Source organism: Leptolyngbya sp. FACHB-541 (assembly GCF_014695875.1).
Classification (GTDB): domain Bacteria; phylum Cyanobacteriota; class Cyanobacteriia; order Elainellales; family Elainellaceae; genus JAAUTN01.
Map to the genome: position 1 here is coordinate 1 of NZ_JACJPC010000143.1, position 57,671 is coordinate 57,671.

Sequence of the window (57,671 nt, forward strand, 5' to 3'; positions counted from 1 at the left end):
TTGCTCGGATTGTGTCTTGGCTTAAGGGAGAACCATTACCTAAACTTCGGGTGTCACGTTTTGCAGCACTGGCACCGCCATGAGACACCTGTAGTACGTTCGCCAACAGCAACAGTAAATACTCAATTACTTCACTAAACACGCGCTTGCGAGTACTTTCAAATACAGCCTTTTGAAGCCATATCACACTTTGATGAATGATTTTCGTAGGGGCACGGCATTGCCGTGCCCCTACAGGAGTCCATTCGCACATTAAAAGTTCCACAACGTTCTAACTCCCAACGCCGTAAGAATTGGGGGCTAAATGATGTTGCTACGGCTTCTTTGATTCAACTGAAATGCCGCGATTTTTATTCAGCCCAAACACTCTGACTACTAGTCCAACACTAATGATGGTACAAAAAGCTATTCCAACACAGTAGAGAGGGTTAGACAGAAAATGACTGAGCTGTAACAACACTTCATCAATAATGGTAGATTTCAGACCTATCTGTGCTAAAAGCTGAGGAACTTGAGTGAGGAGCGAGGGGATAAACCAGCTTAAAGCGAACGAAATAATGACTCCCAACAGGAACCAGACAAAAATACCTAATCCAAAATAAAAAGAAACAATAGGGGAGTCTTTATCACTATGAGCGCTTTTTGGATTAGGCCAGCCCAAATGGAAAGAAAAGCCATCTTTTTCAATTTGTGGTTTTTTAAACTTTTCGCCGCTCAATAACCATTCAGAAACTTGACAAACTAACGGGTTCTTTCGTTTCGGATTGTAAGTCAAATACTGCCCGTGGCTTAGGAGATGAATTTGCTCTGCCTTGTATGGGACTTCTTTGGGAGTTAAGGGCGACTCTTTACCTTGTTGGCTATCAAAGAAACGAGTGAAATCTGAAACGGGATCAGTGGGATCAAACACATTAATCCATTCAAAATCTTCTTTAAATACTGATTCATCTTTGTTGAGAGGAACAACTAATGGCCAGAGCACAGCAAATTTGCTGAGAGGGGAGCCATACGTCATGAATCCTTTCAAGTTGCGGAATAGTTCTTTCCGACTAATTACATCATCATTATCACGAGAAAGCCAGCTTGGGCGTTGAGGAAGCACATATTTCTGAACTTTCTTTTCATCCTCTGTGAGTTGCCTTTTTACCCGACCCTGATGCTTGCGGCACCATCTTTTCCACAACTTTTGGTCTAAGTATCTAGGCAATGCTGTTTCGATCTCCATCACTCCATTGAAAGCAACCACAGTACCTAAGCTATGAGACAAAATGTACCAACGCTCGTATTTCTCCAAACTCATTTCGACCAAAGCTTTGATAAAGCGCCGACGTATGGAAAAACGAGGAGGGGCTTTCCCCAAATCGACCAATGGTCCTTTCCCTTCCCTTGCATCCTGTTGGTATAACTTGACGTCACCTAGGTACTCAACTAGGAGATCAGGTCTGATTTCCAGTCCTAAAATACTCCGTGAAACTCTTCCTAAAACCCAAAGGAACGGTAGAAGTAAGAACACCACAAAGGACACAAGGAGCAAATAGACACGATGGACGAGTTGAATCGGTTCACCTTCTCCAGGTAAAAGATCCTTTGCTTGATTAAAGCTGCGCCCAGGCAATCGCCTATCAGGATGCAGAGGTACCTCCTTGTCCGGGAACTCAGTATCAGTTCTTTGGTCATATCTAGGTTTTGTCCATAGAGAGAGACCCCAAGCCCAAAAACTCCTGAATGTTTTGAAACTGTTTGGCTCATCTAAGTCAGACCACCAAACTTCCCTGAATTCTAGATTTGTTTGCTGGTCATTTTTGTCTACAACTTCAATAATTGCCGTCGCAGCTCCCTCACCCCGCCAGGTCTGTTGATTGGCTCGGTAAGGTGCATCTTTGCTAATGTTAATGTTAACTTGAACACTGTCTATGTTGGAATCTGCCTGTTTGCTATCTGCTTGCAAAGCAGAGGCAATATTTCTGACTACTTCCTCAAGATGCTCAAACTGACACTGTTCACCAATACCATGAACTACTAAGATACCAACACGCTGCGGCTTATCTTCGCGGGACATAAAATGGGTCAAATGAAGGGTTAGGCAAAACTTGTTTAATCGTAAGCGACATAACTGCACCCCGACAGTACCCTTACAGGTGATTTTTATGCGCAAGAATATTTACCAATCAAAATAATCTAAGTTCTGTGGCAAGAATTTTTGCTGTGTTGCAAGACCTATACGAAGTTTGAAAGCAGTTGAATGACAACATCATTCAACTTTTTTTGTAACACAACACCCAAAAGTACCCCCAGGGGTACTGCGATCGCCTGCTTAACTCACGAGAATGGGATAAGACAGAACAAACGCCACATGTTCAACTCACATCGCTGCCCTGAAAGTGCTCTACCTTACTGCCAAGAAAACTCACTGCTGTCCCCAGATTGAGAATCTTAGATGGTGACTCAATTCATCCTAAAAGTCTAACTTAATTTGTAGTATTAGCGGAATTAAATTTTATCTTTTGTATCTGTTAGACGGATTTACATTCGCATGATCTCAAACGCCTCGCTAGTGCGCGGAGTGAGGAGAGATTGTCGATTTAGATTTTGCCCGATATGGAGAACTCATGGTCAACAATGCGTTTAGAAGAATGCCAGTTTCTAATGTGTCTATCCAAAACACAGTCGCCTCAGATGTTGCTTCAAATACTGTAGTCCTCAGTCAAATTGCAGCGGTTCAACTGGCACAACCTGCCCCTGCCTCCGTGGTGTCTGAGACTCAAGTTGCCCAAATTGACCGCTCAATCCTGGCAGATGCAGTGGTTGCGAGACAACCCGAAGCGATCGCCAGCATTGGCTCTTCTCTGTACATGCGTCCCGAACAGATTCGGTGGATTAATCCAGATTTAGGGAGGGCGATCGCTGACATTCGCACCCCGACCGAGGGTACTCCCCGCAACCAAATCACTGTTCCCCTCAGTCTCACCGCAGACGTGAGTGACGAAACGGTGTTTGAGTCTCCGACAAATTCGGCACAGAAATATTATCTGCCTCGCTACCGGATCGCAGAGCGTAACCGCCAGGTACAGATGGTGCTGACGCAAACTCAAACAGGCTGGAATCTAGCAGTCTACCTGGAAAAATTTCCTGCTCCTTCACTGCAAATTGCAGCGCGAGATTATCAAGAACTCGCCCATGAATTGAGTGTGGTCTTGCAACATCGCTTAACTCCGGGAGATGCTAACGGAGGTCAAAAAGAACTCGCTTTTTCTGCCCCTGTACTGGATTCAGGAATGGTGCGGGTAGATTTGCCAATTACCACGTCAACGGAACTCGGTCTATTATTTCAGGTTCTAACTTTACCCGAATATGGTGCAGTGTTGACGGTGCGGCGGGCTGTCAAAGTTGGGATTCCGGTATATGTCAACAACTCAACAGGTACAGTCCCAAACAGCAGTGCTGCGAACACGGGTGCCAGTTTTACGATCCCAATGCCTCAGTTGCGCGTGGTAAGGATTGAGAACTATGAAGCCGGTGGACAACCGTGGACGCGCTATTGCCTGAGTGTAGACAACTACGCCGCTTTCCCCGCTGACCTATTTGCAGCATCTCCCGATCTGCCGCCCTGTGGGCTCAACCGCAATGCTTCGCGCACCTGGGTCAACATTCATGCTGAGGGAGGTGCAACCTTGTATGGCTTCTGTGCCCTTGGAAGCCCCAGCAATTTGAAGGATCTGTGGTTTGCCAGACCGCGTGGGCAACAGCCTCCTGCTTCGGTTTACATCACACTGGTTGACCGACGCAACAATATCACTTACGCATCAAATTCTGTTAATCCTGCGGCGATCGCCCCCGCACCTCCTGACACCCCTCCTGCTGGAGAAGCCCTGTTTCGAGAAGTTACTCGTGTGTTGGAGAGTGGAGTAGAACCGCGTCCTTTCGTCTTTCCCCAAGCGATTTATCCCTACATTTACCAAGGCATCACCGGAAGTCCTAATCAAACGTTTACCCTGCAACGGTGGACAGTTCCCTGGGATGGGACACCTCAAAGCTACTATCAAGACCCAGTACGCCGCGAAATTGTTTACTTTTTGCCTGATTGCTTCAAGTTAATGCGGCAGCCAAAATCACCTTACCATCCAATGATGTCGATGCGGTTTGCGGCTGTGAATGATGACCCTGCCACATTGAGAGCAACCTTTGATTACTGGGCATTCCCTCATGTAGAACGAGCGCGACTGCTTGCAGCAGCTCCCATTCTAAGGGAAAAGTTTAGAATCTCAGGACAGCTAGAATTTCAACCTTTGCTAGTAGAAAAGCCGCGTTTGTTTCTGAAACTTCCTAAAGCAAATGCAACCCCCCAGCTTCAGGAATTTACTCACGTTTCTGTTGAATTGCGATCGGGCTTTAGCGATTCGCTCAGCCTTTCCTTTGAGGAGGCGCAGGCTCTCTATGAGGCGATGTTTAGCCACACAACACAAATTTTTGAGGGCTTTGTGCAGGTCGATATTCAGGGGCACGCGCCCGAACGGATTAACTTCATTCCTAAAGTTGATGATCTGGTCGGCGAGGTTTTTGATTACACAAAAATCGTAGATTCAGCCAATAAAACGGTAGCCTTTACCCTTAGAAACTCAATTGAAAGCCCACTACGAATTGAATCTTTGTCCTGTGTTTTTCAGGAGGGTTATTCCCAGGTTGAAGGAGTGATGAGTGGCTTTAGCCGAGCATTGCCAGCGGAGTTAAAACCGGGAGAAACTATCTCATTCACCGTAACTCCTCAAAACCCTGGTGCAGATATCAATCTTAGTAATGTTTTATTCAACTTGAATGGTGTAAAAGTGATTCCCGATCGCGATGCACTCTTCAACGTGATTCTACGTCCTGATTGTCCGTCTACTTTCAAGAAAAAGCTGACGGTAGATGTGCGGCGAGTTGTGTTTGGCGATCGCATCACTGATATTAGCCTCGTCTTCAAGCGCGGAAGTACTCTGAAGCTGAGTTATGACGACTTTGCTCCCGGTGTTGACAAACTCACCGCAACCACAACATTACTCTCCCCGATCAAGAGCCTTTTCCTGAAAGAGGAGGACTTAGGAACTTACGAGTTTCAACGCATTGTGCTGTTAAAAGATGGTCGTAAAATTCAAGACCCACCAGATTATTGGCAAACGGAGAATGAAAACCCCTTCTCCCTAACCAATTCTGATCTGCCTACCCTGCCTGCTGAGGTTCGTTGAGATGTCACTGCAAGGACTTCCAGACTTTTTCCAACCTCTCACCACAAGTGACAACTGCATCTATTACCCCTATGAAAATGCAGGCAGCTTTGCGGTGTTGCCCAGAAGTCTGGAAGTGGCTTTGCGGACTGATGGATATGCTGACTTTCTGCTGGAACTGGTGCGCGGTGAGACTCCTGCTCTCACTCCTTACGCATTGCTGAACCTCCGACTGCAACCTCAGTATGAGATGGAGGCTGCATTGACAACGTTGCGCGATCGCTACCCAGAAAGCAGGGTAGAACCTGCCGTCTTTTCAACGGGCTATCTGCGGCTGTTACCGATTGGAGACGGCGTTGATTTTCCTGCCGATATCCAATCTCCTATGCCACTGGTCTGGAATGGATTAGGAAATGTACGCTTTAGTCTGCGGTTGTCTTCTGACAGTGCAATGCTATTGAAGAATGCGTTGCAGCAGGAAACATTTCTGTGGACGGCCTGGGCAGAGATGGAAATGGTGGGAGTTGCACCCCGGTTGCCATTACGGGTACGGTTTAACCCAGCGCGGTTGCTCCGGGTACTCAACTCACTAGGGGATAGTGAGCGGCGAATTGCAAGAGTGGATCTGGAGAATTTTTTTCGTCAGGAAGTGCATCTGTTACCTCTAGAGATAGTTGAGGAGGTGCAGGATAAAGTCACCTTTGCAGAAACCATGACGGACTGGATAAGAACTCATTTTGGTGAGTTTGTCCCCGCTCCAGAGCAGCTTGGAAATGCTTATTTGCAACTCCCAAAACCGGAGCAAGTAGGAGACGGCATCAGTGAGTGGAATCTGGCTCAACCTTTGCAGACAGCGCGTCCAGTCGTACTCCAACTAAATCCGTTAGAAGCAGCCAGAGCAGCAGTTCAGCAGTTTGGTTTGGATGCGCTGGTGCGAAGTACTGTTGTGCCTGCATTGTCGAGTGGCATGTTGCCTATCTCATTGCTGGCAAACCTGCCCAGCAATCGTCCGGGGGTGGAAGCCGTTGGGGTGACGTTACGAGCGGCTCCCTTTCGCCCCTTCCGTCCACAGGCGATCTTGCAAACGATTGAGTTCAAACCACCAGAGGATACTGCATCTGCCCTCTTCCGGCTTTCTCCTATTGAACCTCCAAAATATACGGCAACACCCTATGCATTGCTGAGTGACTCACAGGGTATCCGTAAACTGGAGGGTACAGAAAAATCCTGTCAGGGAAATTTACTTTACCTCAATCCGAGTGATTTTCCGCTGGCATTCTTTACTTTTGAAGTGGATACACCGCTGCTAAAATTGGCGACTCTGAAGGGTATTTGTCACTGGCAGGAGGCAGATATCCCGTTGCAACGAACCTTTGAGTTAAGTCAGCAACAACCTTCTGTTGCACTGGCTTTTTCCAAGGGAACTCAGGATGCCACGATTGACATCTCGGCTCACTCATTACAAACGAATCAAATCATTAATTTCGGAACTTTTCCTGCAAAAAACTTGAAGTTAGGGCTATATTCTTTTCGGGAATATGGTCCTCACCAGGTGAAGATTAACTGTATCTTCAATGACAGTTTGCCGCTATTTGCGATCGCTCTCCTGCCTGAAGACCGCCCCGAAACATCCGAAGAAATAAGTGTTCTTTCCTTTACTCCTCAGCAGCCTAGCAAGACCTGGAACTATCTAGCGCGATCGCCCTTTCAATCGGGTTATCGCTACCGCATCTACTCACCGCTTTCTCAAACTGTCTCAGAATGGTCAACGATCCAGTCTCCTTTTGAGCCACTTGTGATTCAGGCGATCGCCTCATCAGCCGTCGAAACAAGTTAAATGCCCCCCACATTCACTCGCAAGTCTACGGTTATGAACATTGAAATTCCCAATGGTTTTGAATTCCAACGGGTATATTGTTATCCAAATCCTGACCAACCCCTGTCCTACTATTACTTACCGCTTCAGCCCCAGCCCCAACGCAGTACCGATGGCACACCCATGATCAATTTGATCAGCATGGGCACCAGTGGTTATCTCCAGTTGAGTATGAGTTGGGAAGCCCCTTCTGAGACATTAGATGCCCTGCGCCAAGAAATTGCACAACGTGAGAACTTAGATAACCCTGCAGTGTTACGGTTTGCCTTTGCTCCAGTGACAGTTCAGCAAGTTTCGTTGCTGAGCAATAAAGGAGAGAGATGGGAGGCGATCGCCACCAGCAGATCCTCTGGATTCCCCCCCTACACCGCTTTGTTTAATGCACACCTCAATGCAGAACAACAGACTCAGGCGGCAGCAGCTTTAAATGGACGGAAGAACTGCTTACAGGTTGAATATCTTGCTTCTCTCAATGGAGTAACAGAAGCCTCAGCCAATATAACAGGTAACGCTGCTAACGTTATTGCTCAGCTTAAAGATAGGCGTGAAACTCTCAATCAAAATGAAGTTCAAGAAGTTCTGAAACGGAGTATTGATGAAGGCGAGTTACAGCTTACAGTAATCGCCTCTGAGGATGCTTCACCCCAACTGATTGAACAAGTCAGTACTCATGTTTTGACTCAGAGCGCAGATCTCCTTCTACGATTTCTACAAGGTGAGGAACGGATTCCTGATATCACTCACTTCAGGGTAACGGTTTCAAAAACCGAACCTCAACAGATCGACCTTTCTCTAAAAACCGAAGTAGCAAACTGGTTTCCCAACGGCAGCAGCTTCAATCACATTCAACCTGCACCTGGCGGAACCTCCTCCCTTCCTTCTTCCTCCCTCCCTCCCCCGTCTCCCTCTCTTCCCGTCCAACTCAACTTTTTCCCTACTGAGGCACCCCTAGCCCTCATTACGGTACAGCAGGGAACAGCAAAGACAACCCTGATTCCACCCGACTTTTCCACTACCCTGTCTAATCTTCGAGAAGAGCCACTGGAAGTTGAGACAAGCTACACCTTTGGGGGAACATTTTCAAAGAACATATCAATTCCTGCATCTGGGAAATTATCTCTTTCCCCTGCGGATTTGGGTTTAACTCAGGTAACAGTTGATGCCACTGCACTGGAAGCGGCTGGAGCAAAGAAAGCCCGCATCCGACTGCATTATCATCCTGATGGGAATGGAGTGGAAGATGAGACAACAATTTATTTGCGCGATCGCTCCTGGAAGGTGAACTGGTTTGTAATCAGTCGGGGTGATGACTTACAAGGATTTTTGCAATACGAGTGGCAGGTCACGTTAGAAAACGGTGATCTGGTTAAACACGAGATGACAGAGACGACATCTCCACACATTGTTCTCACAGTCGAAGAACAAGCTGAATGATGTAACTGGGTGCGAGCAAAAGTTTCGACGAAGAGCTGTTTTCAGCCTGATATTCCAACAACAACGACAATTTTTACACTTCAGGAGAGAATTCAATGACACTGTTAATTGATAAAGTTCAACAAATTGAAGGCGTAACCGTTTACGGTGATGATAGTGACTTCTCAATCTATTACTTGGTGCCACAGCAGCCTCGCTATCGGTTGAATCCAGATGGAACGCCTGCTTTCCGCTTCCTTAAATATCGTTTTCCAATCGATCGGGCTGATGGTCGTAAGGGCGGTGGTGCAGTCCTGTTTGACGCAGAATTTGTGGTGCCTGAAGATAAGATGCCCAGAATTATGGAGGTGTTGACGGCACAGGTTCAGCAGGAAGCAAACCGTCAGAATGTGCAGGCTCCTCCAGTCAAAATTGGCACAATTACTTACACCAAAGGTGAGGTAAAACTATTTGTCATCGGGGCGGATGGGACCTTTGTGGAGGAGCTTCATAACCCCGGCAAATCATCTCTCTATGGCAACAACATCACCACTTTTATGCTGGAGTTTACGCCGGAGGGGGCAACCTTCTTTGAACAGGCAATGCAGGGACAGGGCGGCGCTGTGTCTGTGGTCTATGACTTGCACTTCTGGGCAAAACTACCTCCCGTAACCATTAATGCCTGGTTTAATGCATCAAAGTTCTATAGCTTCTACCAGACGATTGATGTGGACTGGCACCTGTGGAGCGAAGATGACTACCGCGAAACCGTGCGGGAGACGATGATCTCCTCCGAATCAATGGGAATTGAACCGGACTGGGGTGGACTGACGGATGAGAAGATCAAGACCCAACTGCGCGACTGGGCTTTCCGTTCACTAGAAGATGCAGTGGAACGGAACATGATTCAGGCGATCGCCCCTGTTCCCGAAGACCAGCGCGACATGCCTGAAGGAATTGAAAATGTCACCCGTGATCTCAGCAACTTTCAAATCTCCAGCTTTAATCTGTTTTACAAAGAGCATACAACTGTTGAGTGGAATCTAGCTCCTCAGGGACAATTACAGAACATCACCAACCTGAAAGATAAGGATGGCAATCTTCTTCGGTGGGAGGACTATGCAAAGACCATTAATCTGGATGATCCATTCTTCCGTCAACTGCGGGTGAATACCTACGTCAACGCGGACTTCAACAAGCTACCCATTCACAGCGTTGAGGTAAAGCTGCTCTACGATGGCAGACCCATGCCCAACCTGGCTCCTGATGCTCCAGAGGGTGAGGTTGTGTTGCGCAAACCTGATGAGATTGGGCACTTTGCCACCTATGTTGAGAACGATAACTGGAAGTACAAGTACAGCTACCAGGTCAACTACAAAGGTGAAAGCCGCATTTTTGAGTCAGAAGAAGTTGAAACAAATGAAGGCAACCTGACGATTGGGGTAGATGATATCGGAATTTTGTCTGTCAATGTCTCCGCAGGCGACATTAATTGGAATGATGTGGACTCAGTTCTGGTGACGTTGAAGTATGAAGATCCAGATGAAGGGGTTGAACCCTTTGAAGATCAGTTCACTTTGACGAAAACACTGCCAAACCATCTGGTTCAAGAAGTCATCTTCAAGCCAATGCGGAAGAGCTACAAGTATTTCGTCAAATACTTTATGAAAGATGGTAAGGAGCTGGAGGGAGATGAAAAGCAGGGACGGGCTGAGAACCTATTTATTCAAGATCCCTTTGGTGGACGGAAGACTGTTGGCATCCGGGGTGTGGGCGATTTTGTGAATCGAATCAGCCAGGTCTATCTTGACCTCAAATATGTGGACGAGCAGAACGATAACTACACTCAAGCAAAAGCGATCGTTCTGAGTAAGGATACTCCTTTCGTTGACTGGTCTTTTCCAGTTATCAGTCCTACTTTAGGAAAGGTTGTTTACAGCGGTACAGTCGTTTTCAAGGATGGCACAGTTCAACCCATCGCGGAAACAACCGCAGCGACAGATACCATTTTGGTGCCCAAGGCTCCTCAAGATGTGCTAGAGGTGGCGATCGTTCCTGACTTATTAGATTGGACGAAACTGCGGCTAGTTAAAGTGTCACTTCAATATCAGGATGCTGACAACGAGATCAACGAAACGAAGGACTTCGTTCTGAGTCCTCAGAGAAGGGATATGCAGACCTGGAAGGTGGAGTTGAAGGATAAAACCAAGAACCAATTTACCTACAAGGTTGTGTATTACCTGACTAATGGTACACAAAAGGCAGTGAGTCCGCCTGCAACAACAGACAACACCATTATCCTGGAAATCCCTGAGATGTAGTTGTTTAAGGCACCAAGGAGTGGGAATCAAATAACATCAGATTTTGTAGGATGCGTTAGCCATAACGCATCAACCTTCTTAAGCGATGCATTACGCTACGCTAACGCATCCTACGCAAAAATTGCAGGTTATTCAATCCACAACCCTAAGTGTTTTAGCCGCACCTAGTATCCATTCCTGTAGAGGCACTGCTGAACTCAGATATAACTCTAAAGCGCACAGCCCTCTGGTAGGGGCGTTTCGCGAAACGCCCCTACACGATTCGTCATTCGAGCAGCAATGCCCTCGTAGATTTACTCTGGACACCTGTTGTCCACTCCACACAGACTTATTTGCACAATGAGGCTACGATGCTATATCTCAATCCTCCTTATTACATTATTGAGGGCGTGACGGTTTATCCCGATCATGCAGACCCGACACAATTTCACTATTTGCCTGCTATGCCTCACTTAACGACCGAGTTTGATTCGGTGGTGGGGCAAGAAATTCCTCAACTCTCATTATTCAAATATCGTGGAGAGGCAGGTTCTGGGGCATTCCTTAACTTTGAAGTTAATCTGGGAATTAATCAGGAAAAGTTGGAGGAAGTGCAGCGCAAACTGCAGCAGTTGCATGGGCTGCGGGATACTCCTCGAATGTCCCCTGTGATGGTGGAAGATGGGCAGGTACGGTTGATGATTTTAGGAAAACAGTCTCCTGATTCTACCAATGGACAGCCTGGAACGCCATCAACTGGAAGTAGTGCCCCTCAACCGCTTCCTGGACAACCCCAGTTTGTCCTAAAGCTGGAACATTACAGTAAACCTGCGTTATATAACGACCATCAAGCCATCTTTTCGGTGCAGCTTGACAGTGCAGGGGCAATGATGATTGAAGAGGCGCTGAAAGGAGAAATGATGCCCGTGGGAATTGTTTATTCTCTTGATTTTCTGGCGCTTCGTCCGGCTTACAACGTCAGTATTGTAGCGGACTGGAATCGAGTACAAACACACTTTAAGGAGTCCTTTGGGGCAGAAGTGCTGTTCTCATCGCTGCAAATTGACACGGTGGTTGACAAGTTAATTGAAGACCGAGTGATCGAAATCAATGTTGATACCTTTATTCCTGAAGGTGAGGATTCAGGTGATGTGCTGGGGCGACGGGATGAGGCGATCGCTGATTTCAAAGACATGATTCTAGAAAACTTCTTCGAACCGAGCCTTGACCCAATTAAGGAGAATGACAACGAATTTCTAGACACCATTGAACGTCTTAGCCAGCTTGCTCCAGCAGGAGCGGCGATGTTCCATTACAAGAAGGTAGACATCACTCGGATTGACCAGAAGCGAATGAACCTGGCGATGAGTGAGCGAACTACAGTGCGTCGGAGCATTCATCCTCAGGCACATTTACGGGGAATGTTTCGGTTGCTGCGCGATAGTCAAGGAACAGTGGGTCTGAGCCGTTTTGTGCGAGAAATTACTCTGGATGATCCCTGGTTTAAGCGGCGAGAAGTGTCGGCGCGATCGCTCCTAAACTTCAGCAATGATTCAGTAGACTCGGTGAACCTTACTCTCTGGTATGGTAATGAGCCGAAAACCCTAGTGTTAGATGCCGCAAACTCCACCGCAACCATCCGATGGAACAGCATTTTAGAGAATCGCTTAATGAAGCGAGAGGTGCGCTACAGCTATCGGGTGAATTTCAAAGATGTAGACACTGCTGAGCGACCGGGGGTATTGCAGTCCCCTGAATTAGTCACAACGGGCGATCGGTTTGAGATTAATCCACGAGGTGAAGGGTTATACTTCCTGGATGATATTCAAATTGGGGTGACCGACCGGTTTCCCTGGAACACTTATTCTTCGGTTGAGGTGCTGGTGAAATATGCTGATCCAGACAAACAAATTGACCTAGAAGAGAGTTTTATCCTCAAACCTGACCGACCAGAAGTGACTTGGAAACGGTTTCGCTTAGACCGCAAAAATGATGCGTTTAAGTACAAACTGATCTATCGCTCGGTGAATTCTGGCGATCGCGAGACGGCTTGGGAAACTACCACTCAAGAGCGTTTGACGATTCCCAATCCGACCCCCCGCAGACGAACGGTGACCGTGGTGCCAGCAGTGACCTGGAGCCTGGTTTCAATGATCTTTGTCGATCTTTCCTACCGAGATTTGGATAACGATATTTGGGTTGATGAGTCACTGTTTTTTGACAAAGATGCGAATAAACCAAAACACTTCGTGGTGGATCTGATTAATCCCGAACAGCGACGAGTCAGCTATGTAGTGCGGCTACTGCTAACCGACAATCGCCTGATCGAAGTGCCCCCTTCAGAAACGATGGGCGACAAGATCTTTGTGCGGGCAGATATGATGGGTCATCGAATTGTGACAGTGCAACCCGAACCCGTGGAATTTGGCGATCGCAATATTGCTCGGTTAGAGGTCAAGCTCAGGTACGAAGACCCCGATGCAGACTTACGATTTGCGGACACCTTCATCTTTACCTCGCCGAATGACAGAAACCTGTTTGAGTACGATTACGCTGATGCCCAAAAGCAAGCCTACTCCTGTACTGTCCGAACGATCTACACCAATGGCATGTCCAGGGAAACGGATTTAGGCGAGATCGAACGCGACCAATTGGTTTTGCGGGTGAGCTAACTCATTAATTTATTACCTACTTCAAGGAGGTGCCATGTTACAACTTGGCAGCAAAACAATGACCATTGAGGGAATCACGGTCTTTGCCGACCATGCTGACCCTCAACAATACTGGTTCTTACCTAATCCGGTCGATCTAGCGCGACGAGGAACCGACGAAGAACCCCAATTCACCCTGATTACATATCGACCTGCCGTAGCCAACAGCGGCATCTCCGGGGGTGGCTTCCTGACCCTGGAAGTTGAACTGAAGCTTAAAAAAGAACTGGAACAAAAAATTCTAAGCAAACTGGCTTCTGTCACTCGTGGTCGTCCGCGTCTTGCCGCCGTTCCCTTTGACGAAGGCACCGTGCAGGTGATGGCGCTGGACTTGCAGGGAGGCGGTGGCACTAATGCTGAGCCTGCTCCTCCCGGTGCATTTCGTGCTGTCGAAAAGATCCTCGGTACGACTAAACCAGCCCTTGGTGGCACGAACAATGCTGTCTTTGGACTCACTCTAAGTCAGGAAGGGGCGATCATTCTGCGCCAGGCGTTTCAGGAGGGGGGGAAGCCTGTCGGGGTGATTTACGACCTGAAATACACTGCCCTACGCCCAGCGCTTGAAGTCGAAATCACAGCAAACTATAAGCGCATCTATGATCACCTGAGTTTTGGTGTAGATTTCAGTGCGGGTGGACCTATCGCTGGTGTTCCGGTGTACCTGCAAGCGGGCGTCGATATGGCGTTCGAGAAACTCAAACAGGAAGGGATCATCCAGATTAAGGTGATTAACTTCTCTGACGCACAGGATCAGACCAATAAAGAGCAATGGGCACTGGATTTCTTTAAGGAAACGCTGCTGAATGAGTGGTTTAAACCCACGCTCGCCCCTATTACCTTTGACAATAACAACAGTGGCGGAATTCCCGGATTACCAGGAATTCCAGGGACGGGCAATGGGCAGGGCGGTACTCCCTCTCCGGGTAATGGAACTGCGGGGGGAAATACAGGGGGCAGAAACCCACAGGGAAATGGCACGGGGGAAAATGCGGGGGGCAGAAATTCAGGGAGTAGTTCTACATCAGGAAGTAGCTCTGCGCCAGGAGGTACCTCAGGTGGCAGTGAAAGGACGGCAACGACGGGAGAAGGGCGCAGTGCGATCGCCCTTCGTGACCGCGCTGAAACGGCATCAGCAACCGATGAGGTACAGCCCTATCAACTGTCCATTACTAGCGTTACACCCAACCGACCAGGCTACACCGTCACCCATACTCCCGTTGCCAACAGCACCCAGGTAACGTTGACCTTTGCAGGTGGCAGTCAACCTCCCGTCGTGAAAATTGGGGATGCTGTGCAAACATTAAATGCCTCACGACAGGTGACGCTGGACGTGCCTCCTGGTGCCAATCTGGCGATCGAGGCTGATTACCCACCGGCACTGCATGAGGAATCTTTCTACCTGTTTTTTGATTACGATAAACCACTTCAACCAGGCTGGTCTGCCAATCCTCCCAGCGCTACTTACCGACGCTATCTGAATAATGCGACAACGCCTCTAGACAGCCGTTTTCAAGCCAGCACAGGTAACATCCTTTCGATTGGCGGTGGCGCTCGTGGTGCGGCTGCCTTGCGGAACTGGATTCAAAATTCGCTCGCGGCTCCCAGACAAGTTCGCATTGATGCCTATGCCAGTTATGAGGGCAACAATACGCCACAGATGCAGCAGCGCAACCAGGATCTAAGCGATCGCCGCAGACAGGTTGCAGAAGGCATTATCCTCGACACTCCTAATCCTCCCGCTATCCTGTCCAATGCTGCTCATGGTCATACCGAAGCATTTGCCGCAGGGCGAAACGGCGATCCTACCGATCGGGTGGCGATTGTTCGAGGAATGGTGCAGGGAGATGAGGCGATCGCCCTTCGAGCTACCCTATCTCGCCCTGCCAATCAGCCAGGAGAACAGCCAGGCGGGGAACAGCCCGGTGGAGAGCAGCCCGGTGGCGAACAACCTAGCGGGGAACAGCCCGGTGGCGAACAGCCAAATGGTGAGCAACCTAATGGCGAACAGCCCAACGGGGAACAGCCAAATGGACAGCCTCCTCTCGGTATACGGCTTGCCTTCAGCCTCAAGAAGATCGAACAGATTGAGGACAAGGTGATCACGTTACGGTATAGCCGTACCGATGCAGTACAGCGAACCTACGCACCCCAAGGATTAATTGGTTTCCTAGCTCGTGATCTAGTGGGCACTGGACACTTTATTGATGTTGATCTGGATCATCCCTTTTTCCGCCAGATCGACGTAACTGTAGATGCACCTGTTGATCTGGAGCGACTGGGTTTAACGGCGATCGATGTAGCCCTGGATTATGGCAGTGCAGAAGATCCAGCTACCCTGAGACACAAAGACTTTACCTTTGACCGCAATAGCCCCAGAGAACAAAGCTATTCCTTCTTTATGAATCGGGCACTCGATCTGGGCTATCACTATCAGGTGCAGTATCACTTCGATCCGCTGTCGGGGTGGGATGGAAGTGCGTTCAGCTACGAATTTGCATCGCGTCCTACCCAAGATCGCACCTTGTTGGTTAATCCTTTTAATGACTTTGGTTTCCTTGAAATCAAAGTTCTTCCAGGAGATATCGACGCAGGCATGGTGGACTCAATCGATGTGCATTTCAACTACGAAGATCCCGGGAACTGGTCACGTAACAAGGTAATTACCGTTAAACCAGATTCAGGGGAACAGTTCTGGCGGCTGCGGCTCAACCGTCCAGAACAGCGCACCTACTCCTATCGGTTAGTTCACCATTTAAAAGATGGCTCAGTGCGAGAGGGGATTCCTACCACGACTCAGGCAACTACCCTTGTGGTTAACGATCCTTTTGAGGATTCGCTCAATCTTGAGTTTTTCCCCAACTATGATGCATCTGCTATTCGGATGTTGATTGTTGATGTGAAGTACGAAGATCCTCAGAACCATTACACCCGAGAGGAACGGTTGCGCTTTGAAGGGCAAAGCCTTGAGCCCCAGCAGCTACGGATTGCTCGAATTAATCCTCAACAGAAGACCTACACTTTCCAACTTACTGTTCTGGGAACAGATCACTCTGTTCGTCGGGAGCAACCCGTCACTACAGATGCAGCCGTCGTCTTTGTTGGTGAGCACTTGCAGCCAGTTTAAAGTGGGTAAGTCATAGCGTAAGGGCGGTTCGCGAACCGCCCTTACAGAGATTGGTGTATAGTCCGACTTCAAAAAACAATATTATTCAATTCATTCTCTTTAGGAAACTCATTATGACTGCGACACTTGCATCCATTCACCAATCAGATGTCCAGTCCAGTTTGGATGTTTTTGCTCAAACTATACCTGCTGCTGCCCAGCGTGCAAGTTCAGCGCTGCAAGTACTGCTTCAGGAAATGTATCGCGAACCCGATGAGGCGATCGCCTGGCAGGGCAGCTCTCTCACGGGTGATGGTTTCCCCCTTGAGTTTGCTTTTACTCCCGCAGATACCGACCTCCGCTACACAACTGAGGTTGGGACACCGCTCATTCCACCACCACAGCGACTTTCCTTAGCCTTTCAACAACTCGCTCAACTGGGTCATCCCGTTTCTCCAGCAATGCAGAATACATTTCGTCAAATGCAGCAGGGTGTAGACCTGCAATATGGAGCCTGGGTGGGAGGAAGACACAGCAACACCAGTGACAGCTACAAGCTCTATGTAGAAGTTCCTCAAGAGAATTCGTCTTTTTTAGAGCAAGCTCTTCGCACCCTGCAAATTCCCCATCCGCAACTGAGCGATCGCCCCCTTCCCCTGCGGATGCTTGGCTATCACCTCACAACACATCGACTCGAATCCTATTTTCGTGTCACTGATGCCACTCCCCATCATCTGAAAAACTTAATGATTTACTGTGGGCTGGGAGGGCGAACTCAGGAACTCCTGGAACTTCTGGAAGAAAGTTATGGATATGCTTTACGCTACAAACTACCGGGAGGCTCTATTGGCATTAGCTATTCCTTCTCTGCTGAAGGGGTGCTGCCGGTGTTCAGTTTATTTCTGTTTGGGCGGGTTCTTTGGGGAGGAGACGCAACCATTCGCCACAAGTTTAGCCAATTGACAAGCCGACAGAATTGGGATAGCAGCCTTTATCAACAAATCACTCAGTCTTTGGGCGATCGCAACCTCTGCACAACTCATCATGGCATGGTGGGATTTATTGTTCCTCCAGATGGAGCGATCGTTCCTAGCCTGGGAGTACGTCCAATAATTTTGTAAGTAACGTTCATCGGTAGGAATATAAACTCTGCGAATTTAGAACTGTGTATAATGAGAGCGTCAATCAGGAGGTAGCTAGGGTTCCACTGTTAACTTTACAGGCTTGGACCGAGCGCTACATAAAGTCGCTACGCGGCAGCACCTAGAGGAATAAAACACCAGAGGGGTTGGTTGACATGCTTTTGCATGTCTTTTTATCCCAAGGAGTTTTGTTCTGTGACTTCTTTAGCACTGTCTCTGGTTGTTGCGGCGGCTTTTATTCACGCAAGCTGGAATTTTTTAGCCAAACGAGTGAGCGGTGGTGTTACTTTTGTTTGGCTGTTTGGTGTGCTTTCTACTCTGCTTTATGCGCCACTCGCGATTGCCATTCTAGTTAAGCAGCATCCTCACCTGGGCTGGGAACAGCTTAGTTTTATGGTTGGCAGTGGTGCCATTCATGCGGTCTATTTTTTGCTATTGCAACAGGGTTACCGAGTGGGAGATTTATCGCTGGTCTACCCGCTGGCACGAGGCACAGGACCAATGCTCTCCACAGTAGGGGCGATCGTCTTGTTTGGAGAACACCCGACACCTATTGCGATCGGCGGTACTGTTCTCATTGCTGGAGGAATTTTTCTATTTACCTCTCAAGTAACTAATAAAGCGACGCAGAGTGGAGGAGCTAACCTTATGCAAGCGATTAGCTATGCTCTACTCACAGGTGCTTGCATTGCTACTTACACGCTGTGGGATAAATATGCCGTAAGCCAACTGGCAGTGCCTCCTCTACTGCAAGATTGGGCATCTAATCTGACTCGTGCTGCATTAGTTACCCCCTTCACATTGTCCCGGCTTGGGGAAGTAAAGCAGCTCTGGCAAACCTATCGTCGAGAGGTCGTTGGAGTAGCAGTTTTGTCTCCTTTATCTTATATATTGGTTCTCACTGCGTTAACCTTTAGCCCAGTGAGCTATATTGCTCCTGCCCGTGAAATTAGTATTGTCATTGGAGCATTAATGGGAACACAGTTGTTAGCTGAAGGTAATGCCAAAGGTCGACTCATAGCAGCGAGTTTGATGGTTTTAGGAGTCATCGCTTTGGCAATCGGATAATACCCATTCCAAAAATTAGGGCTACAGATGGAAGGGCACCCCGCTACGCAGGGTGCCCTTCCATCTGTAGCCTCTTTAGAGAAACGTTATAACAAACACCGATTGCTTAGGCGATCGCCATAAAATCAGCGCTCGTGAGTGAGCCAGCTACACCATTAACCCGGGCTAGGACTTCATTCTCAAAGCTGATGAGTGCGGTCTTGCCGCTTTGTCCCAGAGACAATTGAGCAAAAGTTAACCCATCTGCTAGTCCGATTTTGTCCTCACCCAGCTTAAAGTCCCGAACCACATCTGTACCTTCACCAGGGGCAATGACAAATGTGTCTATACCCTTGCCACCATAAAGGAGATCGCTACCTCTTCCACCCGAAAGTAAGTCGTCCCCATTATCTCCCCAAATTGCGTCATTGCCTTCGTCACCGTAAAGGGAATCATTGCCGCCCTTACCGCCGAGGCGATCGCTTCCAGCACCTCCATAGAGGATGTCATCGCCCCCTACAGGGCTGCCACTAGAGGGTCTATTAGCATCACCCCGCAGTACATCATTCCCTGCCTCGCCGTAGAGCGTATCGTTGCCCCCGCCACCAGCAACTACATCATTGCCTTTGTAGCTATAGATGATGTCGTCCACATCATCAGAACCAACCAACTGCTCACTAGCAGCACTACCAGAAATCGTGCCAGGAAATACCAGACCCAGTTCTGGGAGGGGAGCCAGGTTGTCGCTGTAAATCCAGCGATCGAAGAATGATACTAACTCTTGTCCACTGACTTCTTCTGCAACGGCAATTAAGTCCGCAGTTTTAACATTGCCGCCCTTAAAGCGATCATAATACGTCTGCACGATGTCGAAGAAGCTATCATCACCAACCTCTAGCCTTAGCGCATGTAACCCCAACGCTCCCCAACTGTACACTCCATTGTTGAAGAGATTATCAGCAGGAGGTTCACCAGGCGACACCAACTGATTAAGACGAGTGGCAACCTCGTTATACTGTCCTTCAACCCACTCATCCAGGGCTTCATCTCCTCTGCTGTATTCAATCCATAGCCCTTCCGAGTAGGTCGCAAACCCTTCGTTCAACCAAATATCACTCCAGTCTGCTAGAGCTACCTCATTACCAAACCACTGGTGCGATAGCTCATGGGCAATGGTTTCTTCTAGGGTAGGTGAGTCTAGTAAATCTGAGCCAAAGATAGATAAAGTTTGAGTTTCCAGTGCTCCACCCGTTTCAGCATCTACGACGACAGAGCCATACACCTCAAATGGATAGGGTCCAAAGATCTCGCTAAAGTAATCTAGCATCTCTGGCTGAAGGTCAAACGGCGCAAGCTTCTCCTCTGGAAGTCCTTCCGCAAAATAATTGCGAATGGGTACACCGGATGAGCTTTCTGAAGTCTCAATGTTAAAACCACTGCCAATGTTTACCGTTGTCAAGTAACTCACCATTGGATCGCGAGCTTCAAACACATAAGTGGTCGAATCGCCGTTATCAACCGTTTGTTCCAACACTCCGTTAGCAGCCACCTCATAGGACTCTGGAACCGTCACACGGAAAGTGTACGAGGCTCTATCCAGGGGGTGGTCATTGACTGGGTAATAGTTGGCAGCTCCATCTGGCTCACTCAGAACGAAGTTTCCGCCATCAACGATGACCCATCCGGTTGGTACAGGGAAAGTAAAGGCAACCGAATCAATCTGTGTTGGGGCACCGTTGTAATCTACCGCCACCGTAAACGCTTCACCTTCAGCCAAAGGATCTGCTGGTGTAATGGTTAACTCTTGCCCATCGCGACTAAACTCTGCGGGCTTTCCGTTGACAATAATCTCGTCAATGGTGAATCCGATAAAATCTAGATTAAAACTGCTCAGATCTTGGGTTGCGATCGCCTCGATTGTGGTAGTTGCATCGAGCGTACTGGTGTCAACATCAGTAACATTGAGATCAAGGGTGTAATGTTGAGTATCATAGCCACTGTTGCCAAAACCCGGATAAAGTGAATCACCTACACCTGCGCCTGCACCGCCCACGGTGGAATCTGAAGTTTTAGCAGCGCTGGAAGTTGTTTGAGGCAGAGAGTCGCTCAAACCAAAAAAGTTACAGATCGTACACATGCGTTAAAAGAATTGTTGCGAACTAATAGGACTTGAGGAAATTTGAAGAGGGCTTGGGTTTGCGATCGCTACAAGCGTAGCTCAAGCGAAGTAGTGACGTGTTAACCAGTTGCTGACGCACTTTTGTTAATGGATGTAAGCAACCCTAGATCAGGTGTGAGAAGCGTATCCCTAAGGAGTATGCTTCTCGCAACTTGCTTGTCTTACAGCTGATTTAGAACTGCTAGGTTACACAGGGTTAGGGATCTCTGAACAAGTGTTCAAGCAAAATGAAAATATATCTTATACCCAATCACAGCAAGATTACCGCAGGTCTATAAACGCTGACATTTGGTGGTTAGTCAGTACTAACCAGTACTGAAATAATATGAACTCGATTGTCGATCGCTAGACGTTGTAGATAAATTTGCGTTATCCTGATCAAAACTCCTCAAGTCCAAACAGCAATGAAGTAGTATCCCGAAGCCGAGCACCCAACAGAGTCGTTTACTAAATAGTTGAAATCAGCCGGGCTCTCGATATGGCAAAACAGACGTGAGCTAAAATCACTCTCTGCTCTGGCTTCTTAAGCTTTTACACAACGAATATCGCTACGCTATCAGCACTCTTGCAGTTTTATTTTGTAAGGAGGTAGTGGATGTCAAACGATCGACAGCCCTACTTAATTGCTGAGAACTTGAGCTATGAACTGAATTCCACACATCTTTTTCAAGGGATTCATCTCAGTCTCTCAGCAGGTGACCGAGTTGCCTTAGTCGGCTCCAACGGAGTCGGCAAATCAACATTGCTCAAACTTTTGTCAGGTGAGTTTCCACTTAGACAGGGATCAGTAGTTCGCAATGGTTCAACCTATTATCTGCCCCAGATCAGCACCATTCGAGAGTCCATTCAATCAGAGTCCATTTTTAATTTTCTTAACGCCATCTCTAACGAGTGGTGGGAGATTGAACAGATTCTCGAAACGATATTTAGCACTACTCTAGATCTGTCGCTGTTAATCCAAAACCTGAGCGGTGGAGAGTTGACCAAATTGCTTCTAGCAGTGGGGTTAGCGCGATCGCCCGATCTCTTGTTTCTGGATGAACCGACTAATCATCTTGATTACCTGTCACTCGAAGAACTGCGGCAGTTCCTTTGCCAGTTTCAGGGTGCATTTGTGATTGTCTCGCACAAACCTTTCTTTCTAGATCAAGTGACCAACACAACCTGGGAACTCACACCTGAAGGATTGCAAGTTTATGGCGGCAATTATTCCCTATACCGGGAACAAAAGCAGCTAGAACACTCAGCACGAATGCGATCGCATGAAACTGCCCGAAAAGAACTCAAACATGCGAAAACGTCTGCCTTGCGCGAACAGGAACGAACCGCTCAATCGAGCCGCAACGGTCGCAGGCGACAGCTGAATGGCGATATGCCACGCATTGCAGCAGGAGGTTTAAAGCGGCAAGCCGAAGCAACGGCAGCAACGTTGAAAGTGAAACACGATCAGGCGATCGCGACTGCAGTTCAGAAAGTTGCAGCGACCAAAGTGAGAACACATAAAACAACCAGCATTCAACTAGAGGGAAAAAGTCAAAAACACAGAAATTTAATCGAGATCAATCAGGCAAATCTTTGGGTCGATCATCGTCTGTTGCTCAAAGAGATTCAGCTTCAGGTTGAGAGTGGCGATCGCATTTCGATTGCAGGTGTTAACGGTTCCGGTAAATCCTGTTTTGTGAAAGCAATTGTGGGGATTGAAGCAGCCCTAGCTCAACTTCAGGGTAATGTTCGACTCGCGCAGATGCAGATTATGTATCTTGATCAGAGCTATGAGTTTGTCGATCACACTCAAACGGTTCTGGAAAATATGCAGCGGGCAAATCCGGCTCTCAACTATCAGCTATTGCGGCAACAGTTGGGACATTTTCTGTTCTTCAATGACGATGTATACAAACCTGCATCGGTGTTAAGTGGTGGAGAATTGGCGAGATTAGCGATCGCCATGATTACCATCTCAGAACTTGATCTGCTGATTCTCGATGAGCCGACCAACAATCTTGACATTACAACCGTCGATCAGATCGTTGAAGCATTGAACGAGTATCAGGGCGCACTTTGGGTGATTTCACATGATCTAGATTTCTTAAGTCGGATCAACATCACCCGATCATTTCGTCTAAAGCACCAAACGTTGCAGCAAACAATGTATCTTCCCAGTGAGCGATCGCACTATTACAACGAGCTTCTGGAGTGTGAAGACTTCAATGGAGATGAGTAGCAGCGCTAGTTTTAGAGGATTGAGAACGCGACTCATTGGCTCATTGACCTGACTGACAAAACGTGAAGAGGAGGAAGGTTCAGTTTACCTAAAAGCCTAAGGATGTTCCTAGCTGGCGACTGCGTCCGTAAGCAATGGTCATCGCCATCAGCACAATGCCTAATGGGGTAAAAATCCAGCCGGAGTGAGTTTGCTCTAAACCAAACCCTAGTCCAGCCCAGGCAAATGTAGAAACGAATTCCAGGAACCCTAAAAGTGGGTCGCCTTGAACGTTTTGTCGTCGCTTAAACAAATCAGACAGAGAAATGGGACGGGAATTCCACAGGCGCAAGACTGCCGCACTGGTGGTAGCGCAAAGGAACACAAATAGCGGTGCCAGCCACGCTTCGCCTTTCACAATGAGTGTGATAAACAGGGGAGACAGCAACAACCAGACCGGAATTAAGGCAGCTAGTAATTTCAGACGGCGCAGGGTGGCACTGTTCACCGGAGAGGCTTTGAGCAGATCGGCAGCTTCTTCACCAGAGACACAGATTTGGGTGAGGGACTGAACCAGGGTGCTGCCCACAAAGGTGCTAACGGTGGCCACAAAGGTGGAAAGGGAGGCGATCGCCACCCCCATATCTCCTCTCGACACAATCACCAACGCTGGAATCAAAAACAAGATTTGCAAAAAGATATTGGAAATCAGATAAGGATTGCGCCGAATAATGCGCCACTCTTTGAACAAAACCACACGGTTAAACCCACTGGTAAAGCGTGTGGACTGATCAGGACGAAGCTGCCGCTGCTTGCGGGTCATCGATTGCTGCGTTCCTGCAACGAAGGAGCGGTGCAGCGTTTCTACGGTGAGCCACGCCAGTAAGCCACTAGTCAAAAGCGTCAAAAGTGTGGCGATCGGGTCCAAGAAAATCGTTTTAGCAGGAAACCAGATCAGGCTGTCTGCCCCAAGCAGGCTACCTGTACGAAACCAGTCCTGCACCTGCAGCCAAAATGCTCCGCTTGCCCCGCTGATCCCGTTGATCGAGTCTTGACTTACCAGGTTTGGCAGTTGAGCACCTAAAAATACGATGGCGCTAAAGAAAACGGTGAGAACCTGAGCAAAGACGCGTGCCCGTTTTGCGCCAAACAGCCGCACCAACAACAGTGACAACAGCATCGATAGGCTGGTAGCGTAAAGGCTGATTCCAATTAGAGCTGGATAAAGACCGAGTAGTCGCGGCACGCCCACAAGAATTGCAATCAGACTAACCGGCACAACCAGCAAGCAAAAGCCCAGGAAAGTTTCAACCACCACTCCCAGCAAACGACTCGCAAAAACAACTTTGCTGGAAATGGGCGAAGCAATTAGCAGATCCAGATCACCCCGATCAAACAGGGCCACAATACTCTGACCCATTGCTTGAATGAAGGCGTAGAAAAATCCGACCAGCCAAATCATTACAGCCGCCCATACAGCAGGTTCAGGAATCGTGTCAAAAGAAACCTGCTGCCGCACCGGGGACAGAGCAAACCAAGACAGGGTAAATAGCACCGCTATCAATAGCCCAAACGCAAACGCCAGGGCAATCAACAAGGTTTTACTTCTCATCTCACGCCACCACAGGCGCAACTCATGCCACAGCAACCAGGGTAAAGTACCGACTTTCATCCTCTTTGCCCCTCTGGTTGCGGGTCGTTAATGTCTTGGCTCTGAGTTAAATCTAAAAAGACGGTTTCCAGAGTGCCACCTATTTCACCGCTTTGCATCCTCAGTTCGTCTAAAGTGCCTTCTGCAATCAGCTGTCCGTGATTAATGATGCCAATCCGCTGAGCCATGCGTTCGGCAATTTCCATGATGTGGGTCGTGAGAATAACGGTGTTGCCCTGCCGTACATAGTCTGCCAGCATATCTTTGACCAGGCGAGCAGCAGCAGCATCCAACCCAGACAGCGGTTCATCCAGAATGATGAGTTGTGGCTGGTGAATGAATGCACCCGCTAGACTGAGTTTTTGTCTCATCCCGCGAGAGAAAGTTTCACTCAGGTCGCCTCTCACGTCCCACAGGTTAAGCTGTTTTAGCAAGTCTTGGGCGCGAGTTTCTGCCTGAGTTGCAGGAATTTCCCACAGACCTGCCACAAATTCTAGATATTCCATTGGACGCAGTTTGCCGTAGAGCAGCGGTTCGTCTGGCAAGTACGCTAAAACCCGCTTTGCAGCGCTGGGATTTTTGGTGATGCTGTGTCCTTGAATCAGGGCGTCGCCGCTGTCTGGTTGAAGCAGTCCAGCAACCATTCTCAAGGTGGTGGTTTTGCCCGCGCCGTTTGGCCCTAGCAGGGCGTAGAGAGAGCCTTGAGGAATCTGCAGGCTGAGGCGATTGACGGCTTCATGAGTGCCATAGCGCTTGCTGAGTGTGACTAGTTTGAGGGCAATTTTCATGCGAGGAACCTGTTGAAGCGGTAGACGAGCTACGAGGTAATGGTGACATATTTAGGTAGGAGCAGGGCGATCGCCAAAGTAAACGTTACGAGACACACGGCGCATCGGAGCTATACACAAGAACGGTTCAACGAATCGAGAAATTGCTGAACAGCCCTACATTGCGGAAAGAACGTTGAAAATTCATGTAACTCACTTTTCGATCGCTTGAATCTACGACATCGTGCCCAAGTGATTCACGCTAACTCAGTCTATCGAGTAAATTGAGACCAGCCAATTGCCCCAAGAACGATTAGGTTTGCTGACCAAAACAGCAGCATGAGCCACAGCAAGCCAAGCAGTCCGCGATCGCGATTACTCCTCTTTTCAGCATCCGCTCTCATCAGCTGTTGCCCCTGCCATAGTTGCCAAACGCGAAATGCGGTGTAGAGCGAACCAATGATGAGTACTAGACCAGAAGGAAAAACGCCACTAAGAATTTGCTCAGTGATAATTTGAATGATAAGAACCAATAGATAAAATCCCAGGATTGATCTGGCTCTAGGACGACGCAGGTGAGCCAAAAATGAAATTCCAGGCAGGATCAATCCAATCACGACCGCAGCCTGAAGCCAAATCCTTATGAGGTGCTGCTCTGTCTGACTGTAATTGAGTTCAGTTGGAATAGGCAATACATTTGCTTCGAGCAGCCAACCGCCCAATAGAATCAGGAGTGTGGCACTGACGATAAATGAAAGTGTTGTTTTCCAATCCATGATGATTGTTTCTAACTGCAACATTCTGCCATCAGCAGTGGCTCATTCTTGCATACCTTCTATGTGACCTGTCTACAACTGGAGAAGCTCCAACTTCCACTGGAAGCTGGAGCTTGTTATCAGCCGTCACTCAGCCAGAGCTTGGTAACGAGAAACCACCAGTTCAAAGTTCAAATAACGTTATAACGTTTCTCTAAAAAGAGGCTATAGATGGAAAGGCACCCCGTTCCCATCTGTAGCCCTAATTTTTGGAATTGATATTTAGATGGTGGTGAAAACTGCCTCTACCAGAGTACTTGCATTTACCTGTCGGAGAATTGCTAGAGTTTCTTCGCCCAGCAGAATTCGAGTGTTTTGACCCGATTGAATCACGGATAGCTGCCCGAAGGTTAAGCCTTCTGTCGGTTCGATTCGGTCTTCGCTAACCTGAAAGTCGCGGATCGTGTCGGTTCCTTCGCCTGCTGCCAGGACAAAGGTGTCGCGACCCCTGCCGCCTACTAATCTATCGTTGCCTAAGCCGCCGCGCAGCAGGTCGTCGCCATTGTCGCCAAAGAGATGATCATTGCCTGCTTCGCCGTGGAGTTTGTCGTTGCCACCTTTACCGCCGATCCGGTCATTGCCTGTGCCGCCATAAAGAATGTCGTCGCCGCCTGTGTTGCCGCCCGTGCTGGACTGGTTGCGATCGCCCCTCAACACGTCATTGCCTGCACCACCATAAATGATGTCGTTGCCCAAACCACCTGCGATCGTATCGTTTCCGCCAAAGCCATTGAGAACTTCATCATCGGCAGTGCCGACCAGGGTTTCTGCATCTGGGGTGCCAACGATGAGGGTTCTAGCAGAGGGATTGCGCGGATCATAGCTGCTGGTGTCGATGTCTAAAGGATTTGGGAAGCTACTGGCGACATTCTTCCAGGGGACAAACTTGAAGTTGCCGCTGGCGTTGACCAGTTCTCCATCGTCTTCAACAATCAGGGCAGGTTCATTTTGCTGATCGTGGACGACCAGCAGCCCAGAGAGGAAGTTGGGTCCAAGCGGTACGTTAATCACGTCTAAGCCGTCACTGCCGTCTACGCTATCGATGCCATTCGCTTCACCCACGATGAAGCTACCCAGGTAGGCGTTGTCACCTTCGCGGCTATAAACGGCAAAGGTGCTGTCGCCCTGGCTGGAAGCAATTAGATAACCCGTACCATTTGCGCCATAGTAGAGAGCCAATCCTTCTACGTCGGCTTCAAGGGCGTTGCCCTCGGGCTTCACTGCGTCGATCAGCACGCCTTCGTCGCCGCCTTCTGGCTCTGCGGAGAATTTGTAGATGCCGACCTGTTCCTGACCGATGTAGAGATAGCCCAGTTCAGCGTCTACAACTACACCTTCAGTGAGGGGATCTCGTCCATCAGTGGGAACGGGAACGGTGAGAACTCGAACGATTTTGGCATCCACTTGTCCTTCGCCGTTGTCGATCAGCTCCAGCTGAGCAATTTGGTTGCCGTCGGACTGGGTGACGAAGGCATAGGCTTTGCCCGTAATGGGACTAATGTAGTTTGCTACCCCGTAAGCGGTTTGTTCGCCATCATCTATGCCAAAGAGGGTTTCCAGAATGTCTGGAGCAGTGATGTTGGTTAACTGGCGGGTTTCTGGATCGATGCGATAGATGGCGATGGTGTCGTTAAGGCGATCGCTAGCGATCGCCAGATCCACCGTTTCACCACCCAGATTAAAGCCATACAGTGTATCGACGTTGTTATAGCGCAGGTCTTCGGGAGAGTCAGGGGCGATCGTTTGTAGCAATTCCCCGTTCAGGTCGTGTACCTGCAAGCCGCCATTCTTGAGCGCTGTGACCACCAGACTGAGCGAAGAGTCGGTTGAATGCACATAAATTGCGGGATCGTCTGCACTGGAGAGAGCTGGCCCGCTGGGCGGTTCCTCGATGTCAAAGGTAGGTGGCGTTTCAACCGTAGGTGCTACGACGGGAATCGTGTCTAAATCCAGGCTTAAGGCGATGAACTGTGTCACCTGAGTGTCGCTGAAGTTATTGTCACTGACCACGATCAGCGATTGACGACCATCCGCCAGCTTTGGTCCTAGCGCCAAGCCTTCCAGGTTGTCTGGCGTGATGCCGAAATCAGCAAAGTCGAGCAGTTCTCGTTTAGAAACGGTTGGGTCAACCTCAAAAGCAACGCCGTCTTCAAATAGCAGGCTGTCTCTGCTGCTAATATCCAGCGCGCCCTGAGTGCTGATTTCATAGAGCTTGACGGTGTTGCCTACGCCTGTGGAGAAGGAGCGCTCTAGGGCTAGCAAGGTGCCGCTGTTGTCGATCGCCAGCAGTTCAACCAAACCATTCGTGCGGAAAGCATCTGCCGGAACAGGCGTTTCAGCGACCGCATCAACTTCATAAATGAACTCCTGCACGGGTTGTCCAATGAGCAGGTCATATTTGATGATGCGGGAAACGCTTTCCTGCTCTAGGTCTGCCGCTGGTCCGTCCTGGTTGAGCGCATTTTCAGTAGCGGTGTAGAGGTAGCGACCGTCGGGGGTAATGGTGGCGCTTTCAAAAGCAAGGTTGTTGCGAATGCCGCTGCTGTTATTGGCGGTGGGGAAGTATTTGTCGGCGATCGCCAATTTCCCAATTTGCTCCCCATTCAGCGAAAACTGATTCACAAACGGGCTAATCAGTCGAGTTGCGTCACCCTCAGAGGAGACATACAGGGTGCCATCTGGGGAAAGGGCAATTCCCTCTGGGTCAAGGCTAAGTTCAGCAGACGGATTGCCTGACTCATCCAGCAGAGTGGTTACGTCTTCAAAGCTAATATCGCCGTCTCGCAGTTCTCCAGCGCTCAGGTCAATCGACAGCGTGTAGAACCGAGCTGGGTTAAATTGGCTGCGATCGTCCGCAATGCTGTAGTAAATGTCGTTAGCTGCGTCATAGGCAATTCCTGACAGTCCGCCAACCTGAGTTCCCTCAAAGGTGAGGGAGGTTGGAAACGTCACTTCTCCCAAGAAATCTACCCCCGCCACCGTTTGTCGATTCCGGTCCGCCGCAGGCTCCGTTGCCAGGTCAACCCACACCAGCCGATGGTCAGAACTGGGAAACGGAAAGTTGCCCACCAACCCAAATTGAGGATCATCGCTAGTTGGCCAAAATACCTGAGCGTCAGTAATCTCCAAATTTTGGGAAGGCAGCACATAGTCAGCCCTCAGATTGCCCGGAGTCGTATCAGCAAAATCTGCCGTGTCAAAGGCAGGATTGTTGGTGTGAGCCGTATTTGCACCACTCTGACGCTCTGATGCATCCACTGCACCCTCGCTGCTGGGTGTGACGCTAGTGTTGATCAGCGGGTTGTTAAGCAACTGGAGAACGGCATCTTCAACGCTGTCGCCATCAAAGGGGTCAGCATTCTGGTCGCCCGCAATCACAAACTTGGAGCCATCCGCCAAGCCGCCAGTATCGCCCGCATCGTCGTAGATGTAATCGCCTTCTCCTGGAGTTATATAGTCTGACCAAAAGCGAATCTCGTCGTGGTTGCGGCGACCGTTGCGGTCTTCCGGTCCGTCAAACACGGGTGGCGTAGGATGGCTGGTGAGAAAGTGAATCGTCTCGCCATTCACCTCAATCGGAATATCCCAGTGACTCTTGGACGAGAGCCGGAATGCCGCTAACTCTTCCGCTGAATACCAGTCGTTTGCCTCCGGCGTGTTGGGGTCATCGGGCAGCAGTGCCCCCGGCATGTCTTTCCACAGGAAATTTTGGAAGGTGCGGACATTCTCAGTGTCAATCGGGTACTTGGAATAAACCACCATGCCATACTGACCGGGAAAAAAGCCAAACCCAAAGGCATCATCTGGCCCGCTCACCCTGCCGTCATTGTTCAGGTCAGAGCCAGAGGGAATGCCCGTGTTGGAGGGCGCGATGTAGTAATAGGGATATTCAACCGGGTCAACTCCGTTTTGGCTGACACCCAGATAGTTTTGCTGAAACAGCTCAGCAGCAGTGCCGCTTTCATCAAAGTCAAACTCGTTGATCAGCAGCACATCCGGATTGGTTCGCTGGATGATTTCTGCGACGGTCTTAGCCTGAGCATTGTCGGGGGTGGACAAATCGGTAACTAGTTCGCCTGCGTTGTTGCGGTTCAGCGAGGCGTTGAACTGGGCAAAACGAACGGTATCGGGATGTACCATGAAAGCTTCCTTGACGAGGTAAAGTTTTATTCCTGGAAATGGAAAAAGCTAGCGGTGTATAGGTTTAGAGGGCTTAAACCGGGTTACCGCTCAGGAAGATATCACCCGCATCTAAAGGCTGGACTATGGGAAGCTTATGGTTTGGGTAATAAGTCCAAAAGAAATTTTCGATTTTTGTTTGACAAATCCGCCTTCTTTCGGCACACTAGATATTGCCCCTAACGGGGGACTGTAGTTCAATTGGTTAGAGCACCGCCCTGTCACGGCGGAAGTTGCGGGTTCGAGCCCCGTCAGTCCCGTAGAGCTGTACAGCGACGCTAGTCTGCCATCGATGACAGACTAGCGTCGCTAAAGTCTTAGTAACAAACTATTTGTCGCTTTCTTATCCATCCGCTTGAGCTCCATTCTTTACTAGAATTGAAAAGAGCAAGTTATTCCGTGATTGCGAGTTGAAGCAAAGAAAATCTAACTATCTCTTACTGTCTCTCCTCAATTCCTTGGCTGACTTTGACGGTCAGATGTTGGAAGAAGCAGTTGGCATACTTAATGATTTAAGAAAATGCTCTAACCCAGTACCGCCTCTTTACACCGACGTGTTTGGTTTACCGCTGTCAGCAACTTGTACTGATTTGGTAGAACGTGTAGAAATCCTGTCTGAGGAGCAGCTTGCGATCGCAAGCTATGCTTTTCAGGTATTTCGCTCTTATGAGCAAATGCTGAGGGTTGACACAACAGAAATGGCTCCTCGGCAAAGGGCAGCGAGTGAAGCGCAGATGGAGCGGGTTCGGCTTTTGATTGAGCGAACGAAGTCAGCACTGGTCGAAGCGATCGGAGAAAGAAATGAAAAATAATTGGGTATAGCAACTCGCTACTGAGCAAGAAGGTCTATCTATAGAGAAAGAGGAGTTGTCCTTGCGGTAGAGTTATCTCGAAAAGTCAGCCGTTACGCTATTAGGCACTAAATCACCTCTAGACTAATAGCCGCAAGGACAAAATTTGGCGATCGCCTAACCCTTCCGTTATGACTCCTCCACTCACTCAGTTTTTTCAGGGAAACTCCCTTTCGGACTTGTTCGCTCAGGATATTAGAGACAGGTATTATGGGCTGCTTTTAAACTATCCCGCAACTGCAAGCTGGGCTGCTTATCCCAACGTGCAAAAATACTTTCTGCAAGATGGCAGCAGTGAAGCCACAAAGACATCCTTTGACAAAATTTGCCAGAAAGAACCCTGGAAAAACCTGGCAGTCCTAGGTAATACTCTTACGGGTGTGGCAATCAGACCCCCTCAAAACCAGCTGATGCAATACTGGCGAGAGCATTTCGGCTTTGATGATACTCATTTGCAGATGATGGATTGCTCAACTTATCTAGATGAGTTGAGTGGCGATCGCCTTGACCAGGTGATTGTCTTATTTCCGTTTGATCGGTTGGCGCATGAAAAGCACGCCGTTAACCCAGATACTCACTACCGCCTGCTCAGTAAAGCTGCGCTTTCTGAGTTGGGGATTCCCTGTCCAACTTATCAAACCTATGAGTTGGATCAGATTAGCCTGGATCAAATTCAGCTTCCTCAACAGTTTCCTTACCTGATCAAGACATCTCACGGACTTTCGGGTGAAGGAACTTACATTATTCGCAGTCACAGCGATCTCAACTATTGCCTGGAAGAATTGCAGAAGTACTTGTCGATCAACTTGTTAAAGACAATCATCGTTTCGGAGTTTGTCAAGCATGAGGTTAACAACTACTGTGCCCAGTTCTATGTGAATAAGCAAGGTGAGATTTCGTTAGTTGGTGTAACTCAGCAGTTAGTTAGCTCCGAAGGGAACTACTTAGGAGGGTTAATCGACTACACCGACGATATGAGTAAGTTCTCCGAAATGATTACAGCGATAGGACAATATGCTCATCAACAGGGATATTTCGGAGTAATTGGCTTCGATATATTAGAAGACCGAGACGGAAGACTCTACGGAATCGATGCCAATTTTCGCATCAATGGTTCAACGCCGCTTTGCTTGCAGCGCCATCAACTGTTGAAGCTGGATAAGGCGATCGCCAAATATTCCAGCGACTACCGCATGGAAGGAACTCTCGACGAAATTCTCACCACACTGAGGCCGCAGCTAGAGCGGAAAGATTTTCTGATTCTCTCGGCGTTGGAGAAGGTGAAATACGGCAAAATTTACACTGAAATTTATGGCATTGTCGCCGGAGAAACGCTCCAGGAAATGCAGCAGATTGAGCAAAACCTGCACGATCAGGGATTGCGCTTAACAAGTTAAAACACCACTTTTGAATCGCTTGAATCGCAGGATTTTTGATTAATGAATTTAACTTATCAAGGTTTACTCACTTTTGTTGTTTTGGCGATCGCCACACTCCTTTTCTCAGTGTCGCTAGATCGATGGTGGCGTGAACGCAGCTATGACCTGGATGGTAAAACAGTCTTGTTAACCGGAGGTTCACGCGGATTAGGTTTAGTCATGGCACGTCAACTCGTCCAGTCGGGGGCACGAGTTGCCCTCTGTGCGCGAGATGAGGACGAGCTAGAACGGGCGCAAACGGAACTAAAGCAAGGGGAAGTCCTGGCAGTAACGTGTGACGTCACCGATCAAACTCAAGTTGAGCAGATGGTGCAGCAAGTTAAGGACCGCTTTGGGTCGATCGACATTCTAATCAACAATGCCGGAACAGATATTGTCGGACCGCTGGATAGCCTCACCATGCAGGACTACGACGATACAATGAAGCTGCATTTTTGGGCACCGCTTTACACCAGTTACGCTGTGCTGCCAGAGATGCGTCAGCGCAAAGCGGGCAGGATTGTGAATATCTCCTCTATTGGCGGCAAAATAGTATCTCCGCACATGGTGGCTTACTGCGCCAGCAAATTTGCCCTAACCGGACTATCAGAGGGAATGCAGACTGAGCTAGCAAGCACTGGAATTGCCGTTACAACAGTTTGCCCTGGTTTCATTCACACGGGTGTGGTTGATCACGCCATTGTGAAGGGTCAGAACCGCAAGGAGTTTGCCTGGTTTAGTATTAGTGACTCACTGCCACTGCTTTCTGCCAGTGCTGAAGAGGTCGCTCAGCGGACGATCAAAGCCCTCAAGCGAGGAGATGCAGAAGTGATCGTGCCTTTTCCGGCTTGGCTTTCTGCCAAATTTGCTGGGCTATTTCCGGGACTCACTGCAAACCTGCTCAGTCTGACAAATCGGTTACTGCCTAAATCTGGTGGAATGGGTCAAGAACGTGCCTTTGGCAGAGATAGCCACTCATCCTGGGCACCTTCCTGGCTGACCGCGTTGAGTAATCGAGCGGCACAGCGCAACAATGAAGTTCCGGTCGCTGAACCCAAAAGCAATACCACGGTGAAGTTGCTCGAACATGAGCAGCACTCCTCACCTACCGAAGCAAAACAGCCATCTGCTGAAGTGACACAGTCTGAGGTGACACAGTTACCTGAAGGATCTACGGTAAACGGAACATCACTCACCGAACAAGTCCAAGTCGGAACATCCTCAGCGGAATTGTCCCCGTAGAAGATTGATCAAATTGGTTTTCCGTTAATCGGGAGTCCTCAGCGTAGGGGCAGTTCGCGAACCGCCCCTACGCTGAGGTTTGTAGCTAATACAAGTGGAAACTCCCGTAATCTCCAGCTATAAATTAGCCATTTACGGAGACTTGAACTGTTGTGGGTGAGGACTTTACTGGAGGAGGACTAACCTTCTGATTGGGGATACCCTCAATCGGGCACTCTTCCGTACCAATGGTCGAGCGAGTAATCGCTTCTGCTTTCTCCTTCGCTTTCTTCGGCTCCAGAACCCAGTCTCGATAGAACTGGTAAGGACATTCCGCCATCCCTTCAGAACCATCACCCGAATTGAGCATTCCGGTGTAACCGCGATGTAGCAGCTTAAACAAGTGATTCTGTGACTGAGAGTTTTTGCGGAAGTCACGAATCGCAAACTTAGACAGAGCAGCATACTGAATTCCCATTTCTTCTTCGCCACACTCACCTAAAGTGCGACCGTCGAAGCCAACTACAGCAGAGTGTCCAAAGTAGCTATATACGCCATCAAATCCGGCAGCATTAGCAACGGCAACATAAACGTTGTTCATCCACGCCATTGCTTTAGACACCATGATTTGCTGATCTTTTGCCGGATACATATATCCCTGGCAGCGAACAATCAGTTCGGCTCCTCTCATGGCACAATCGCGCCAGATTTCGGGATAATTGCCATCATCACAAATAATCAAACTTATCTTGAGTCCCTTTGGCCCTTCTGAAACGTAGGTGCAGTTGCCAGGATACCAGCCTTCAATCGGTGTCCAGGGCATAATTTTGCGATATTTTTGAACGATCTGTCCCTGGTCGTTCATCAAAATCAAGGTGTTGTAGGGAACCTTGTTAGGATGCTCTTCGTGCTGTTCTCCAGTGAGTGAGAAAACGCCCCAAACCTTATTGCGAACGCAAGCTTCTGAGAAGATTTGCGTTTCCTCTCCAGGGATGCTTGCTGCCGTTTCCATCATTTCTTTGGGATCATACATGATGCCGTGAGTGGAATACTCAGGAAAGATCACCAGATCCATTCCCGGTAGACCTACTTTCATCCCGTCGATCATTGAGGCAATGTTCTTACAGTTTTCAATGACCTCTGCTTTGGTGTGCAGGCGCGGCATCTTGTAGTTAACAACCGCAACTCCAACTGCATCTTCACTCGATGAAATGTCGCCGTGGTAAGACATGAGTACCCCCAGTGAGTGTTGTATTTAGAGCTTCTAGTGACCAATGGCAGAGGAGAGCCATAGAAAAACTCTCCTGGATTTTTTGGTACTTCCAGTTGCAAGACTTTAAAGGTTGTAATCTGCTGGAACAGACTGAGCTTGTCGCTGTTTAAGAAGGGCTTGCAACCTCCAAACCAGCGCCACCGGGCTTTGAGCCAGGAAAAAAGGTTTATCTCAATTTTTTGCGATCGCCAAGGCTTCCTCCTCAAGCCACAGCACCTTGAATACAAGTTGGACTCTAAGAATCAGTTGCCTCCCCGTAACCGGACAATCCTCACCACTCGCCTTGTGTTTGCTGGTTCGCTAGCGATTGTTTGCTGGTTCGCTACCGATCAGTTGACGCTCATGAGAGAGCTTTCAACAATCTGGATAGATAATAAAGAGTTGGATAAGCCTAATTTGTATCTAGTTTTACACTTAATAGTTAATTGCTTAACTATTTTCTCTCAATGCGAATTTGCCATCCTGCATGGCGCTTCGGGCATTTCTCCCCTACGTAGCAAACAGATGCTCACTCCTACAGGCATCAGTCGGCAGGCAAAGCTGTTTCATCGAGCAGTTTCGCTGTTTTGATCACGAGATCCATCAGCGTTTTGCGTTCTGCTTCATTCAGAGAGCTCATTAGCTCAGAGAGTTGATATTGATCCTGGGGTGCAATCCAGCTTAAGAATTGTTGCCCTTCTGGGGTCAGTTTTACCATGAGTGCCCGGCGGTCAGAAGGATGCACATCGCGTTCGACATAGCTGTCTTGCTCTAGCCCATCTAATAAGCCGGTCATGGCAGCGCGGGAAACGCCACACTGTTTGGCTAAAGACGACGGACTGGCACATAACTCAGGTTCAGTACTGAGATAGAGCAGAACGGCGAGCTTACTTTGCGAAATGCCTAGCTTTGCCGAATGCTCGTCAGTAATTCGCAGAACCATTCTGGCGATTCGAGCAATGATTGACGTGGTGTAAATTGCTCCTGCCTGGCTGGGAGAAGTCAGAGCCTTGTGGACAATTTCTGTGACCAATTCACCTAAAGTTTCTATTTTTTCATGCCGTTTAACATGGGTTTGGGTTGAGGTAGGCACCTCGACGTCGTTGGGTTGTAAGGCTTCCTGTCTGTACTGAGCCAATTCTTGCTCTAGCATTTGACTCACTTCAAATACTTGGGTCAGCGTGGAAAATGCTCTGAGTGCTGTAATTACCGTGATGAATAGCTTTTGGGAGGTCAGCTCTGTTTTTGTTTTGTAATCATCGATGCCATAGTTCACTGCCACCACATTTTCGGGTGCCTGTCCTGGCTGTCCGGTTCTCAGGATAATTCTGACGATTGGGTTTTCTAGCTCTTCTCGAATGTAGGGAATCACCTGCAACCCTGCATCTTCTGTTTCCATGACTACGTCTAGAAACACAATTGCCGTATCAGGATGAGCCTGAATCAACTGTTTGGCTTCTTGAGCAGAGTAGGCACTAATAAATGTCAATGTTTTATTTTCAAAGGTAAAGTCGCTTAGCGCCAGTTTTGTGACTTCATGGACTTCAACATCATCATCGACGATTAAGATTTTCCAGCTTCCATGCTGGCTTGGGTCTGTTTCTTCAGCAAAGAACACGATCTCATCTTCTTGAGCAAAGACGCATTCATCACTCGGAGCGTGATCACTCAGAGCATTAGATGAGGTTTGTGCGTTTTCCAGCATGAATGCTCCTTTAGTTGTTCGAGTCAACTTAAATTTATGAATCTACACTTCTGTGTTCAATAACTTGATGACAAACTTTGTCCCAATCCCTAGGCGACTTTCACACTGAATCGTCCCCTTCAGCTTTCGGGTCACTAGGTTGTAGACAATGTGTAACCCTAAACCACTCCCACCCTGTCCTCTTTTTGTGGTGAAAAAGGGTTCGAAGATTTTGCCCAGGTTTTCTGGAGCGATGCCACTACCGTCATCTGTGTATTCAAAAATTACCTGTTCCTTAGTTTGCTCAAAGCTCAAGATAATCTGTCCAGCTTCGCCAGGTTCGTAGGCGTGCAGCAGGGAATTCATGATCAGGTTAGTGACGATTTGGGAGAAGGCTCCGGGATAGCTGGTGAGGGTAAGATGGCGATCGCCTCTCACCTCAACATGATGCTTAGTAACCTTCAGTTTGGGGCTAAGCTGCAACAGAATTTCTTCGAGATAGTCTTTGAGGTTAAATACCCGTTTTGACTCACTGGACTGATCTACCGCAACCTGCTTAAAACTATGGATCAGTTCTGCGGCTCGTTCTAGATTTGAGAGCGTCATTCGACTACTCTGTTGGGCTAAATCCAAAAACTTCTCTAGATCCGATCGCTTCATAGTACCGCCTTTGAAGCGTTCTGAGAAAGCGATCGTTTTTTCCATCAGCAGGGAAGCGGCGGTTACACCAACTCCAATCGGGGTGTTAATTTCGTGGGCGATTCCAGCAACCAAACCACCCAACGCTGCCATTTTTTCAGTTTGAATCAATTGTGCTTCAGCTTGTTGCAGATTGTGCAGCGTTTGTTCAAGCTGTTTTGCTTTTTCTTGCAGCTGCGCTTCAGCCAGGTTGCGTTCCTGCACCTCTTGCTGAAGCTGAAGGTTGCGCTCATCCAGTTCTTCTTGCGCCAGTTCGCGGCTTTCCTGGGTCAACACCAGCCACCAAGCTCCGATGCCGATCAGTACCAGGAAGACGGCATACACTTCGATTAAGGTTGTGGTGAGCTGTTGAGCCGCAATGATAGAAATCTGGGGAACAGCGACGTGCTGATAATAGACCAGTCCCAGACTGATACCCACCAGACCCGATAGAGATAGGAACAGCGCCAGATATCTCAGCAGCCTTGCCCCTAAATGCGGCGATAGTTTGGACTGAAATAGCCGCGACCCTTTTGAAGTTTGAACGGTGGTTTGAGGAACGATTTGAGTTGCAGTTTGAGCGTCGAAAGCAGGTCCACTTTTGCTGGGTGCGATCGCTTTACAAGCATCGTGGCAACAGGCATCCAGGGTGCAACAGAGCGAACAAATTGAGTCCTGGTAAATTGGACAAAATGCCATATCCTGCGGCTCATATTCTTGCTCACAGATGCAGCAGTTCAGCGGATGAGTGGTTTCAGAATAAATGTCTGCACGAGCGATGTAATACTTCCCCTTGGTGAGAAAGGCGATCGCTGGAGCCAGTACAAACGCTAAACCTAAGGCAATAAAAGAGGCAAAAGCTTTTGCACCGATTCCAAACACGCCCATGAAAGCAGCCATTGCCACCAGTGAGGCAATCAGCATTGACCCCAATCCGACGGGGTTGTAGTCGTGCAGGTGCGCCCGCTTGAACTCAATATAAGGAGGACTTAGACCTAAGGGTTTGTTGACCACCAGATCGGCAACTAATGCCCCAACCCAGGCGATCGCCACATTTGAGTAAAGCCCCAAAACTGCTTCTAGCGTCGAAAATACGCCCAACTCCATTAGCAGGAGAGCGATCGCCACATTAAACACCAGCCAAACCACACGACCCGGATGACTATGGGTGAGCCGAGAAAAGAAATTTGACCAGGCCAACGACCCCGCATAAGCATTCGTGACGTTGATCTTGATTTGAGACAAAATCACAAAAAAGATCGTCACAGCTAGCACTACATCTGGGTTAGAGAAGACATACTCAAACCCGATCCAATACATTTGAGTTGGCTCGTTGGCTTTGGATAGACTAACTCCGTGGGCGATCGCCAAAGATGCCAAAAAAGCGCCGCCCAACTGTTTCGCGCAACCCGTCAGCACCCATCCCGGCCCAGCCACTACCACCGCGAGCCACCATTTACGCTTACTCGTTTCCTGCTGGTCGGGCAAAAAGCGCAGATAGTCTACCTGTTCGCCAATTTGGGCAATCAGTGAGACTGCGACAGTCGTAGCCGCTCCAAACAGCAGCGGGTCAAAGCCCGCACTACCTGCTTCCCCAGCAAAATGCACCCAGTTTGAAAGGGCCTCTGGTTCCTTGTAAATAATGCAGGCATAGGGCAAAACCATCAGCGTAAACCAGACCGGCTGACTCCAAAGCTGCAATTGGTTGATCAGCGTCACGCCAAAAAACACAAAAGGAATGATTACCAGAGAGCAAACGATGTAGCCAATCGATAGCGGCAGGTGAAAATACAGCTCTAGCGCTTGCGCCATGATGGCTGCTTCTAAAGCAAAGAAAAGAAACGTGAATGAAGCATAGATCAGCGACGTAATCGTTGAGCCGATATAGCCAAATCCAGCCCCTCGCGTCAGCAAATCAATATCAACGCTATATTTTGCGGCATAGTAGGCGATCGGCAGTCCCGTCAAAAAAATGATGACACCAGCGACAATAATTGCCCAAAAGGAATTCGCAAACCCATAGCTGATGACCAGTGACCCACCGATCGCCTCTAATGCCAAGAACGACAACCCACCACTAGCCGTATTCGCGACCAAAATCTCTGACCACTTGCGAAAAGATTTAGGCGCAAACCGCAAAGCATAATCTTCCAGCGTTTCGGTCGCGATCCAAGTATTGTAGTCACGCCTATCTTTAACAATCTTTGTCGTTGCAGGAAGCGGCATAGGAAGACATCAATGATGGACGAGATAAATGGAAGAGACAATCAGTTTAACTACAACCTAACGGAATATAGCTCTCATAACCCATTTTGGAATTTCTGCGTACTCCTGTAGAGGTAAATAGCTAGAGTCAAAATAGCAAGAATGTATCATAGGATACGTTTGCCGTGTGGGAATGCCTCTAACATCTGAGACAGGTTTGCTGGAACTCGCTTCAGATAGGACAAGAAGGTTTAAAACTGCAATGGCGGCAGGAAGATTCCTGTTGCTAAAAGTGAGATTCCTATTGCTATTGCGGTAGGGAGCTAATGCTGTTCAAGTCATTCAACGGTAAGTGATTCTAGTCGATGGCTTGCCCTAGTTCCTGCTAGAAGAATTCTCAGTTTGCTGATTTGCCTTAGATTGTCACATTCGCGAGGTTGCAGTATAGCGCTTCGCACACCGTCAATTCTTTCATCTGGAAGTTGTTGTTAAGGAGAACGCAATGGCTGAGTCGCGTAGTCCCCTGGTTCGGTTTGGCAGAATAGGCCGCCGTAAGTTTATCAAGTATGGTTCTTTGGCGGTCGGGGCGGGTGTGCTCTCTGCCTGCACTCGTGGTGGCGGAGATGTCACTACCAGTTCTGCTACTGGTTCTGGATCTGCGCCTTCAGGAGACGCTATCAAAGTAGGTGTAATGTATTCAACGACTGGCACTATTGCGATCGTTGAGAAGTCCCTGCAAGATGCTACTTTCCTGGCGATCGAGCAGATCAATCAGGGTACAGGTCCCTGGCAAGGCAAGCAAGGCGTCGCGGGTAAGCAAATTGAGATGGTTGTGGTTAACCCCGACTCCAACTGGGATTTGTATAACCAGATGGCTAAGCGCCTCATCGATGAAGACCAAGTATCTTGCGTCCTGGGATGTTATACATCAGCCAGCCGTAAATCAGTGCTGCCCGTATTTGAAGAAAAGGACGCCATCCTTTATTACCCGGTTTACTACGAAGGAAATGAGTGTAGCTCTAACGTCTTCTACACTGGAGCCGCACCCAACCAGCAAATCACAGACTCTATTCCCTATTGCTACGAAAACTTTGGACCCAAAGGCTTCTTCATCGGTTCTGACTATATTTACCCTAAAGAGAGCAACCGAATTGCGAAGGCAGAACTGGAAAACCAGGGTGGACAAGTGGTCGGAGATGAATACGCAGCACTAGGAACCACTGAGTTCATCACCATCATTAACAAGATCAAACAGGCGCAACCTGACTTTGTCTTGAGTAATTTGGTGGGTGATAGTATTCCCGCATTCTACAGACAGTTTAAGGATGCTGGAATTACCCCCGATCAGATTCCCATCATGGCTTACCCCACCACAGAGGAAGAAATTCAGGCAATGGGGCCGGAATACGCTGAAGGACACTACAGCAGCTTCAACTATTTCCAAACAGTAGATACGCCTGAGAACAAAGCGTTTGTGGAGCAGTTCAAGGCTAAGTTTGGTGACAACCGAGTCACCAACGGAGTAATGGAAGCGGCTTACCTGCAAACCTTTTTTATGGCTCAGGCAATGGAGCAAATCTTGGAAGCGGGTGAGGAGATCACCACTGCAACCTTAAGAGAGGCAACTCGTGGGCAAGAGTTCAATGCACCTCAAGGTAAAGTCAAGATTGATCCCGACAACTATCACACTTACCTCTACTCTCGGATCGGTAGATGGCAAGCAGACGGTCAAGCGGAAATTGTATTCGCAACTCCTGCTGCAGTGAAGCCGATTCCCTGGAGCCAAGCGCTCTATAAAGGTCGCCTTTGCGTTCACCCTGCTCCCGACGATCGCTCTGACCCAACCCAAGAAACAGGCAATGATCTACCTGTTGAGTATCTAGAAAGTTAGGAGCTTTTAGCTTTTTAAGTTCAAAGCTCTGTCCAGGAAGGCAAAGCTTGAGTTGAGTTGATGTCATAGGCAAGTTGAGGTTTACTGGGAATGCTGGATTTTAATCCAATACAAGCTCACATCTTCTATCTGGCACAAGAAGCGACAGCCGCGACAGATACCGCCGCCGGGGCTAACTTTTACACTTTTGCAAACCAGTTGCTGAATGGCATCGGGATTGTTGGAGTGCTGCTGTTAACCGGACTGGGTTTGGCTATCACATTCGGCGTGATGCGAATCATTAACCTGGCTCATGGTGAATTCATCATGCTAGGTGCCTACGTGACGTTTCTGATGCAGTCTATTTTTCAGATGGACTTGCTGCTAACCATTCCCTTTGCCTTCTTGGGAACAGCTTTGATCGGAGCACTAACTGAGTTAACGGTGATTCGTAGGCTATACGGTCGCCCCCTTGAGACGCTGCTAGCGACGTGGGGGTTGAGTATTGTGATCCAGGGGGTCGTCAAGCTAATCTTCTCGGCGCAACTGAAGTATGTGAAATCTCCACCTTACATATCCGGAAACCTGTCGGTGATTATGGGACAAGATGGGACACCGCTAGTCTCAATTTCCTATTACCGCATGTTTATTATTGCAGTTGCCCTTCTGATGTTAGGAATCACGCTCTACCTGCTCTACCAAACTCCGCTGGGTCGTCAGGTTAGAGCGGTAGCCCAAAACCGGGAGATGGCAAAGTGTTTGGGTGTGAATACCAGCCTGATTGATTTACTGACTTTTGCTTATGGTTGTGGGCTGGCTGGCATTGCAGGAGCGGTCATTTCTTCGCTTAAGAGCGTTTCTCCACCGATGGGGCAGGACTATTTAGTGGATGCGTGGATGGTCGTGGTGACTGGAGGAGTCGATAAGCTAATTGGAGTGTTGGCAGGGTCGTTCTTGATTGGTGAGGCAAATGCAGCGATCGCCTTTATGCTGAATGATCCGGTTGCCAGGGTAATTGTATTAGCCGCTGTGATCGTGTTGATTCGCTATCGTCCAGAAGGATTGTTTACCGTACAGAAGCGGGCTTGAGCTTGAGTCGGGGCGATCATGGCGATCGCCCCAAAGTGAATTGGTATTAGTGGAGCCAGACTGATGACGCAGGTTTTGGATGGAGTTCAGCGTTCTACAGTTCCGGTTAAGTTATTTATAACTGCTGGAATCGTATTTCTCATCTTTTTTATTCTGCCATTTCTCGTAGGTGTGTTTCAGACAGCCCTAATCTCTAAGCTGCTGCTGTTTGGGGCACTAGCCATCAGTCTAGATCTGGTATGGGGATTTACAGGGATTTTGAGCTTTGCCCACGGAGTATTCTTCACCTTGGGGGGATATGCCATGGCGTATTACCTAAAGCTCAATCTTGCAGCAGCCAACAACAACTACGGCGGTGAGTTACCCGACTTCATGGTGTGGAACGGACTGGAGCAGTTACCCTGGTTTATTGCTCCGCTCAAGTTTCTCCCCATTGCAATTTTGGCAATGGTATTAGTGCCTGCTGCATTTGCTTACATCATTGGTTGGTTTATCTTTCGCTCCAAGGTCAGCGGCGTATACATCACGATCATTACCTTGGCAATTTCGTCAGCGCTGACTACACTGTTTATTAGTCAGCAGGCCTACACGGGTGGGACAAATGGCATTACTGATGTTGCCATCCTGTCGCTGGCAGGTATTGATATCACTGATATCAACCTCTACTGGGTCATTCTAATTTTCACCACACTGGTGTTAGCCGGAAGCTGGTGGCTAACGAAGTCTAATTTGGGACTTATCCTCCGCTCAATTAATGAGAATGAACGCCGCATTTCCTATTTGGGATATGACGTTGCGAGTTTCAAAATCTTCATCTGGACGCTGTCAGCGGCGATCGCAGGTATTGCCGGAGGACTGTTTGTTCCCCTTAACCGATTCATCTCGCCTGTCTACCTGGCAGTAGCATTTGGTACTCAGGTGGTGATTTGGGTCGCTATTGGCGGTCGGGGTACACTGGTTGGTCCTCTGATTGCAGCCCTGCTGCTGGGTCAGGTGCAGAATTCCGCAGAGCGAGTCACTCAAGATTGGCAGTTGATCGTTGGGGTGTTGCTACTGGTCGTTGTTTTGTTTTTGCCCAAGGGACTGATGGGCTTAGTGCCAGAGCGCATCGGTTTTAACAAATTGCTTGAATCACCTACTCCCAATCCCTCTGCAGGTTATGTTCGAGCCGGATTGTTAGATTGGTTTACCCCGCTACAGGGAGCACTTAGAAGCATGCAGGGATGGTTCTCCAAGGATCGTGACCGTTAACTTGGGATTGAAAGCCTGGTAAGTGTGGCATTAAAGGATAAAAAGATGAATGCAGTCCTCTCGGTTAAGGATTTGACGGTAATTTTCTCAGGATTCCGCGCCCTTAAAGGCGTCACCTTGGATGTGGGCGATCGCGAGATTGTCACCATCATTGGCCCCAACGGTGCAGGTAAAAGTACTTTACTGGATGCCATTGTAGGGAAGTCTCCTGTTGCTTCGGGACACGTTTATTATCAAGGACACGAAATTACCAACAAAAGGCCTCATGCAATAGCTCGTCTAGGAATCGGGCGTAAGTTTCAAAACCCCAATGTTTATAACGAGTTGACAGTATTTGAAAACATCCTACTCGCGCTCAAAGGTTCTCATGGAATCCTTGCTTCAATCACGGTCAAATTAACCCGTGCTAAGAAGGAGAAAATTGCCTGGGTTCTAGAGCGAATTGGGCTGTTGGATAAAGCCTTTCTCAAGGTTTCTTCGCTGTCTCACGGCCAAAAACAGTGGGTTGAAATTGGCATGGTAATTGCTCAAGATCCTTCCATCATTTTGCTAGATGAGCCGACAGCAGGAATGACCTCGGATGAAACTCATTTGACCGGAGAAATCATTAGAACGATTTCTAAAGATCACTCAGTGGTGGTCATCGAGCATGACATGGATTTCGTCAAGCAAATTGCTCAACGAATTATTGTATTACACCAGGGCGAGAAGCTAGCGGAAGGCTCCGTTACTGAAGTGCAAAATAACTCTAAAGTTGTGGAGGTTTATCTGGGTCGTGAAAAAATCGATATCGCCGCTGCTTGAACTCACGGATGTCACCGCTGGTTACGGGCAAACTCCTGTTCTCCTGGATATCAACATGCAAGTTGATAAGGGCGACATGGTTTGCATTTTGGGACGCAATGGAGTTGGTAAAACCACGCTCCTACGCAGCATTATCGGCTTGAACAAGGTCAACAAAGGCAGCATCATTTTTGATGCGGATGACATTACAAAAACTCCGACCTATAAGCGTAGCCGCTACGGAATTGCCTACATTCCCCAGGGACGGGAGATTATTCCCTACCTGACGGTGCTGGATAATCTCAAACTCGGTTTGACTGCTAATCGAAACAAGAAAACTGCCAATCTTTTGGAGGAAGTATTTGAGTTCTTCCCCATGTTGAAGCAGCATCTTAAGCGTCAGGGAGGTCTTTTGAGCGGTGGTCAACAACAACAGTTAGCGATCGCCAGAGGACTTATGTCTGACCCACAAATGATCTTGCTCGATGAGCCAACCGAAGGGATTCAACCCTCTATTGTCCAAGAAATTGAGGCAACTCTGAGGAGAATCAACTCCGAGAAGGAGATTACCGTCATGGTTGTTGAGCAAAAGATTGATTTTGCGAAACAGCTTGCTCAACGGTTTTTCATGATGGAAAAAGGGGCTGTAGTGGCTCAAGGTAACACCAAGGAACTGGACGAGACACTAGTGCATCGTTACCTAGCGGTTTAACTCTTCGCTCACTCATTTGCTCAATTTGTTAGCTGGGCGATCGCTAGAGTTACATCTCTGGTAGGGTATGAAACAGTCTGCTGTAGTAGTGCGGCAAGTCTAAAGCGTTGGATTCCGCTCTGCTCCACCCAACCTACGCAGATTATAGATGGTAGAACTGTAGGTTGGGTGAAGCGCAGCGGAACCCAACACTTTCTCGACATGCTAGTAGTAGGCTAGTTGTCCTATTGAAACTAAGTCGCAGCGTTTTTCTTGAAGATAATAAGTCCGAAATAAAGCACATGTCAGATGCAGAGTTTCGGGCAATTATCATCTATTTGGAGACCCTTTGCCGGAGGTAGAATTAATTCGGTTGATACACCATTCATTGACAAATCTGTGAAAGAACTTCTGGCTAGCTAATCCTCTCTCATACAGCAAATTAATAGATGAAATTAAACGTGGCAGATGGTTTTTTTCAACATCTAGAAATCATTGCTTAAGTGTTTTATCTCAGTAAAGCTTTTGCCTCAAATACGACAGCTTTTACACTTATTCCATTATTTAATATTTTAATAAGCAGCAACTTCAAATGAGCTGCAAGATATTTATCTCAAAAGTATTTCTCTTCCTTTAACTCACCCCCGCAAAGCAATTAAACTTACTTAAATCTCATCCTGAAGCCTTACTTTAGTGGCATAGTAGCGTAGGTTGGGTGAAGCAAAGCGTAACCCAACTGAATTCGAGCAAGCATTAGGTTTCACGTTTTTCTATCCAAATTACACTAAGAGATCTGTTAGCTAGTTAGCTCATCTCTAGTTTATTTCTGAAAATAGTTCATAAATATCCAGATGAAACTTGAAACTAAAAAACTGTTTCAAGAAAAGCTTTTATTGGCTGAGTAGAGGGCTTTCTTAATACATTCATTTGTTTTTATAGCATCAAAATTTTGTCTAAAAAACCTTTGTTTTAAACCTTTGAAACAATAAATAGGTGTGTTATTGTTCATACATTCATTGTGACTCTCTAAAGTTAATTCAGTGAAGTAAAGGAGTGTTCCATGCCTGAAGTTTTATTTAAGGTTGATCTCACTAAACCGATGGATCAACAGGAGTTGCCTGGACATAACCGCTGGCATCCTGATATTCCGGCTGTTGTTTCAGTGAATCCTGGTGATGTCTTTAGAATTGAGTGTAAGGATTGGACAGACGGGCAAATCAAAAATAATGACAGCCCAGATGACATTCGAGATGTTGATCTGACTGTTGTTCACGTGCTGAGTGGACCAATTTGGGTCAATGGTGCTGAGCCAGGAGATATTTTGGTCGTTGACCTACTCGACATTGGCGCTTTACAAGGCGATGAGTGGGGCTTCACAGGTATTTTTGATAAGAAGAATGGTGGCGGATTTCTAACTGACCATTATCCCAATCCAGCAAAAGCAATTTGGGATCTCCAAGGGATTTATACCTCTTCTCGCCATATTCCAGGAGTTAAGTTTGCAGGAATTACTCACCCTGGTTTGATTGGCTGCGCGCCTTCCCATGAACTGTTGTCAACCTGGAACAAGCGAGAAACAGAACTGGTGAATACGGCTCCCGATCTGCGTACTTATGGCGCAGGGCTTTCGGGAGATCAGCCCGTTTTAGCAGCGTTGCCTAATCCTACTAATGCAATCTTGGGACAGTTGCCTGCTTCTGAGTACGATCGCGTTGCTGCTGAGGGAGCCAGAACAGTTCCACCTCGCGAACATGGCGGCAACTGTGATATCAAGAACCTATCGAAAGGAACGCGGATTTACTTCCCGGTTTATGTAGAGGGTGCCAAGTTATCAATGGGCGATATCCATTTCTCTCAAGGGGATGGAGAAATCTCTTTTTGTGGGGCGATCGAAATGTCAGGTTACATCGACCTGCATGTCGATATCATCAAGGGCGGCATGGAAAAATACAACATGGTCAACCCCATCTTTAAGCCCGGCCCTGTAGAGCCACGTTATTCTGAATATCTGGTGTTTGAAGGGATTTCTGTAGATGAGTTTACGGGCAAGCAGCATTATATGGATGTCCATATTGCCTATCGTCGAGCCTGCTTGAATGCGATCGAATACTTAAAGAAATTTGGCTACACGGGTGAGCAAGCTTACCTGCTACTCAGTTGTGCGCCTGTTGAGGGTCGTGTTAGCGGAATTGTTGATATTCCCAATGCTTGCTGTACGTTAGCAATTCCCACCGAGATCTTTGACCAAAACATCCTGCCGACCTAACACAGCTCTAAATCGGTTGTAAGACGAGCGGGTTTTGGTGTTGCACATTTAACGAATGATTTTCGTAGGGGCACGGCAATGCCGTGCCCCTACAGTGGGCAATTCACATGTTAGGAATTTCTGCATCATTCTCAATTTGTGCAATGCCGGGTTTTAAATACGCATTGTCTCCAGCAATTCCCATTTGGAGGCAATGTATTTACAAGTGATTGACATTTCAAGCGATTAGACTTCCTACCTACATCAATTTTTGAAGCATGAATGGTAGCGCGATGTCTCACTACCACTCACCCAGGAAGTCTATTGGATAGTTGCAAAAGACCACCGTAAAGAGGTTTTGACCTATGCCCCTGTATGAGTTTCGCTGTGAGGAGTGCGGGCTTTTTGACGAATGGCGTGCTATGTCAGAGTGTAATGCTCCGGCTTCTTGCCCTTCTTGCCAAAAGCCTGGACGACGAGTTTTTTCTGCCCCTATGCTGCTTTCTGGCTCTTTGCGGCTCAAGCGTGAAAATCCAGAGCCGCAGTTAGTGAAGCGACAAGAACCAAAACCTTCTAAGGTTAAAGATCACAAGGGAGGACGACCTTGGATGATTAGCCACTGATGTTTGAATGAATTACCCTGCTGATATTTTGCTAGAAATACAAGGGGCCGTTCACGGCCCCTACAGGAATTTGTGATTTATCCAGGTAGAGATTGCTGTAGGTTACTGGAACTGTGTGTCGGTGATACGTGTGGGACTAGAAACGGTTTTTTGTAGGGGAGATCGCCAACAGAGATAAAATAAGGGACCAAACAAAGGCACCAGTGCCACTGCCCAAAAAACAGCACGATTAGAAATGCCTCGTCGTGCCATATCATCGTCAAACAGGGAAGTAATCGGAAAAACCAGGCACATCAGGCAAAAGTCGAGAGAAATGAGATGGACAAAGTCGCGGGTTTGGAACTGCTGTACGAAGTCTGCCCAATCTCCAGCGATGAGCGCGTAGGCAATGAGGGCGATCGCCGTGAAAAGCAACATAACGCCTGTTGATCTTCGTTCTAACCAGGCTAACCACTTGTCCATCGTGCCGTTAAAAGTTTGGTTGCGCTGACGCAACAGCAGGTAAGGTAATAGGCAAATGACTCCTGTAAAGTTTGAGCCAATAAAATAAGGCCAGACGCGGAAGGGTTGCATTCGACCATCGACAAACATCAAACTGGCATAGATGAGCGGCCAGACCCCCATTAACCAGAAGATCGATAGCAGATAGGCGTTAATTTCTCCCCAGCGAAACGTAATCAATCGATATCCCACGTCCCAGGTGTAGGAGCGATCGAGGGGAGCAAGCCAAATTGTATAAGCAACAAAACCTATCCAAATCATCCAAAGTACAGCTTTCCTAACCATATGCTGTTTTTTTACGTTGCCCGACCCCTCCAGTGTCTATCCAACTCAATGGATGGAACTCTATCTGTGGAGTAGCTTCAGCGCATCCTCTATGAACGCTTTCGTACCGACATACTGGTGCAGCGATCGCCCTTCTAAAAGCAGAGAAGAACTGGGCGATCGCACTTCCGGATTGGTATTTCTCGAAGAATAGTGCGCATCTGCAAAAAGGATGATTTTTAATCATTCATATAGTAGGAAGATCTATTTAGGGTGTAGTACTAGTCGTAGAGACAAATTTTGTATTCAGATTGCTGCTTGAGCGATCACGCACTTTGTGGGGTGTAGTATTGGTCTCGAGCGTTTTCGTATGAGCAAAATTCGTCCAAAAGCGTTCAGTCGTATGGGTTTATATTGATTCACCTTAGAATTCTTAAGAAATTTTAAAAGATAGAGAAACTGTTCCGTTCTGACAGTGGACCTTATGTAGAACCGACTTATTGCCTCTTATTAACAAAGAGATTTTTTATGAAGAGTTTTGATGACTTGCTCTCCTCTAGCACGTCTGGTTTACCTGCACTTGAACCCGGAGAAAACGTCTTAACAGGTTCTCGCACAGGCTTGAATCACGCTACTGAACCTAGCGCTTTGTTTACCCCGCTGAGTGATTTTAGTCATAAACACTCATCGTCTTCGAGTCTAAAAGCTACTCCACGAGACGAAGTTATTTTTAACCAACAGGTTGAAATAGGAACTTTTGCCAGTGACGTTCAAACTTTAGGAATCACCGGGAATGCATCCACTTCAAAGGTGGTTAATGGGAGAAGTATAGCTGCACTTAGCCAGGGAGCAAACAAGGCAGGAAAAGACTCCTTAACTGGCATGGCGACTGACAGTGCCTTGCTGAGCAGGGATAGTAACCTCACAGTCCGGGGCAGAAGTGACAGCCTGGCGGCAGCAGTCCGACTTCCAGATCTAGTCGGCACGATTGAGCGAGTGATCGTGCCCAGAACGATTGACCCGAAGAAAAAGGACGATAAAGGGCAAATTAAGGTCGATATCACAAATCGGGGTAGCTTGAGAGCCAGAGGTTTCCTGAATGTCAGTATCTATGCCTCACCTGACCCTGTGCTGAGTGCGAGTGACCAGCTTTTAGATCAGGTAAACCGGGGGAATGTTCAAATCCAACCCAACAATACCCGCAAGTTTACTTTCGATTTCACGAATCCTGCCGGGGTCGCGCCGGGAGCCTATTATCTGATTGTCAATATTGATCCAACAGGTAGGATCGCCGAGAGCAACGAAACCAACAATGCTGCAAACAAACGGGTTTCTGCAAACGGAACTGATGTAGTGCTGGACTGGAACGCCACGCTCTTGAATGCGATCGTCACCGAGAGGTCATCTCCTCCAAGCGCATCACGGAGTATGGCAGTTCTCCATACTGCTATTTATGATGCGGTCACGGCCAACTCAACTCGAACTGTATCGCGTGAAGCTGCGGTCGCAGGTGCAGCGCATCAGATTCTAATTAATCTCTATCCCAATCAGACCGCTATATTGAATGAACAACTGACTATGTCTTTGGCAGAAATTGCCAATGGTGCGGCTGAAACGAACGGCATAGCTCTAGGTCGCTCTGTTGCAGATGCAGTGTTAGCAGCGCGACGCAATGATGGTTCAGCAGTCCCAAGTTCCTACATCCCCGGAACAGCGCCTGGGAGATGGCAGCCCACGCTACCCGGCAACCAGCCCGCTTTATTGCCCCACTGGGGTAATGTTACACCCTTTGTCATGAGGAGCGGTTCCCAGTTCCGTCCAGAGGGGCCGCCTGCACTAAGTAGTGCTGAATGGGCCGCAGAATTCAACGAGGTCAAGACGTTAGGTGGCGTTAGCAGTACTGTTCGTACTGCGGAACAAACTGAGATTGCTAACTTTTGGGCTGATGGCGCGGGCACATTTACCCCACCTGGTCACTGGAACCTAATCGCTGAACAGCTTTCAGTGGTTAGAAGAAATACCTTAGTAGAAAATGCTCGCTTGTTTGCCATGCTCAATGTTGCAGAGGCTGATGCGGGTATTGCCGCCTGGGATGCTAAATATATCTATGATCTCTGGCGACCGATCACAGCTATCCGTCTAGCGGATCAAGATGGCAATCCCAATACGGTTGCTGATCCAACTTGGACTCCGTTGGTCATAACACCCCCATTCCCTGAATATGTGTCGGGGCACAGTACCTACAGTGGTGCTGCGTCTACCGTGCTTGCGTCTTTCTTTGGCGACAATACCCCGTTTGAAACCACTTCCATTGGGCTACCGGGTGTAGTTCGCGCTTATAGCAGCTTCTCGCAGGCGGCAGACGAAGCAGGGATGAGCCGAATCTATGGCGGCATCCACTTCCAGTCTGGCAATCAGGATGGTTTAGTAATGGGTAGAGCGTTGGGCAGATATGTGGTTGAGCGGTACGCCGTGACTTAGGGAAAAGACCTCCTGCATGAATCATTGAGGTACGAAGGGGGTAGCGCGGCTTCGCCGCGCTACCCCCTTCACATAGGAGTTCTACTGTGCGTCCCAAATCTTAATGGCATTGTCCCGACTGCCGCTGACCAGGGTTTGCCCATCTGGGCTGACTGCAATGGATAATACCGAATCTAGATGTCCAGAGAGGGTACGGAGTGGCTGTCCAGTATGTATATCCCAGAGTTTGATGGTGTTGTCTTGATGGCTACTGATCAGGGTTCGTCCATCTGGGCTGATGGTCAGCGATCGCACCAAACCTGATTGGTCAGATAAAGTACGCATGACTCGCCCCGTTTCAAGATCCCAGATCAGGGTTTTGTCTGCTCCACCACTAATCAAGGTCTGCCCATCGGGGCTAAAAGCGACAGATTCTACTGCTTCTGCATGTTGGGCAAGGATGTGTACCCGTTTTTCCGTTTGCAAATCCCATACTCTGATAGTTTTGTCCTGACTGCCGCTAGCTAAGAGCCTTCCATCGGAACTGATAGCAACGGATTGAATCTCCCCGGTGTGCCCCATAAAATTGCAAAGGAGTTTCCCTGTGGCCACGTTCCACACAAAAACTGTTTGATCTCGATCTCCGGTAGCAAGCATCTGCCCATCAGGGCTAAACGCAACGGATTGAACCCAGTCTGGGTGATCGAGAGTGCGAATGAGTTCGCCGCTCTGCAGATCCCAGAGCTTAACCGTGTTGTCTCGACTGCCGCTAGCTAACAACTGACCATCCTGACTGATCGCAACAGAAACCACCTCAGCATCATGTCCTGATAAGGTACGAAGCAAATCCCCTGTCCTTAAATTCCAAACCTTAATAGTTTTGTCTTCGCTGCCGCTAACAAAAGTCTCACCGTCAGAACTGGTGGCGATCGCGGAGACTGGTCCCGTATGCAACGCTAACGTGTTGGCAAGAGCAAACCTTTGAGCAGAGGGGGCAATGACACCAGGAACAGTTTGAGCCGTAGTGGTGAGATTCGACGTAGATTGCACCCAGTATCCATAACTAGCTAGCCCCACTGCCAGCGTTGCCCCCACTGCCGCCCAGCGGCTACTCAAAACTCTTTGCACCCCCTGATTGCCAGTTTTGCTAACTGTTTTTTTACTGGGATCAACTACTGTTGCAGTCAACCAGTTCCAATCCCGTAGAGTAGGGCCTTGCAAAATCTGCAAATCAGCTAGTACTTCCTCCACAGACCGATAGCGGTCTTTGAAGTGAGTTCGCACCATTTTGTCGATGATGTCACCTAGCCTTCGCTTTACTTGAGCGTGCTCACGCCAAATCACTTCGCCCGTCTTAGGATCGTCCTGCAACTCCTGGGGAGATAGACCCGTTAGCGCTTGAATTGCAATCATCCCAACGGCATAAATATCACTGCTAAAGCGAGGCTTACCTCCCTGCTGTTCGTTTGGCATATAGCCTGGCGTACCTACGGCGATCGTTGCAGTTGTGTCACCCTGGCTCTTGGCACTAACGATTTGCGTGCTGATTTGCTTCACTGCACCGAAATCAATCAGCACAATTTTGTTGTCTTCAACCCGTCTAATCAAATTACGCGGCTTAATATCTCGATGAATCACACCTTCCTGATGTACATATTCAAGGACGTGCAAAATATCTTCTAGCAGAGCGATTACCCATTCTTCAGGAAACTTTTGACCTCGAACCAACTCGTGTCCGAGGTCTTTCCCCTCGATGAATTCCTGAACCAGATAAAACTCCTTGTCTTCCTCAAAGTGCGCCAAAAGCCTTGGGATCTGGTTATTCCTACGACCTAGCTCATAGAGACTTGCTGCCTCAGCATCAAACAAACGTCTGACGGTCTTGAGAATCAGGCTGTCTGCAGCCTGTGGTGCCTTGAGCCTTTTGACAACACAGGAAGGAGTCTTAGGAAGCTGTTTATCTACCGCTAGATAGGTGTCGCTGAACCCACCGCCGCCTAAGCGCCGAGTAATTGAATAGCGTCCACCTAATGTCTTGCCAATCATGATGATCACATGGTTTTGCGAGATCTCTGCTTACTTCATTAAATGCCTTTCCAACGTTGATTCTCTAGTTCCGGAGACAGAGAAAAAGTTATGGCTATTTGCTTTGTGTGAGTCTAGAAGAAGAGAAAACGTACGGTCTAGGAAGCTCAGAGCTAGGTATATCAAAGCTCAGAGGATTGTAGAGGTTTGCAGAAAGCCATTCTCAATTTTGACATACTTACGGCTTTAGCATGTCAAAATATTTGTCCGGACTCTAAAGTATGACGACTGTTCAACTCACTAAAATCTAACTTGCGACAAGCTGTCAATTTTCTGTGGATGCGTTGCAATAATCAGAACGTTCACGTTGAGAAATTGTATGGCGATCGCCCCTTATCAGCTTGGCTTCTCAGCTGCTCATCATGAAGATGAGACTGGCCCGCTTCCGATTCAAGGAGCTATCCCTGACTGGCTGAGAGGTAGCCTGATTAGAACGGGTCCTGGAACTTTTGAGGTTGGCAAACAAGCTTATCATCACTGGTTTGACGGACTCGCGATGCTCCGCAAATTTTCCTTTGAAAACGGAAAAGTTTCTTTTGTCAATCGGTTTCTTGAAAGTCAGGCTTACCAGGAAGCTAAAGCCAAAGGCAAAATCAGCCGAAGTGAGTTTGGAACTACGGCTCGCCACTCTTTGGTTGAGCGGATTCGCGACCCATTCCCACGCCTCACCGATAACGCCACCGTCAACATTACCGTGCAGGGCGATCGCTTCATTTCGGTGACTGAATCTCCCATGCCGATTGTCTTTGATCCGAAGACGCTTAACACAGTTGACCGATTTAATTATCAGGATCAGGTTCCAGGGCAAATTACCACAGCTCATCCTCACTTTGACTTTCAGGAAAATGCAGTCTACAGCTATTTAGTCAATCTGATTCCCCAATGTAGCTACAGCATCTACCGGATGGATGCTCACACCAATCAGCGTGAGTTAGTTGGCTCTGTACCCGTGAAGCGCCCAGCTTACATGCACACCTTTGCCATGACAGAGCACTACATCATCCTTGCAGAATTTCCGCTCTTATTGAATCGCTTGAGTCTGCTATTGAGCGGTAAGCCAATCATCGAGAATTATCACTGGAAACCAGAGCAGGGAACTCGCTTTTTAATCATCAGTAAGGAGGATGGCAAAGTCGTTCATACGTGTAGAAGTGAATCATTTTTTGCTTTTCATCATGTCAATGCTTTTGAGCAAAATCACGAAATTGTGGTGGATCTGGTTGCCTATTCCGATCCCTCAGTGATTCAATCTTTGTACCTGGAACCACTTCTGCATCATCCCGATCAGGTGATTGCCGCAGGAGAACTGAGGCGTTATTGTCTACCATTGGATAGTTCAACAGCAAACTATAAAATACTGACTTCAGAGCCGATCGAGCTACCTCGAATCAACTATCAACGGTGCAACGCTCACGATTATCGGTTTGCTTATGGAGTTGGAAGCTCTCAATCCGGTAACTTCACCGACCAGCTTGTCAGAGTCAACGTCGAGGATGGCAGCTCTAAAATTTGGCGATCGCCCAACTGTTATCCGGGTGAACCCGTATTTGTTGCAGCACCCAATGCCTCAGCAGAAGATGAAGGAGTAATTCTATCCGTGGTGCTGAATGTGCACACAGAAAACTCATTCTTGTTAGTGCTGGATGCTCAGTCATGGGATGAGCTGGCCAGAGTTGAGCTGCCCTATCACCTTCCCTTCGATTTTCATGGGCAATATTTTGAGGCGATCGCACCCACAGAACGAGCTCATCTGCATCGTTGAACCTTAGTTTGAAAGTTTGAAGAACCGTTTAGCGGTGGCAGTGGTAGCTTGGGCAACTTCCTCAGCAGGTCTGGCGATCGCGACTGCAACGGTTTGCAGCACATGGGGCAAAAAGGCTGGCTCATTGCGCCCTCCTTTCGGCTTCGGACGTAGCGTTCTGGGAGTCAGGTAAGGGGCATCCGTTTCCAGCATCAGCCGATTTAAGGGGATCAATCGCATGAGTTCCTGGAGATGCAGTCCCCGTCGCTCATCGCAAATCCAACCCGTGATGCCAATGTGTAAATCCCAATTCAGGTATGTCTTCAGCTCATCTCCATCGCCTGTAAAACAATGCACCACCGCTGCGGATAGCTGATCCCGATAAGGCTTGAGGATTTCCATAAAGCGCTGGTGGGCATCCCGCTCATGCAGAAATAGAGGCAGCTTCAGTTCACACGCCAATTGCAGTTGTGCTTCAAACCATTGCTCTTGCTCAGGACGAGGAGAATAATCGCGGTTAAAGTCCAATCCACACTCACCAATGGCTACGACTCCAGGTTGAGCAGCCAACTCTTGCAAGCGGAAAATGGTTTTCTGATCGCAGTGACGCACATGGTGAGGATGTACCCCTGCCGTCGAATACAAGGTTCCAACATATTGACTGGCAAGCCTCTGAGCCTCCTGGCTCCCCTCAACCGTGGTACCCGTGAGAATCATGGTGCGAACTCCAGCGGCGATCGCCCGATCAATCACCTGTTGGCGATCGGCATCAAAAGCAGCATGGGTTAAATTCACGCCAATATCAACCAATGACATCGCCAACCTAATTCTCCCAATAATTTCCCTGTTTATAGTAATAACGTTTCTCTAAAAAGAGCTACAGATAGAAGGGCATCCCGCAAAGCGGGGTGCCCTTCTATCTGTAATTTTGGAATTGGTATAACTGCTGTACCTTAAAAATAATGAGGCAATACCGATTTAAATAGATTTCACGACACATCAGCTCCTTGTAAGGGCGAATGGCTATTCGCCCCTGCGGGCATCTGCATCCTTTTCAAATCAAACTGGTATAAGAATCCACAAATGAAGTACTCCGATCTCAAAGGCATTTTTGCTGAGGAACAAACCAACCGAGGTCTGCTGGTTATTGGAATCGATCGCGAAGGTCGTCGAGTGGAAGTCATATTTCATATCTCTACTGAATCAAAAGCAGATTGGGAAGCGATTAGTGCTAGATATTTGTAGAGAGTTGAGGGGCAATCACAGTATCAAAATAGGAAGCGATCGTTTGCCGAAGACTTGTAAATCTTAATGAGTTCTTAAGGTTAAAAAACTTTGTTTTAATGTACTGATATAGCTCATCATAATTGAAGCTAATTGTGCCATCCGGTAAGTTGAGAAGTTTGATAATTGCTGTTCAGTTTCAGACTACACTTGTTGGATCAAGAGGTAACTCTTCATGCGAGTTAGCAGTATTGTCTGAAGGCTCAGGGATTAAAACATGAGGCTTGCTGCACTACATTCAGCATATGATTGAAAAGGTCTTAAAGCATCGTCACCCTTTCGATAGAACTATGAGCTTCAAAAATATGAAAAAATTTTCATATATGTACTAATGTTTCTAAGCAAAAGATATTCGAAACTTTGATGCAACACGATCGCCTTTCAACTGGAGTTCCAGGATTAGATGAGATTTTATATGGTGGTTTAATTCCTCAACAGGCTTATCTTGTACGGGGTGGCCCTGGTGTAGGGAAAACGACACTGGGGCTAGAGTTTTTATCAGCAGGTGTAGCGCAAGGAGAAAACAGCCTCTTTATCGTTTTGGGCGAGGCTGAGTCACAAGTGCGGACGAATGGTAACCGTCTGGGGTTTAACACCGAAGCCATTACGTTTCTTGACCTTAGCCCCAGTTCAGATTTTTTTACGGAAGTCGAAACCTACGACATCTTTTCCCCCGCTGAAGTTGAGCGGGAACCGACCACCCAAAAAATTGTGGAGCAGGTCAAGCAGCTTCAACCCAAGCGTGTGTTTATTGATGCAATGACCCAGTTTCGCTACCTGGCAACGGATGTCTTTCAGTTTCGCAAGCAGGTGCTATCGTTTTTGCGGTTTCTATTAGAGCAGGGCGCGACCGTCCTGTTTGCCTCTGAAAGCAGCCCGACCATGCCAGAT

The 57,671-nt window shown here is 48.2% G+C and carries 36 protein-coding genes and 1 tRNA gene (1 of these 37 running past the window's edge); 24 read left to right on the forward strand and 13 right to left on the reverse strand.

Translation table 11 applies throughout. The features are described from left to right. Both H6G00_RS31735 and H6G00_RS31740 read right to left on the reverse strand, forming a co-directional pair. The coding region (locus tag H6G00_RS31735; protein ID WP_190799784.1) for a hypothetical protein at positions 1-253 on the reverse strand (253 nt) is incomplete at its 3' end. Positions 254-313: 60 nt separating this feature from the next. Continuing rightward, the gene (locus H6G00_RS31740) at positions 314-2,059 is read right to left on the reverse strand and encodes a hypothetical protein (protein ID WP_190799785.1); all 1,746 of its coding nucleotides are present in this window, start codon (positions 2,057-2,059) and stop codon (positions 314-316) included. Between the two features lie 550 nt (positions 2,060-2,609). Between H6G00_RS31740 and H6G00_RS31745 the strand changes: the two genes are divergently transcribed. The 8 genes from H6G00_RS31745 (at position 2,610) to H6G00_RS31780 (ending at position 18,814) form a co-directional block, all read left to right on the forward strand. Beyond that, positions 2,610-5,222, forward strand: coding sequence for a hypothetical protein (locus H6G00_RS31745; protein WP_190799786.1), 2,613 nt, complete (start codon positions 2,610-2,612; stop codon positions 5,220-5,222). A 1-nt stretch (position 5,223) separates the two neighbouring features. Then, entirely contained in the window at positions 5,224-7,038 is a 1,815-nt protein-coding gene (locus H6G00_RS31750; RefSeq protein WP_190799787.1) for a hypothetical protein, read from the forward strand. 33 nt (positions 7,039-7,071) lie between these two features. Then, entirely contained in the window at positions 7,072-8,511 is a 1,440-nt protein-coding gene (locus H6G00_RS31755; protein WP_190799788.1) for a hypothetical protein, read from the forward strand. A gap of 95 nt (positions 8,512-8,606) precedes the next feature. Then, positions 8,607-10,811, forward strand: a complete 2,205-nt coding sequence (locus H6G00_RS31760) for a hypothetical protein (RefSeq protein ID WP_190799789.1) — start codon at positions 8,607-8,609, stop codon at positions 10,809-10,811. 350 nt (positions 10,812-11,161) lie between these two features. Further along, positions 11,162-13,462, forward strand: coding sequence for a hypothetical protein (locus tag H6G00_RS31765; RefSeq protein ID WP_190799790.1), 2,301 nt, complete (start codon positions 11,162-11,164; stop codon positions 13,460-13,462). Between the two features lie 34 nt (positions 13,463-13,496). Further along, on the forward strand, positions 13,497-16,625 hold the full coding sequence (locus tag H6G00_RS31770; RefSeq protein WP_190799791.1) for a hypothetical protein: 3,129 nt from the start codon (positions 13,497-13,499) through the stop codon (positions 16,623-16,625). 113 nt (positions 16,626-16,738) lie between these two features. Then, the gene (locus H6G00_RS31775; RefSeq protein ID WP_190799792.1) at positions 16,739-17,725 is read left to right on the forward strand and encodes a hypothetical protein; all 987 of its coding nucleotides are present in this window, start codon (positions 16,739-16,741) and stop codon (positions 17,723-17,725) included. A gap of 216 nt (positions 17,726-17,941) precedes the next feature. After that, the gene (locus H6G00_RS31780) at positions 17,942-18,814 is read left to right on the forward strand and encodes a DMT family transporter (RefSeq protein WP_190799793.1); all 873 of its coding nucleotides are present in this window, start codon (positions 17,942-17,944) and stop codon (positions 18,812-18,814) included. 106 nt (positions 18,815-18,920) lie between these two features. Here the strand turns inward: H6G00_RS31780 and H6G00_RS31785 are convergent, their stop codons facing one another. Continuing rightward, complete coding sequence (locus tag H6G00_RS31785) at positions 18,921-20,903, reverse strand: M1 family aminopeptidase (RefSeq protein ID WP_190799794.1); 1,983 nt, start codon at positions 20,901-20,903, stop codon at positions 18,921-18,923. A 664-nt stretch (positions 20,904-21,567) separates the two neighbouring features. Between H6G00_RS31785 and abc-f the strand changes: the two genes are divergently transcribed. Further along, entirely contained in the window at positions 21,568-23,193 is a 1,626-nt protein-coding gene (gene abc-f / locus H6G00_RS31790; RefSeq protein WP_190799795.1) for a ribosomal protection-like ABC-F family protein, read from the forward strand. Positions 23,194-23,281: 88 nt separating this feature from the next. Here the strand turns inward: abc-f and H6G00_RS31795 are convergent, their stop codons facing one another. From H6G00_RS31795 to H6G00_RS31810, 4 genes are all read right to left on the reverse strand, one after another. Next, positions 23,282-24,844 (reverse strand): hypothetical protein, encoded by a 1,563-nt coding sequence (locus tag H6G00_RS31795; RefSeq protein WP_190799796.1) that lies wholly within the window; start codon positions 24,842-24,844, stop codon positions 23,282-23,284. Further along, the gene (locus H6G00_RS31800; RefSeq protein ID WP_190799797.1) at positions 24,841-25,611 is read right to left on the reverse strand and encodes an ABC transporter ATP-binding protein; all 771 of its coding nucleotides are present in this window, start codon (positions 25,609-25,611) and stop codon (positions 24,841-24,843) included. The genes H6G00_RS31795 and H6G00_RS31800 overlap by 4 nt, the downstream gene beginning before the upstream one ends. A 251-nt stretch (positions 25,612-25,862) precedes the next feature. Continuing rightward, a complete protein-coding gene (locus tag H6G00_RS31805) occupies positions 25,863-26,366 on the reverse strand; it encodes a hypothetical protein (protein WP_199318836.1) in 504 nt (167 codons plus the stop codon). Between the two features lie 261 nt (positions 26,367-26,627). Next, positions 26,628-30,545, reverse strand: a complete 3,918-nt coding sequence (locus H6G00_RS31810; protein WP_190799799.1) for a phytase — start codon at positions 30,543-30,545, stop codon at positions 26,628-26,630. Between the two features lie 225 nt (positions 30,546-30,770). Between H6G00_RS31810 and H6G00_RS31815 the strand changes: the two genes are divergently transcribed. From H6G00_RS31815 to H6G00_RS31830, 4 genes are all read left to right on the forward strand, one after another. After that, positions 30,771-30,844: transfer RNA gene (locus tag H6G00_RS31815), tRNA-Asp, on the forward strand. Between the two features lie 198 nt (positions 30,845-31,042). Continuing rightward, positions 31,043-31,396 (forward strand): hypothetical protein, encoded by a 354-nt coding sequence (locus H6G00_RS31820; protein WP_190645346.1) that lies wholly within the window; start codon positions 31,043-31,045, stop codon positions 31,394-31,396. 170 nt (positions 31,397-31,566) lie between these two features. After that, positions 31,567-32,832: an ATP-grasp domain-containing protein gene (locus tag H6G00_RS31825; protein WP_190799800.1), complete on the forward strand. Its 1,266-nt coding sequence runs from the start codon at positions 31,567-31,569 to the stop codon at positions 32,830-32,832. A gap of 42 nt (positions 32,833-32,874) precedes the next feature. Next, positions 32,875-34,095, forward strand: a complete 1,221-nt coding sequence (locus tag H6G00_RS31830; RefSeq protein WP_190799801.1) for an SDR family NAD(P)-dependent oxidoreductase — start codon at positions 32,875-32,877, stop codon at positions 34,093-34,095. Positions 34,096-34,219: 124 nt separating this feature from the next. Here the strand turns inward: H6G00_RS31830 and H6G00_RS31835 are convergent, their stop codons facing one another. The 3 genes from H6G00_RS31835 to H6G00_RS31845 all read right to left on the reverse strand — a co-directional run bounded on the left by H6G00_RS31835 (position 34,220) and on the right by H6G00_RS31845 (position 39,914). Beyond that, positions 34,220-35,305, reverse strand: coding sequence for an aliphatic amidase (locus tag H6G00_RS31835; protein WP_190799802.1), 1,086 nt, complete (start codon positions 35,303-35,305; stop codon positions 34,220-34,222). Positions 35,306-35,870: 565 nt separating this feature from the next. Continuing rightward, a complete protein-coding gene (locus H6G00_RS31840; protein ID WP_190799803.1) occupies positions 35,871-37,031 on the reverse strand; it encodes a MarR family transcriptional regulator in 1,161 nt (386 codons plus the stop codon). Positions 37,032-37,073: 42 nt separating this feature from the next. After that, a complete protein-coding gene (locus H6G00_RS31845; protein WP_190799804.1) occupies positions 37,074-39,914 on the reverse strand; it encodes an ATP-binding protein in 2,841 nt (946 codons plus the stop codon). Between the two features lie 481 nt (positions 39,915-40,395). Here H6G00_RS31845 and H6G00_RS31850 point away from each other — a divergent pair, with 481 nt between their 5' ends. The 7 genes from H6G00_RS31850 (at position 40,396) to H6G00_RS31880 (ending at position 48,445) form a co-directional block, all read left to right on the forward strand. Then, complete coding sequence (locus H6G00_RS31850) at positions 40,396-41,784, forward strand: ABC transporter substrate-binding protein (protein WP_190799805.1); 1,389 nt, start codon at positions 40,396-40,398, stop codon at positions 41,782-41,784. A 90-nt stretch (positions 41,785-41,874) separates the two neighbouring features. After that, on the forward strand, positions 41,875-42,852 hold the full coding sequence (urtB, locus tag H6G00_RS31855; protein ID WP_190799806.1) for an urea ABC transporter permease subunit UrtB: 978 nt from the start codon (positions 41,875-41,877) through the stop codon (positions 42,850-42,852). Positions 42,853-42,915: 63 nt separating this feature from the next. Then, complete coding sequence (gene urtC / locus H6G00_RS31860; RefSeq protein ID WP_190645336.1) at positions 42,916-44,103, forward strand: urea ABC transporter permease subunit UrtC; 1,188 nt, start codon at positions 42,916-42,918, stop codon at positions 44,101-44,103. 45 nt (positions 44,104-44,148) lie between these two features. Further along, positions 44,149-44,907: an urea ABC transporter ATP-binding protein UrtD gene (gene urtD / locus H6G00_RS31865; protein ID WP_190645335.1), complete on the forward strand. Its 759-nt coding sequence runs from the start codon at positions 44,149-44,151 to the stop codon at positions 44,905-44,907. Next, a complete protein-coding gene (gene urtE / locus H6G00_RS31870) occupies positions 44,879-45,598 on the forward strand; it encodes an urea ABC transporter ATP-binding subunit UrtE (protein ID WP_190645334.1) in 720 nt (239 codons plus the stop codon). Before urtD ends, urtE begins: the two co-directional genes overlap by 29 nt. Before the next feature lie 1,039 nt (positions 45,599-46,637). After that, a complete protein-coding gene (gene fmdA / locus H6G00_RS31875) occupies positions 46,638-47,843 on the forward strand; it encodes a formamidase (protein WP_190799807.1) in 1,206 nt (401 codons plus the stop codon). Positions 47,844-48,187: 344 nt separating this feature from the next. Then, on the forward strand, positions 48,188-48,445 hold the full coding sequence (locus H6G00_RS31880; protein WP_190799808.1) for a zinc ribbon domain-containing protein: 258 nt from the start codon (positions 48,188-48,190) through the stop codon (positions 48,443-48,445). Positions 48,446-48,547: 102 nt separating this feature from the next. On the opposite strand, the gene H6G00_RS31885 is transcribed toward H6G00_RS31880, so the two are convergent. After that, positions 48,548-49,207: a hypothetical protein gene (locus tag H6G00_RS31885; RefSeq protein ID WP_199318837.1), complete on the reverse strand. Its 660-nt coding sequence runs from the start codon at positions 49,205-49,207 to the stop codon at positions 48,548-48,550. A gap of 531 nt (positions 49,208-49,738) precedes the next feature. On the opposite strand from H6G00_RS31885, the gene H6G00_RS31890 reads away from it, so the two are divergent. After that, complete coding sequence (locus tag H6G00_RS31890; protein ID WP_190799810.1) at positions 49,739-51,691, forward strand: CARDB domain-containing protein; 1,953 nt, start codon at positions 49,739-49,741, stop codon at positions 51,689-51,691. An 81-nt stretch (positions 51,692-51,772) separates the two neighbouring features. On the opposite strand, the gene H6G00_RS31895 is transcribed toward H6G00_RS31890, so the two are convergent. Further along, the gene (locus tag H6G00_RS31895; protein ID WP_190799811.1) at positions 51,773-53,716 is read right to left on the reverse strand and encodes a serine/threonine-protein kinase; all 1,944 of its coding nucleotides are present in this window, start codon (positions 53,714-53,716) and stop codon (positions 51,773-51,775) included. A gap of 358 nt (positions 53,717-54,074) precedes the next feature. Here H6G00_RS31895 and H6G00_RS31900 point away from each other — a divergent pair, with 358 nt between their 5' ends. Beyond that, positions 54,075-55,517, forward strand: coding sequence for a carotenoid oxygenase family protein (locus tag H6G00_RS31900; protein ID WP_190799812.1), 1,443 nt, complete (start codon positions 54,075-54,077; stop codon positions 55,515-55,517). 3 nt (positions 55,518-55,520) lie between these two features. Here the strand turns inward: H6G00_RS31900 and H6G00_RS31905 are convergent, their stop codons facing one another. Further along, positions 55,521-56,312 carry a TatD family hydrolase gene (locus tag H6G00_RS31905; protein ID WP_190799813.1) on the reverse strand — a complete coding sequence of 264 codons (792 nt, stop codon included), beginning with the start codon at positions 56,310-56,312 and terminating at the stop codon, positions 55,521-55,523. 267 nt (positions 56,313-56,579) lie between these two features. Here H6G00_RS31905 and H6G00_RS31910 point away from each other — a divergent pair, with 267 nt between their 5' ends. Together H6G00_RS31910 and H6G00_RS31915 are read left to right on the forward strand one after the other, a co-directional pair. Beyond that, on the forward strand, positions 56,580-56,741 hold the full coding sequence (locus H6G00_RS31910; protein ID WP_190645327.1) for a hypothetical protein: 162 nt from the start codon (positions 56,580-56,582) through the stop codon (positions 56,739-56,741). 402 nt (positions 56,742-57,143) lie between these two features. After that, positions 57,144-57,671, forward strand: partial view of an ATPase domain-containing protein gene (locus H6G00_RS31915; RefSeq protein ID WP_190799814.1) — the 5' end (the start) only. 918 nt of this gene lie beyond the right edge of the window; only the first 528 of its 1,446 coding nucleotides appear in the window; the start codon lies at positions 57,144-57,146; the stop codon falls past the right edge of the window.

What these genes read in the sequence shown, in the direction of transcription:
- H6G00_RS31900 (WP_190799812.1), top strand. Translation starts at nt 54,075, where the DNA reads ATGGCGATCGCCCCTTATCAGCTTGGCTTCTCAGCTGCTCATCATGAA.
- H6G00_RS31895 (WP_190799811.1), bottom strand. Translation starts at nt 53,716, where the DNA reads ATGATTGGCAAGACATTAGGTGGACGCTATTCAATTACTCGGCGCTTA.
- H6G00_RS31810 (WP_190799799.1), bottom strand. Translation starts at nt 30,545, where the DNA reads ATGGTACATCCCGATACCGTTCGTTTTGCCCAGTTCAACGCCTCGCTG.
- H6G00_RS31830 (WP_190799801.1), top strand. Translation starts at nt 32,875, where the DNA reads ATGAATTTAACTTATCAAGGTTTACTCACTTTTGTTGTTTTGGCGATC.
- H6G00_RS31890 (WP_190799810.1), top strand. Translation starts at nt 49,739, where the DNA reads ATGAAGAGTTTTGATGACTTGCTCTCCTCTAGCACGTCTGGTTTACCT.
- H6G00_RS31845 (WP_190799804.1), bottom strand. Translation starts at nt 39,914, where the DNA reads ATGCCGCTTCCTGCAACGACAAAGATTGTTAAAGATAGGCGTGACTAC.
- H6G00_RS31760 (WP_190799789.1), top strand. Translation starts at nt 8,607, where the DNA reads ATGACACTGTTAATTGATAAAGTTCAACAAATTGAAGGCGTAACCGTT.
- fmdA (WP_190799807.1), top strand. Translation starts at nt 46,638, where the DNA reads ATGCCTGAAGTTTTATTTAAGGTTGATCTCACTAAACCGATGGATCAA.
- H6G00_RS31840 (WP_190799803.1), bottom strand. Translation starts at nt 37,031, where the DNA reads ATGCTGGAAAACGCACAAACCTCATCTAATGCTCTGAGTGATCACGCT.
- H6G00_RS31745 (WP_190799786.1), top strand. Translation starts at nt 2,610, where the DNA reads ATGGTCAACAATGCGTTTAGAAGAATGCCAGTTTCTAATGTGTCTATC.
- H6G00_RS31835 (WP_190799802.1), bottom strand. Translation starts at nt 35,305, where the DNA reads ATGTCTTACCACGGCGACATTTCATCGAGTGAAGATGCAGTTGGAGTT.
- H6G00_RS31740 (WP_190799785.1), bottom strand. Translation starts at nt 2,059, where the DNA reads ATGTCCCGCGAAGATAAGCCGCAGCGTGTTGGTATCTTAGTAGTTCAT.
- H6G00_RS31910 (WP_190645327.1), top strand. Translation starts at nt 56,580, where the DNA reads ATGAAGTACTCCGATCTCAAAGGCATTTTTGCTGAGGAACAAACCAAC.
- H6G00_RS31795 (WP_190799796.1), bottom strand. Translation starts at nt 24,844, where the DNA reads ATGAAAGTCGGTACTTTACCCTGGTTGCTGTGGCATGAGTTGCGCCTG.
- H6G00_RS31850 (WP_190799805.1), top strand. Translation starts at nt 40,396, where the DNA reads ATGGCTGAGTCGCGTAGTCCCCTGGTTCGGTTTGGCAGAATAGGCCGC.
- urtB (WP_190799806.1), top strand. Translation starts at nt 41,875, where the DNA reads ATGCTGGATTTTAATCCAATACAAGCTCACATCTTCTATCTGGCACAA.
- H6G00_RS31755 (WP_190799788.1), top strand. Translation starts at nt 7,072, where the DNA reads ATGAACATTGAAATTCCCAATGGTTTTGAATTCCAACGGGTATATTGT.
- urtC (WP_190645336.1), top strand. Translation starts at nt 42,916, where the DNA reads ATGACGCAGGTTTTGGATGGAGTTCAGCGTTCTACAGTTCCGGTTAAG.
- H6G00_RS31775 (WP_190799792.1), top strand. Translation starts at nt 16,739, where the DNA reads ATGACTGCGACACTTGCATCCATTCACCAATCAGATGTCCAGTCCAGT.
- H6G00_RS31805 (WP_199318836.1), bottom strand. Translation starts at nt 26,366, where the DNA reads ATGGATTGGAAAACAACACTTTCATTTATCGTCAGTGCCACACTCCTG.
- urtD (WP_190645335.1), top strand. Translation starts at nt 44,149, where the DNA reads ATGAATGCAGTCCTCTCGGTTAAGGATTTGACGGTAATTTTCTCAGGA.
- H6G00_RS31750 (WP_190799787.1), top strand. Translation starts at nt 5,224, where the DNA reads ATGTCACTGCAAGGACTTCCAGACTTTTTCCAACCTCTCACCACAAGT.
- H6G00_RS31905 (WP_190799813.1), bottom strand. Translation starts at nt 56,312, where the DNA reads ATGTCATTGGTTGATATTGGCGTGAATTTAACCCATGCTGCTTTTGAT.
- H6G00_RS31765 (WP_190799790.1), top strand. Translation starts at nt 11,162, where the DNA reads ATGCTATATCTCAATCCTCCTTATTACATTATTGAGGGCGTGACGGTT.
- H6G00_RS31770 (WP_190799791.1), top strand. Translation starts at nt 13,497, where the DNA reads ATGTTACAACTTGGCAGCAAAACAATGACCATTGAGGGAATCACGGTC.
- H6G00_RS31885 (WP_199318837.1), bottom strand. Translation starts at nt 49,207, where the DNA reads ATGATTTGGATAGGTTTTGTTGCTTATACAATTTGGCTTGCTCCCCTC.
- H6G00_RS31800 (WP_190799797.1), bottom strand. Translation starts at nt 25,611, where the DNA reads ATGAAAATTGCCCTCAAACTAGTCACACTCAGCAAGCGCTATGGCACT.
- H6G00_RS31825 (WP_190799800.1), top strand. Translation starts at nt 31,567, where the DNA reads ATGACTCCTCCACTCACTCAGTTTTTTCAGGGAAACTCCCTTTCGGAC.
- abc-f (WP_190799795.1), top strand. Translation starts at nt 21,568, where the DNA reads ATGTCAAACGATCGACAGCCCTACTTAATTGCTGAGAACTTGAGCTAT.
- H6G00_RS31880 (WP_190799808.1), top strand. Translation starts at nt 48,188, where the DNA reads ATGCCCCTGTATGAGTTTCGCTGTGAGGAGTGCGGGCTTTTTGACGAA.